Origin of the sequence: Sphingomonas sp., assembly GCF_036388435.1 — a bacterium.
Classification (GTDB): Bacteria; Pseudomonadota; Alphaproteobacteria; order Sphingomonadales; family Sphingomonadaceae; genus Sphingomonas.
Genome location: NZ_DASVRV010000039.1, coordinates 1 through 53704 on the forward strand (window position 1 = coordinate 1; position 53704 = coordinate 53704).

58 protein-coding genes, 1 tRNA gene and 1 pseudogene are annotated in these 53704 nt (G+C 69.2%); 28 read left to right on the top strand and 32 right to left on the bottom strand.

The features are described from left to right. Window positions 1–411: hydroxyacylglutathione hydrolase C-terminal domain-containing protein (locus tag VF592_RS07865; RefSeq protein ID WP_331005064.1), on the top strand; the 411-nt coding region annotated here is incomplete at its 5' end. A 36-nt stretch (window positions 412–447) separates the two neighbouring features. Then, window positions 448–876, top strand: coding sequence for a hypothetical protein (locus VF592_RS07870; RefSeq protein ID WP_331005065.1), 429 nt, complete (start codon window positions 448–450; stop codon window positions 874–876). A 3-nt stretch (window positions 877–879) separates the two neighbouring features. Here VF592_RS07870 and hslU read toward each other — a convergent pair whose 3' ends face one another. The 6 genes from hslU to VF592_RS07900 all read right to left on the bottom strand — a co-directional run bounded on the left by hslU (window position 880) and on the right by VF592_RS07900 (window position 4763). Then, window positions 880–2181 carry an ATP-dependent protease ATPase subunit HslU gene (hslU, locus tag VF592_RS07875; RefSeq protein WP_331005066.1) on the bottom strand — a complete coding sequence of 434 codons (1302 nt, stop codon included), beginning with the start codon at window positions 2179–2181 and terminating at the stop codon, window positions 880–882. After that, entirely contained in the window at window positions 2178–2369 is a 192-nt protein-coding gene (locus VF592_RS07880; RefSeq protein ID WP_331005067.1) for a hypothetical protein, read from the bottom strand. The genes hslU and VF592_RS07880 overlap by 4 nt, the downstream gene beginning before the upstream one ends. Before the next feature lie 10 nt (window positions 2370–2379). Beyond that, entirely contained in the window at window positions 2380–2946 is a 567-nt protein-coding gene (hslV, locus tag VF592_RS07885) for an ATP-dependent protease subunit HslV (RefSeq protein WP_331005068.1), read from the bottom strand. A gap of 52 nt (window positions 2947–2998) precedes the next feature. Continuing rightward, the gene (locus VF592_RS07890) at window positions 2999–3862 is read right to left on the bottom strand and encodes an alpha/beta hydrolase (RefSeq protein WP_331005069.1); all 864 of its coding nucleotides are present in this window, start codon (window positions 3860–3862) and stop codon (window positions 2999–3001) included. A 7-nt stretch (window positions 3863–3869) separates the two neighbouring features. Continuing rightward, window positions 3870–4154, bottom strand: a complete 285-nt coding sequence (locus tag VF592_RS07895) for a 3TM-type holin (RefSeq protein WP_331005070.1) — start codon at window positions 4152–4154, stop codon at window positions 3870–3872. 69 nt (window positions 4155–4223) lie between these two features. Beyond that, entirely contained in the window at window positions 4224–4763 is a 540-nt protein-coding gene (locus VF592_RS07900; RefSeq protein WP_331005071.1) for a glycoside hydrolase family 108 protein, read from the bottom strand. 234 nt (window positions 4764–4997) lie between these two features. Here VF592_RS07900 and VF592_RS07905 point away from each other — a divergent pair, with 234 nt between their 5' ends. Continuing rightward, on the top strand, window positions 4998–9809 hold the full coding sequence (locus tag VF592_RS07905; RefSeq protein ID WP_331005072.1) for a PQQ-dependent sugar dehydrogenase: 4812 nt from the start codon (window positions 4998–5000) through the stop codon (window positions 9807–9809). 316 nt (window positions 9810–10125) lie between these two features. Here VF592_RS07905 and VF592_RS07910 read toward each other — a convergent pair. Next, window positions 10126–10202 (bottom strand) — tRNA-Pro (locus tag VF592_RS07910). Window positions 10203–10296: 94 nt separating this feature from the next. Beyond that, window positions 10297–10605 carry a putative quinol monooxygenase gene (locus VF592_RS07915; RefSeq protein ID WP_331005073.1) on the bottom strand — a complete coding sequence of 103 codons (309 nt, stop codon included), beginning with the start codon at window positions 10603–10605 and terminating at the stop codon, window positions 10297–10299. A 110-nt stretch (window positions 10606–10715) separates the two neighbouring features. Between VF592_RS07915 and yajC the strand changes: the two genes are divergently transcribed. The 5 genes from yajC to VF592_RS07940 are packed head-to-tail and all read left to right on the top strand — an operon-like array spanning window position 10716 to window position 15210. Continuing rightward, on the top strand, window positions 10716–11051 hold the full coding sequence (gene yajC, locus VF592_RS07920; RefSeq protein ID WP_331005074.1) for a preprotein translocase subunit YajC: 336 nt from the start codon (window positions 10716–10718) through the stop codon (window positions 11049–11051). Next, window positions 11051–12649 (top strand): protein translocase subunit SecD, encoded by a 1599-nt coding sequence (secD, locus tag VF592_RS07925; protein WP_331005075.1) that lies wholly within the window; start codon window positions 11051–11053, stop codon window positions 12647–12649. Before yajC ends, secD begins: the two co-directional genes overlap by 1 nt. Before the next feature lie 10 nt (window positions 12650–12659). Next, window positions 12660–13634 (top strand): protein translocase subunit SecF, encoded by a 975-nt coding sequence (gene secF / locus VF592_RS07930; protein WP_331005121.1) that lies wholly within the window; start codon window positions 12660–12662, stop codon window positions 13632–13634. Continuing rightward, window positions 13634–14002, top strand: coding sequence for an Mth938-like domain-containing protein (locus VF592_RS07935; protein WP_331005076.1), 369 nt, complete (start codon window positions 13634–13636; stop codon window positions 14000–14002). The genes secF and VF592_RS07935 overlap by 1 nt, the downstream gene beginning before the upstream one ends. Before the next feature lie 56 nt (window positions 14003–14058). Then, a complete protein-coding gene (locus VF592_RS07940) occupies window positions 14059–15210 on the top strand; it encodes a DUF3089 domain-containing protein (protein WP_331005077.1) in 1152 nt (383 codons plus the stop codon). Here VF592_RS07940 and VF592_RS07945 read toward each other — a convergent pair. From VF592_RS07945 to VF592_RS07960, 4 genes are all read right to left on the bottom strand, one after another. Further along, on the bottom strand, window positions 15150–16340 hold the full coding sequence (locus VF592_RS07945) for a glycosyltransferase (RefSeq protein ID WP_331005078.1): 1191 nt from the start codon (window positions 16338–16340) through the stop codon (window positions 15150–15152). The two genes, VF592_RS07940 and VF592_RS07945, sit on opposite strands and share 61 nt — an antisense overlap. Window positions 16341–16409: 69 nt before the next feature. Next, window positions 16410–16817, bottom strand: a complete 408-nt coding sequence (locus tag VF592_RS07950) for a response regulator (protein WP_331005079.1) — start codon at window positions 16815–16817, stop codon at window positions 16410–16412. Further along, window positions 16814–17158, bottom strand: coding sequence for a response regulator (locus VF592_RS07955; RefSeq protein ID WP_331005080.1), 345 nt, complete (start codon window positions 17156–17158; stop codon window positions 16814–16816). Before VF592_RS07955 ends, VF592_RS07950 begins: the two co-directional genes overlap by 4 nt. A 146-nt stretch (window positions 17159–17304) precedes the next feature. After that, window positions 17305–18129: a class I mannose-6-phosphate isomerase gene (locus VF592_RS07960; RefSeq protein ID WP_331005081.1), complete on the bottom strand. Its 825-nt coding sequence runs from the start codon at window positions 18127–18129 to the stop codon at window positions 17305–17307. A gap of 97 nt (window positions 18130–18226) precedes the next feature. On the opposite strand from VF592_RS07960, the gene VF592_RS07965 reads away from it, so the two are divergent. The 3 genes from VF592_RS07965 to VF592_RS07975 all read left to right on the top strand — a co-directional run bounded on the left by VF592_RS07965 (window position 18227) and on the right by VF592_RS07975 (window position 22117). Continuing rightward, window positions 18227–19195, top strand: coding sequence for an outer membrane protein assembly factor BamD (locus VF592_RS07965; protein ID WP_331005082.1), 969 nt, complete (start codon window positions 18227–18229; stop codon window positions 19193–19195). A gap of 76 nt (window positions 19196–19271) precedes the next feature. Continuing rightward, a complete protein-coding gene (gene recN, locus VF592_RS07970; protein ID WP_331005083.1) occupies window positions 19272–20930 on the top strand; it encodes a DNA repair protein RecN in 1659 nt (552 codons plus the stop codon). Continuing rightward, on the top strand, window positions 20927–22117 hold the full coding sequence (locus VF592_RS07975; protein ID WP_331005084.1) for a DUF418 domain-containing protein: 1191 nt from the start codon (window positions 20927–20929) through the stop codon (window positions 22115–22117). Before recN ends, VF592_RS07975 begins: the two co-directional genes overlap by 4 nt. Here VF592_RS07975 and VF592_RS07980 read toward each other — a convergent pair. From VF592_RS07980 to VF592_RS08010, 7 genes are all read right to left on the bottom strand, one after another. Next, the gene (locus tag VF592_RS07980; protein ID WP_331005085.1) at window positions 22114–22524 is read right to left on the bottom strand and encodes an Hpt domain-containing protein; all 411 of its coding nucleotides are present in this window, start codon (window positions 22522–22524) and stop codon (window positions 22114–22116) included. The genes VF592_RS07975 and VF592_RS07980 overlap by 4 nt on opposite strands. A 133-nt stretch (window positions 22525–22657) precedes the next feature. Next, on the bottom strand, window positions 22658–24031 hold the full coding sequence (der, locus tag VF592_RS07985; RefSeq protein ID WP_331005086.1) for a ribosome biogenesis GTPase Der: 1374 nt from the start codon (window positions 24029–24031) through the stop codon (window positions 22658–22660). A gap of 75 nt (window positions 24032–24106) precedes the next feature. After that, window positions 24107–25429 carry a PQQ-binding-like beta-propeller repeat protein gene (locus VF592_RS07990; protein WP_331005087.1) on the bottom strand — a complete coding sequence of 441 codons (1323 nt, stop codon included), beginning with the start codon at window positions 25427–25429 and terminating at the stop codon, window positions 24107–24109. Continuing rightward, entirely contained in the window at window positions 25426–26127 is a 702-nt protein-coding gene (locus tag VF592_RS07995; RefSeq protein WP_331005088.1) for a tetratricopeptide repeat protein, read from the bottom strand. Before VF592_RS07995 ends, VF592_RS07990 begins: the two co-directional genes overlap by 4 nt. Before the next feature lie 126 nt (window positions 26128–26253). Then, window positions 26254–27114, bottom strand: coding sequence for a 3-methyl-2-oxobutanoate hydroxymethyltransferase (gene panB / locus VF592_RS08000; RefSeq protein WP_331005089.1), 861 nt, complete (start codon window positions 27112–27114; stop codon window positions 26254–26256). Between the two features lie 26 nt (window positions 27115–27140). Next, window positions 27141–27578, bottom strand: a complete 438-nt coding sequence (locus VF592_RS08005; protein ID WP_331005090.1) for a hypothetical protein — start codon at window positions 27576–27578, stop codon at window positions 27141–27143. A 12-nt stretch (window positions 27579–27590) separates the two neighbouring features. After that, window positions 27591–30446 carry a PAS domain S-box protein gene (locus VF592_RS08010; RefSeq protein WP_331005091.1) on the bottom strand — a complete coding sequence of 952 codons (2856 nt, stop codon included), beginning with the start codon at window positions 30444–30446 and terminating at the stop codon, window positions 27591–27593. 131 nt (window positions 30447–30577) lie between these two features. Between VF592_RS08010 and VF592_RS08015 the strand changes: the two genes are divergently transcribed. Then, window positions 30578–32626 (top strand): NAD(+) synthase, encoded by a 2049-nt coding sequence (locus VF592_RS08015; RefSeq protein WP_331005092.1) that lies wholly within the window; start codon window positions 30578–30580, stop codon window positions 32624–32626. A 13-nt stretch (window positions 32627–32639) separates the two neighbouring features. Further along, window positions 32640–32984, top strand: a complete 345-nt coding sequence (locus VF592_RS08020; RefSeq protein ID WP_331005093.1) for a hypothetical protein — start codon at window positions 32640–32642, stop codon at window positions 32982–32984. Between the two features lie 16 nt (window positions 32985–33000). On the opposite strand, the gene VF592_RS08025 is transcribed toward VF592_RS08020, so the two are convergent. The 3 genes from VF592_RS08025 to VF592_RS08035 all read right to left on the bottom strand — a co-directional run bounded on the left by VF592_RS08025 (window position 33001) and on the right by VF592_RS08035 (window position 35938). After that, window positions 33001–34056, bottom strand: coding sequence for an MBL fold metallo-hydrolase (locus VF592_RS08025; protein WP_331005094.1), 1056 nt, complete (start codon window positions 34054–34056; stop codon window positions 33001–33003). Between the two features lie 68 nt (window positions 34057–34124). Beyond that, window positions 34125–34808, bottom strand: coding sequence for a DUF1013 domain-containing protein (locus VF592_RS08030; protein WP_331005095.1), 684 nt, complete (start codon window positions 34806–34808; stop codon window positions 34125–34127). A gap of 134 nt (window positions 34809–34942) precedes the next feature. Continuing rightward, the gene (locus tag VF592_RS08035; protein WP_331005096.1) at window positions 34943–35938 is read right to left on the bottom strand and encodes an NAD(P)H-quinone oxidoreductase; all 996 of its coding nucleotides are present in this window, start codon (window positions 35936–35938) and stop codon (window positions 34943–34945) included. A gap of 77 nt (window positions 35939–36015) precedes the next feature. Here VF592_RS08035 and VF592_RS08040 point away from each other — a divergent pair, with 77 nt between their 5' ends. From VF592_RS08040 to VF592_RS08105, 14 genes are all read left to right on the top strand, one after another. Beyond that, window positions 36016–36210, top strand: a complete 195-nt coding sequence (locus VF592_RS08040) for a DUF1192 domain-containing protein (RefSeq protein WP_331005097.1) — start codon at window positions 36016–36018, stop codon at window positions 36208–36210. Window positions 36211–36355: 145 nt separating this feature from the next. Then, window positions 36356–38686 carry an ATP-dependent Clp protease ATP-binding subunit ClpA gene (gene clpA, locus VF592_RS08045; protein ID WP_331005098.1) on the top strand — a complete coding sequence of 777 codons (2331 nt, stop codon included), beginning with the start codon at window positions 36356–36358 and terminating at the stop codon, window positions 38684–38686. 203 nt (window positions 38687–38889) lie between these two features. Further along, entirely contained in the window at window positions 38890–39090 is a 201-nt protein-coding gene (locus VF592_RS08050) for a hypothetical protein (RefSeq protein WP_331005099.1), read from the top strand. 62 nt (window positions 39091–39152) lie between these two features. Beyond that, on the top strand, window positions 39153–39392 hold the full coding sequence (locus VF592_RS08055; protein ID WP_331005100.1) for an exodeoxyribonuclease VII small subunit: 240 nt from the start codon (window positions 39153–39155) through the stop codon (window positions 39390–39392). Window positions 39393–39396: 4 nt separating this feature from the next. Beyond that, on the top strand, window positions 39397–40290 hold the full coding sequence (locus tag VF592_RS08060) for a farnesyl diphosphate synthase (protein ID WP_331005101.1): 894 nt from the start codon (window positions 39397–39399) through the stop codon (window positions 40288–40290). Continuing rightward, entirely contained in the window at window positions 40287–40814 is a 528-nt protein-coding gene (coaD, locus tag VF592_RS08065) for a pantetheine-phosphate adenylyltransferase (RefSeq protein ID WP_331005102.1), read from the top strand. The genes VF592_RS08060 and coaD overlap by 4 nt, the downstream gene beginning before the upstream one ends. A 46-nt stretch (window positions 40815–40860) precedes the next feature. Beyond that, a complete protein-coding gene (locus tag VF592_RS08070) occupies window positions 40861–41598 on the top strand; it encodes a peptidylprolyl isomerase (RefSeq protein WP_331005103.1) in 738 nt (245 codons plus the stop codon). 102 nt (window positions 41599–41700) lie between these two features. Beyond that, on the top strand, window positions 41701–42726 hold the full coding sequence (gene queA, locus VF592_RS08075; RefSeq protein ID WP_331005104.1) for a tRNA preQ1(34) S-adenosylmethionine ribosyltransferase-isomerase QueA: 1026 nt from the start codon (window positions 41701–41703) through the stop codon (window positions 42724–42726). 7 nt (window positions 42727–42733) lie between these two features. Then, window positions 42734–43204, top strand: a complete 471-nt coding sequence (locus VF592_RS08080) for an EF-hand domain-containing protein (protein ID WP_331005105.1) — start codon at window positions 42734–42736, stop codon at window positions 43202–43204. A 45-nt stretch (window positions 43205–43249) separates the two neighbouring features. After that, window positions 43250–44395, top strand: coding sequence for a tRNA guanosine(34) transglycosylase Tgt (gene tgt, locus VF592_RS08085; RefSeq protein ID WP_331005106.1), 1146 nt, complete (start codon window positions 43250–43252; stop codon window positions 44393–44395). Continuing rightward, a complete protein-coding gene (locus VF592_RS08090; protein ID WP_331005107.1) occupies window positions 44392–44595 on the top strand; it encodes a hypothetical protein in 204 nt (67 codons plus the stop codon). The genes tgt and VF592_RS08090 overlap by 4 nt, the downstream gene beginning before the upstream one ends. Then, window positions 44592–47411 (top strand): pitrilysin family protein, encoded by a 2820-nt coding sequence (locus VF592_RS08095; RefSeq protein WP_331005108.1) that lies wholly within the window; start codon window positions 44592–44594, stop codon window positions 47409–47411. Before VF592_RS08090 ends, VF592_RS08095 begins: the two co-directional genes overlap by 4 nt. A gap of 83 nt (window positions 47412–47494) precedes the next feature. After that, entirely contained in the window at window positions 47495–48463 is a 969-nt protein-coding gene (locus VF592_RS08100; RefSeq protein WP_331005109.1) for a cell wall hydrolase, read from the top strand. 51 nt (window positions 48464–48514) lie between these two features. Continuing rightward, on the top strand, window positions 48515–48709 hold the full coding sequence (locus tag VF592_RS08105; protein ID WP_331005110.1) for a hypothetical protein: 195 nt from the start codon (window positions 48515–48517) through the stop codon (window positions 48707–48709). Between the two features lie 66 nt (window positions 48710–48775). Here VF592_RS08105 and VF592_RS08110 read toward each other — a convergent pair whose 3' ends face one another. From VF592_RS08110 to VF592_RS08135, 6 genes are all read right to left on the bottom strand, one after another. Beyond that, a complete protein-coding gene (locus tag VF592_RS08110) occupies window positions 48776–49204 on the bottom strand; it encodes a DUF3597 domain-containing protein (RefSeq protein WP_331005111.1) in 429 nt (142 codons plus the stop codon). Between the two features lie 12 nt (window positions 49205–49216). Further along, the gene (locus tag VF592_RS08115; protein WP_331005112.1) at window positions 49217–49648 is read right to left on the bottom strand and encodes a hypothetical protein; all 432 of its coding nucleotides are present in this window, start codon (window positions 49646–49648) and stop codon (window positions 49217–49219) included. Further along, the gene (locus tag VF592_RS08120) at window positions 49645–50367 is read right to left on the bottom strand and encodes a hypothetical protein (protein ID WP_331005113.1); all 723 of its coding nucleotides are present in this window, start codon (window positions 50365–50367) and stop codon (window positions 49645–49647) included. Before VF592_RS08120 ends, VF592_RS08115 begins: the two co-directional genes overlap by 4 nt. Window positions 50368–50466: 99 nt before the next feature. After that, complete coding sequence (locus VF592_RS08125; RefSeq protein ID WP_331005114.1) at window positions 50467–50928, bottom strand: PA2169 family four-helix-bundle protein; 462 nt, start codon at window positions 50926–50928, stop codon at window positions 50467–50469. 74 nt (window positions 50929–51002) lie between these two features. Further along, complete coding sequence (locus tag VF592_RS08130) at window positions 51003–51251, bottom strand: hypothetical protein (protein ID WP_331005115.1); 249 nt, start codon at window positions 51249–51251, stop codon at window positions 51003–51005. 104 nt (window positions 51252–51355) lie between these two features. Next, on the bottom strand, window positions 51356–51565 hold the full coding sequence (locus VF592_RS08135) for a cold-shock protein (protein ID WP_331005116.1): 210 nt from the start codon (window positions 51563–51565) through the stop codon (window positions 51356–51358). Between the two features lie 305 nt (window positions 51566–51870). On the opposite strand from VF592_RS08135, the gene VF592_RS08140 reads away from it, so the two are divergent. Further along, window positions 51871–52410 carry a CAP domain-containing protein gene (locus VF592_RS08140; RefSeq protein ID WP_331005117.1) on the top strand — a complete coding sequence of 180 codons (540 nt, stop codon included), beginning with the start codon at window positions 51871–51873 and terminating at the stop codon, window positions 52408–52410. A 25-nt stretch (window positions 52411–52435) separates the two neighbouring features. Here the strand turns inward: VF592_RS08140 and VF592_RS08145 are convergent, their stop codons facing one another. The 4 genes and pseudogenes from VF592_RS08145 to VF592_RS08160 all read right to left on the bottom strand — a co-directional run. Beyond that, window positions 52436–52633 (bottom strand): hypothetical protein, encoded by a 198-nt coding sequence (locus VF592_RS08145; protein ID WP_331005118.1) that lies wholly within the window; start codon window positions 52631–52633, stop codon window positions 52436–52438. Between the two features lie 222 nt (window positions 52634–52855). Continuing rightward, window positions 52856–53128 (bottom strand): type II toxin-antitoxin system RelE/ParE family toxin, encoded by a 273-nt coding sequence (locus VF592_RS08150; protein ID WP_331005119.1) that lies wholly within the window; start codon window positions 53126–53128, stop codon window positions 52856–52858. After that, window positions 53106–53324, bottom strand: coding sequence for a type II toxin-antitoxin system RelB family antitoxin (gene relB / locus VF592_RS08155; protein WP_331005120.1), 219 nt, complete (start codon window positions 53322–53324; stop codon window positions 53106–53108). The genes VF592_RS08150 and relB overlap by 23 nt, the downstream gene beginning before the upstream one ends. 257 nt (window positions 53325–53581) lie before the next feature. Next, window positions 53582–53704: pseudogene (locus tag VF592_RS08160) on the bottom strand (IS5/IS1182 family transposase); the annotation flags it as partial.

Below are 53704 nucleotides of genomic sequence, written 5' to 3' on the forward strand. Positions count from 1 at the left end.
GTGATCGAGACGCCGGGCCATACGCTCGGCCATATCGTCTTCCACTTCGCCGAGGCCGGCCTGTTGTTCAGCGGCGACACGCTGTTCGCGATGGGGTGCGGGCGGCTGTTCGAGGGGGATGCGGCGCAGATGTTCGGCAACATGCGCCGATTGAGCGAGCTGCCCGGCGAGACGGGCGTTTATTGCGGGCATGAATATACCCAGTCGAACGGGCGCTATGCGCTGTCGGTCGAACCGGACAATGCCGCGCTGATCGCCCGCATGGCGGAGGTCGACGCATTGCGCGCGCGGGACGAGCCCACCGTCCCGACGACGATCGCGCTGGAGCTGGCGACCAACCCGTTCATGCGCGCGACGTCGGCGGAAGAACTGGCCGAGCTGCGCGCGGGGAAGGATAGTTTCCGGGGCTGACGGCGTTATCCCTTCAACAATCGCCGGAGAATGATCATGCGCTTTCCAGTCGTCGCCCTGGCCGTCATCCTGGCCGGCTGCACCAGCTCGCCGCGCGAGGCGGAGCGTACCGCCATGGCGCAGGCCGCGCAGGAACAGGCGCTGCAGGCTGAACTCGCAGGCCTTGTTCCCGGCCAGCCGACCGCATGTCTGCCGGCGCCGACGCGTACCCAGCTCGCCAGCGAGGGCTATGGCGCGACGATCCTCTACACCGCGGGGCGCGACCTCAAATACCGGAACGACACGACCGGCGGATGCGAGCGCATCGCGCGCGGCGACATTCTCGTCACCCGCTCGCCGAGCGGCCGCTCCTGCCGGGGCGACATCGCTACGACCGTCGACCGGCAGACCGGGTTCCAGACCGGCAGCTGCGCGCTGGGCGACTTCGTCACCTATCGCCGGCCCCAGGTCGACGGACGGCCCTGAGCGTCAGAGCACGAAGCGGCTGAGGTCGGTATTGCGCGCGATCGAGCTGAGCTGCCGGTCTACATAGGCCGCATCGATGACGAGCGACTGACCCTGCCGGTTCTCGGCATCGAAGCTGACCTCCTCCAACAGCTTCTCCATCACCGTCTGGAGGCGGCGGGCCCCGATATTCTCGATCTGGCCGTTCACCTCCGCCGCGATGCGCGCGACCGCGCGGATGCCGTCCTCGGTGAAGCTGATATCGACGCCCTCGGTGGCGATGAGTGCCTTGTATTGGACCGGCAATGACGCCTTGGTGTCGGACAGGATGGCGACGAAGTCCTCCTCGGTCAGTCCCTTCAGCTCGACGCGGATCGGCAGGCGGCCCTGAAGCTCGGGGAGCAGGTCGCTCGGCTTGGCGACGTGGAACGCGCCGCTGGCGATGAACAGGATGTGATCGGTCTTCATCGGCCCGTATTTGGTCGAGACGGTGGTTCCCTCGATCAACGGCAGCAGGTCGCGCTGGACGCCCTCGCGGCTGACGGAGCCGCCGCCGCGATGTTCGGACATGGCGATCTTGTCGATCTCGTCGAGGAAGACGATGCCGTTCGCCTCGGCGTCGGCCAGCGCCTGGCGGCTGACCTCGTCTTGGTCGAGGCGCTTGTCCCCTTCCTCCTCGACCAGCTTTTCCCAGGCGGCGCGGACGGTGAGCTTGCGGCGCTTGAGCTGGTTGCCCCCGAACGCCTTGCCCATCATCTCGCCGAGATTGATCATCCCCATCTGCGGGGCGCCGGGCAGCTCGAAGGGCATTTGCGGCGTCTGTTCGAGCTCGATCTCGATCTCGGTTCCGTCGAGATGGCCGTCGTGAAAGCGTTGCGCGAAGGCGGCGCGGGTCGCCTCGCTCGCGCCCTTGCCGGTCAGCGCGTCGAGCAGGCGCGACAGCGCCGAGGCCTCGGCCTTGTCCTTGACGGCGGCGCGGCGGCGCTCCTTCTCCAGCCGGATCGCCTCCTCGACCAGGTCGCGGGCGATCTGCTCCACGTCGCGGCCGACATAGCCGACCTCGGTGAACTTGGTCGCCTCCACCTTCACGAAGGGCGCGTCGGCGAGCTTGGCGAGGCGGCGGCTGATCTCGGTCTTGCCGCAGCCGGTGGGTCCGATCATCAGGATATTCTTGGGGGTAACCTCGTCGCGCAGCTCGCCGGTGAGCTGCTGCCGGCGCCAGCGGTTGCGCAAAGCGACGGCGACCGCGCGCTTGGCGTCGGCCTGGCCGATGATGTGCGCGTCGAGCGCGGCGACGATCGCCTTGGGGGTAAGCTGGTCGTTCATGCGACGGGTCGGGCCTTCGAATCAGGGGTATCGCCGGGCTTGGCGGAAAGCGCGTTCACGATCGGCCCATCGGGCACCATCGTCACGCCGGTGGTGAAATTCGGGACCTCGGCCGTCAGCTCGTCGAGCAGGGCGAGTTCGTCGGCGCCGAACGCGAGGTCAGCGGCAGCGAGGTTCGAATGGAGCATGAAAGCGTCCTCAACCGGCCGCGTCGAGGGCTTCGACGGTCAGGCGGTCATTGGTGTACACGCAGACATCGGCGGCGATCTTCATCGCCTTGCGTGCGACCGTCTCCGCGTCGGCCTCATATTCGTCGAGCGCGCGGGCGGCGGCGAGGGCGAAATTGCCGCCCGATCCGATCGCGGCGATCCCGCCCTCGGGCTCCAGCACATCGCCGTTTCCCGTCAGGATCAAGGTCACGTCGCGGTCGGCGACGATCATCATCGCCTCCAGGTTGCGGAGATACTTGTCGGTCCGCCAGTCCTTGGCGAGCTCGACCGCCGCGCGCATCAGCTTGCCCTGGTGCCGTTCGAGCTTCGCTTCCAGCCGCTCGAACAAGGTGAAGGCGTCGGCGGTCGCGCCCGCGAAGCCGCCGATGACCTTCGCATTCTCCCCCAGGGTACGGACCTTGCGGGCATTGGGTTTCATGATCGTCTGGCCGGCCGAGACCTGGCCGTCGCCGGCGATGACCACCCGGCCGCCCTTGCGGACCGAGCAGATGGTGGTGCCGTGCCAGACGGACGCGGCGGTGTCGTTCGAACTCATAGAGCGGGATGTAGGATATGGCGGCGGCTCTGCAACGTCGCGGCGCGCAGGCTCACCGGCTATGCTCGCGCAGAAAGGCGGCGCTGTCGGCCAGCGTCGCGACGCGCCCGCGCAGCGGCCGGGCGAGGCCGATCACCAGATCGGCATGACCGCGACCGGGGTAGAACTTCAAGGTCGGCGACGCGCCCGCCGCGCGGAGGCGGGCGGCGAGCGCCTCGCTGTTGCGGGGGCGCACGGTCGTGTCGGTGGTGCCCGTCGCGAGCCAGAGCGGGGGTGCGTCGCGCCGCGCATAGGTGATCGGCTGGGTCTCCGCCGGGCGCGGCCACCCGCCGAACGCGGCGAGGCTGCGCGCATCGTCGAAAGGCAGGAAATCATAGGGGCCGGCCATGAGCGCGCCCGCGCGAACGACGCGCGGGTCGACACCGGCTTCGCGCAGCCAGCGCGGATCGAGTGCGAGCAGCGCGGCGATATGCGCGCCCGCCGAATGGCCCGCGACGGTGACGCGCGCCGGGTCGCCGCCATAACGTGCGATGTTTTCGCGCACCCAGCGCAGCGCCGCGGCGCCGTCCTGGACGAAGCCGGGGAAACGGACTTCCGGGACGAGGCGATAATCGGGAACGACCGCGACGAAGCCCTCCCCCGCATAGGCGCGGCCGGCAAAGGCATAGGCGCCGCGCGATCCGGCGGACCAGCCGCCACCGTAGAAGAACACCACCACGGGCCGCCGCGCCGCGCCGCCGCCGCGCGGAGCATAGACGTCGAGGCGTTGGCGGGGACCGTCGCCATATGGGATGGCGGACGCGACGCGCGCCGGGCCGCCCCCGAGCCGCGCGGCGCCATCGAGCGTGCTGAGCGTGGCGGGGCCGCAGCCGGCGAGCGTGGCGAGCAGCGCGGCGAGAAGGAAGCGGCGGTTCATCGGATGCTCAACGCTCCCGGCCCTTCGCCTTTCCCCAGGTCCTGGCGAGCGTGTAGCCGAGATAGCCGGTGCCGAAGAGCGCGTAGAGCGGCTCGGGGATCGCGCCCAGATAGGCCGCGGTCCCACGCGCGACCGCCGCCGCCGCGCTCGGGCTGAGGGCGGCGAGCAGGCCGACGGGGATCGCCCAGAGCAGCAGCGCATACATGACATAGAGGAAGCCCGGCCGTGCGCGGCGGATCCAGGGATCGTCGGCGGTGTTGGAGGCGTCCTCCGGATGATCCTGGTTATTCACTGTCCGCTCCTGAACAAATCGAGGGAAATATGGGCGTGAACCGATGTTTCGCGTCGCCCGTCGATCGCGCTAGCCGAGCCGGTTGGCGAGCCAGCCATAGAGGAACGCCTCGTTCGCCGGGCGGCGCTCGGCCAGCGTCAGATAGCGTTCGCCCTGAAGCGCCTCGACCGCCTTGAGCAGCACCTGCTCCCCGCCCCGGCCGCGGCGCGCGGCGAAGGCGTCGAGCGCGGCGAGCGTGGCGCCGCCGATCTGCCCGTCGACGCGAAGATCGGGAAAATCGCTCGCCCCGCGGTTGAGCGCGTTGAGCGCGCGCTGGAGAAAGGCGGTGGCGGTGGCGGGTCCCATGTTCGCGGCGGTGTCGAACAGCTCGGCGGCGAGCAGCGGCGCCCGCGCGGCGACGCGGTCATAGCCGGGCCGGAGCCAGTAGAGACGACGATAGATGTCGGCGGCGGTCGCGCGGGAAAGCGTGCGCATCGGGCCGGCATGGCCGTTGGCGCGCGCAACCGTTTCCGTGATTCCCCAGCAGGTCGCGCCGCCGCGGTCGGCGGGATGATGGACGTACCCGCCCTCACGGTCGAGCAGGTCGTCGATGAGTTGGTCCACAGTCACGAACTTCGCCTCCTTAGAATCGGAACGAATAAGGAACATGAGTGCGATGATGTAGGACAGGGTTAAATGTCGGACCGGGAGCGACAACGGCGCGGACCGCGCCTTATCGGCGTCGGTTCGGGGCCGCCACCATGCCGGCCGATCGAAAAATTGTTGCAGAGTGGGCGCTTACGGCTTGTCGGCAATGGTTAATCGGCTCTAGGCACGGCGCGAGTTTCGGGAGGGATCATTATCATGGCCAGCAATCAGGCGCCTTTGTCGGCGGACGGCGTAGTCGCGTTCGCGGAAGACGCGACCCATGTTTTCTCGGCGAACGACTTCGCGTTCACCGACGCCGACGGCCATGCCCTGCGCGCGGTCGTGATCGGGGATCTCCCGCTGGCGGGCGTGCTTTACCTGACGGATGCGAACGGCGTTCGGACCGCGCTGACGCCGGGCGCCGAAGTGACGGCGGCCGACGTCGCCGCCGGCCGGCTGAGCTATGTGCCGCAAGCGAACGGAAACGGCGTCGGTTACGCCTCCTTCACCTTCCGCGTACGCGACGATGGCGGATCAGCGGATGGCGGGTCCGACCTGTCGGCCCCTGCCAATGTCTTCACCTTCGATGTCACCGCGGTCGGGGACGCTCCGACCCGCGTGGGCGGCGCGTCCGTGGCGGCGACCGCGATCCTGGAGGACGCGGTCGGCGGCGTCGGCCAGTCGGTGCTGTCGCTGTTCGGCGACCGGTTCGCCGATGCCGATGGCGATGCGCTCGGCGGAGTCGCGGTGATCGCGAACGGATCGAGCGACGCCGCGGGCCATTGGGAGTTTCTCGACGGCGGGGTCTGGACCAGGGTCGGTGCGGCGAGCGCCGACGCGGCGGTGGTGGTCACGGCCGACACCGCGCTGCGCTTCACCCCGGCGGCGAATTTCAACGGCGCGGTGCCCGAATTACGCGTTCACCTGTTCGACGGGGGCGCGGCCGTCGTCACGAACGGCGCGGTCGTCGACCTCGACACGGCGGGGACGACGGGCGGATCGACCTCCTATTCGTCCGACACGCTTCAGTTGACCGGGCAGGTGAGCCAGGTGAACGACGCGCCGGTCGTCGCGAACATGGCCGGTGACGTCGTGACCTGGCGCGACGATGGCGCGGCGGTGAAGCTCGATCTGGGCGGTGACGCGGGCGTTTCGGACGTCGATGTCAACGGTTTCGAGATCCGACTCGTCGGCAATGCGGGCGCACCCGTTTTCGTGGCGCCGGTGCCCGACGGCACCGGACGGGTGTTCGTGCTGGAGCGCGCCGGACGTATCCTGATCCAGGACCCGGACAACGGCACCAGTTCGGTCTTTCTCGACGTCCGGTCGATGATCAACCTGGACGGCGAGCGTGGGCTGCTCGGTTTCGCGACCGCCCCCGATTTCGCGGTTAGCGGCAAGTTCTTCATCTATTCCAGCGACACCACGGGCAACCAGATCCGCAGCTACAGCAGTTTCGCGAACAATCGCGATCTCGCCGATCCGAGCACCGGCGACGTGATCCTGTCGCTCCCGCGGCCCGGCGGCGAGAATATCCATAATGGCGGGTGGCTGGGTTTTGGCCCCGATGGATATCTGTACGCGACCGTCGGCGACGGCAGCTACAGCAGCGATCCCGACTTCAACGCGGTCAATCCCAACTCGCTGGCGGGCAAGTTGCTGCGCCTGGACGTGTCGGGCGACGATTTCGCCGACGATCCGTTGCGCGATTATGCGATTCCCACCGACAACCCGTTCGCCAATGGCGGCGGCTTGGGCGAGGTGTTCGCGATGGGGTTCCGTAACCCGTACCGCGCCAGCATCGATCCGACGACGGGCACGGTCTATATCGGCGATGTCGGCCTGAACACGCGCGAAGAGATCGACGTGGTGACCGTGGCCCAGGCGGGCACGAGCTATGGCTGGTCGTTCCGCGAAGGCACGTCGTTGTTGCGCGGGGGCTTCGACAACGTGCCCTATGAAGTGCCGTCGCTCGAATATGATCACGGGCGCGGTCCGCTGCAGGGCAATTCGGTCACCGGCGGCTATGTCTATAACGGACCGGTCGAATCGCTGCGGGGGAAATACATCTTCGGCGATTTCATCACCGGTAACATCTGGGCGGTCGACGCGGCCCGGATGGTGCCGGGCGTGACCTTGCCGATCTCGGAATTCCAGCTTCTGAAGACGGCATTCGCGCCCGGAACTGGCGCGATCACCTTGATCTCCAGCTTCGGCGTGGACGAGGCTGGTAATCTCTACGTCACCGATTTCGCGGATTCGCAGATCTACCGCGTCGAGGCCGCGACCGAGGCCAATTTCGGCGCCGGACAGCTCAGGGTGGCGATCACCGCAAACGGGGTCCCGGGGGAGGACCGGATCACGATCGATACCGCCCAGGCCGGCGGCGTGACGTTGTCGAACGGGCTGAATGCCGGAAGCGCGGTTCGCGTGGGCGGCGTGCTGGTCGGGACTGTCGGAGCAAACGGCAACGGCGCGAACGGGAACCCGCTCGTGATCGATCTGAGCAGCGAGGCGACGCAGATCCGGACGAGCCTGTTGATGAACGCGCTCTCTTACTTCAACGTCGCGGCCGAGCCGACGCCGGGAACGCGGACGCTGACCTATACGCTGGTCGACGGGGCCGGCGTCGCCAATGGCGGCGGGGACGGCACGACCTTCACCACCAGCGTTCAGGTCCTGGCGCTCAACGACGCGCCGGGCGGCGCGGACGCCCGCCTGTCGCTGACGGAGGACGGTTCGCGTGTCCTGGGCGTGGCGGATTTCGGCTTCGCCGATGTCGAGGGTGACGCTTTCACCGGGGTCGTGATCGCCGCCCTGCCCGCGGCCGGCGGCCTGTCGCTGGACGGCACGGCGGTGACGCCCGGCCAGATGGTCAGCACTGCCGACATCGCCGCGGGCAAGCTCGTCTTCACGCCCGCCGCCAACGGGTTCGGCGACAATTATGCCAGCTTCACCTTCCGGGTCGCCGACGATGGCGGCACCACCGATGGCGGCGTCGACGTCGACCCTGTCGCCGACATGATCGTCTTCGACGTCGCCGCGGTCGACGATGCGCCGGTGGCACGGCCCGACACGATCGTCACCGACGAGGCGAGCCCGATCACCGGCACGCTGCTCGGTGACAATGGTTCGGGCGTGGACGGCGATGTCGACGGGCCGGCGCTCGCGATCGCCAGCGTCAACGGCGCCGCGGCGTCGGTCGGGCAGCTGGTGGAGCTTTCGTCGGGGGCGCTGTTGCGGGTCGAAGCGGACGGCACCTTCCGCTATGATCCCAACGGCGCGTTCGACGCGCTGCCCGGCAGCGGCTCCGGGGCGACGAACAGCGTCGCTACCGACAGCTTCACCTATGCCCTGGTCGGCGGCACGCCCGTGACGGTCGCGGTGACCGTCAACGGACTGGCGTCCGCCGAGGACACGTTGCTGGGGTCGGCCGGCGCCGACATGCTGGTCGGAAGCGCGGGGAACGACATCTTCTTCGGTAATGGCGGTCGCGACGTCATGTCGGGCGGCGCGGGCGACGATCTGTACATCGTCGACAGCGACGACCGGGTGATCGAGTCGGCGAATAACGGCCGGGACACCGTGTCGGCATTGTCCAGTTACGTGCTCGCCGCCGGCGCGCAGGTGGAGGTGCTCGGCACCATCAACGGCTTCGGCACCACCCGCATCAATCTCGTCGGCAACGAACTCGACAACGTCATCTACGGCAATGCCGGCGACAATGGCCTGAACGGCGCCGCGGGCAACGACCAGCTCTTCGGCCAGGCCGGGAACGACTTCCTCGAGGGACAGGCGGGCGAGGATTATATCGAGGGTGGTGTCGGCCTGGACCGGCTGATCGGGGGGCTCGGCAACGACGTCATGGTCGGCGGCGCGGATGATGACGGACTGCTCGGCCAGGAAGGCGACGACGAGCTCTACGGCCAGGACGGGACTGACTATGTCGACGGCGGTATCGGCCGGGATCGCCTATATGGCGGCAACGGGGCCGATCTCGTGGTCGGCGCGGCGGGCCAGGACGCCTTGTACGGGCAGGACGGCGATGACGAGCTGCATGGCCAGGGCGACGAGGACTATCTCGACGGCGGCGCGGGCGATGACCGGCTATATGCCGGCGGCGGGGCGGACATCGTCCTGGGCGGTTCCGGCCGCGACAGCCTGCAAGGGCAGGACGGGGCCGACTTCATCCTGGGCCAGGACGGGGACGACTATGTCGATGGCGGCCTCGGGGAGGACGCGCTCTACGGCGACGCGGGCGCGGACGTGCTCGTGGGTGCCGCCGGGAACGACCAGCTCTATGGCGGGACGGGCGAGGATTACCTGACCGGTCGCGAAGACGACGACTATCTGGACGGCGGCGCGGGTCGCGACCTTCTGCTGGGAGACGCGGGAGCCGACACCCTGGTCGGCGGAACCGGCGACGACCAGATCTATGGGGGCATCGGCAACGACTTCCTCGGCGGCCGCGAGGACGACGACTATATGGAAGGCGGCGCCGGCGACGACCTTATGCTCGGCGATGGCGGGGCGGACGTGATGGTCGGCGGCGCGGGCGCGGACGGGCTGTATGGCGGCGACGGCAACGACCAGCTTTATGGCCGGGAGGACGGGGATTATCTGGACGGCGCGGCGGGCAGCGACCTGCTGAACGGCGACGCCGGCGACGACATCCTGATCGGCCGCGACGGGGCGGACGACCTGCGCGGGGGCGAGGGCGCCGACCTGTTCGTGTTCACCGCGGTCGCCGACAGCGCGGCGGGTGCGCGGGACCAGATCCTGGATTTCAACGCGATCGCGGGCGATCGCATCGATTTGGTCCAGATCGACGCGGACAGCGGGACGGCGGGCAACGACGCCTTCACCTTCATCGGGACGGGCGCGTTCACCAATCGGGCCGGCGAACTTCGCTACGAGCTGGTCAATGGTCAGGTGCAGGTCCTTGGCGACGTGAACGGCGACGGCGTGGCCGACCTGACGTTCATGGTGAGCGCCACCACGATGTCGGCCGGCGACTTCCTGCTATAAGGGCGTCCGCCGCCAGGGACGTACCCGAGCGGTAATCCGCTCGGGTGCGTCCCTGCGCGCCAGGCCGGGCCGGTGCCGCCGGGCATGGCGACGCTCGTCAGGATGATGGCCCGCCGCCGTGGCGGAGCTTCGGACAGCAGATAGCGTGGCCGGACGGCGGCTCGGACGAGCATGGCGGCGTCGCGACGAATGGCCGGCCCGACGACCGAGCTGTCGCTCGCGGCTTCGACGAACGGATGGATTCCGTCCTGTCGTCGAGACGCCCGTCCTCGCGGGCGGCCGAGCGGCGGCCCCGCTCGGCCGCCCTAAAGTAATTTGGTCGGGGCGACAGGATTCGAACCTGCGACCCCCACACCCCCAGTGTGATGCGCTACCAGGCTGCGCTACGCCCCGACCGATCGGTTCCATTGAAGCAGTAGCTCCATGGTGTTCCGATCGCGGGCCGTTACGCGCGTGCGCCGCCGGATGCAAGACGGTTCGGCCGCCTTCACCCCCCGATCAGCGTGCGCCAATGCTCCGCGTTCCACGCCTCGACGCGGATGTCCTGGACGCCGTGCGCCTGGAGCGCGCGGCCGAACGCCTTTTGGTGCGGCTGGCCGCCATGCGCGGCGAGCGCTTCGGGGCTGGCCCAGCATTCGGACACGCGCACCAGATCGAGGTCGGTCGCGTCGAACGCGAAGGAATAGAATTGGCAGCCCTCCTCCGCGCTGACCTCGGCCATGTGCGCCGCGAGCAGCGGCCGGGCGCGCTCGCCTTCGCCCGCACTCAGCTTGATATGTCCGGTCACCAAGATCATCGCTCTCTCCCCGCGCGGTTTCGCGCCGTTGCGCACGCGCGCCGCCGGTGATAGCGGGCGGCGCTTCATCGGGCGATGCTTTTCCTCGCCCGCTTCACACCGGACGCACCATGTTCATCACACCCGCCTACGCTCAGACCGCCGGCGCGGCCGACCCGAGCGGCCTCGGCTCCGTCCTCGGCCTCCTGCCGCTGGTCCTCGTTTTCGTCGTCTTCTACTTCCTGATGATCCGCCCCCAGCAGAAGCGGATGAAGGCGCTCCAGGCGTCGGTCGCGGCGGTCAAGAAGGGCGACCAGGTCGTCACCGCGGGCGGCATCGTCGGGCGGGTGACGCGGGTCGAGGACGCGCATGTCGAGGTCGAGATCGCGCCCAATACGCGGGTGCGCGTGGTCAAGGCGACCCTGACCGACATCGTGAACCCGAACGCGAAGCCGGCGAACGACTGATGCTCGACTTCCCCCGCTGGAAGGTCCTGTTGATCGCGGTCGTGCTGTCGGTACTGTGTGCGCTCGCGATCCCGAGCTTCCTGCCCGAGCGCGTCACCAATGGCTGGGGCTTCAAGCCGCCCCGGATCAATCTCGGCCTCGACCTGGCGGGGGGCAGCTATCTGCTGCTCGAAGCCGATATCGCCGACCTGACCGCGACCCGGCTGGAGACGATGCGCGAGCAGGTCGGAACCGAGATGCGGCGCGGCAATCCGCGCGTGAACATCGGCGACATCTCGACGCGCGGCGGCCGGCTCAGCTTCATGCTGCGCGACCCCAGCCAGGTCGACGCGGCGCGCGAGCGGCTGCTGTCGATCACCGGCGGCGGCGCGGGGCTGACCGGGCAGCGCGAATGGGACATCCAGGTCCTCGATACCAGCCGCTTCGTCCTGACGCCGACCCAGGCCGGGCTTGAACAGGCGATCTCCACCGCGATGGACGACGCCACCGAGGTCGTGCGGCGGCGCATCGACGAGCTCGGCACGCGCGAGCCCACCATCGTGCGCCAGGGCGACAGCCGCATCGTCGTCCAGGTCCCGGGCCTGCAGAACCCGCAGGCGCTGAAAGAACTGCTCGGGCGGACGGCCCGGCTGGAGTTCAAGCTGGTCGACCTGACCGCCAATCCGACAGAACTCGCCCAGGGCCGTGCGCCCGTGGGCAGCCAGGTTCTTCCCTATCCCGGCAATCCGCAGGGCCTGCCCGTGGTCGCGGTGGAGCGTTCGACGATCCTGTCGGGCGACCAGCTCGTCGACGCGCGCCAGGCCTACGACCCGCAGACCAACGAGCCGCAGGTCACGATCGCCTTCGACAGCGAGGGCGGGCGGCGCTTCGCGCGGGTGACGCGCGAGAATGTCGGCAAGCCCTTCGCGATCATCGTCGACAACCAGGTGATCTCCGCGCCCAACATCAACGAACCGATCCTGGGGGGCAGCGCGTCGATCTCGGGCTCGTTCACCGTGGAAAGCGCCAACCAGCTCGCCATCGCGTTGCGCTCGGGCAAGCTGCCGGTCGCGCTGAAGGTGATCGAGGAGCGCACCGTCGGCCCCGATCTGGGGCAGGATTCGATCAACAAGGGCGCGATCGCCGGGGTGATCGCGACGCTGCTGGTGATCGCCTACATGCTGCTCACCTATGGACGCTTCGGTGTCTATGCGACGATCGCGCTGATCCTGAACATCCTGATGATCCTGGGCGCGATGGCGCTGTTCAACGGCACGCTGACCCTGCCGGGCATCGCCGGATTCGTGCTGACGATCGGCGCGGCGGTGGACGCCAACGTGCTCATCAACGAGCGCATCCGCGAGGAACAGCGGCGCGGGCGCGGGATCATCCAGTCGGTGGAGCTCGGCTACAAGGAGGCGAGCCGCGCGATCTTCGACGCCAACGTCACCAACGTCATCGCCGCCGCGATCATGTTCTTCTTCGGATCGGGGCCGATCCGCGGCTTCGCCGTGGTGCTGACGATCGGGATCGTGACGTCCGTCTTCTCCGCCGTCACCGTGACCCGTTTGATGGTGTCCGGGTGGCTGAAGCAGCGCCCGCGCGAGCTGGTGATCTGAAGGTAACATGATGCGTCCGCTCAAGCTCATCCCCGACAACACCAATATCGATTTCCTGCGCTGGCGGACGCTGGCGATGGGCCTGTCGGTGCTGCTCATCATCGCGTCCATCGCGCTGGTCGCGACGCGGGGATTGAACCTGGGCGTCGATTTCGTCGGCGGGCAGGTGGTGCGCGCCACCCTGCCCCAGCCGGTGCCGCTGGATCAGGTGCGCGCGCGCGTCGACGCGCTCGGGCTGGGCGACGCCGCCGTGCAGCAATTCGGGTCCCCGCGTGACGTGTCTATCCGCCTGCCGCTGCCGGCGGGAGGCGACGAGGCCGCCAACGCCGCGGCCGACCGGGTGCGCGCCGGGCTCACGCGCGCCTTTCCGGGCGCGCGGATCGCGTCGGTCGACACGGTGTCGGGCAAGGTTTCGGGCGAGCTCTTCTCCAAGGGCGCCTGGGCGCTCGCGCTCGCGATGCTGGGCGTGTCGCTCTATATCTGGCTGCGGTTCGAGTGGCAGTTCGGGGTGGGCGCGCTGTTCTCCCTGTTCCACGACGTGGCGTTGACGCTGGGTTTCTTCTCGCTGACCTGGCTGGAATTCGACCTGAACATCGTCGCGGCAATCCTGACCATCATCGGCTATTCGCTGAACGACACCATCGTCGTCTATGACCGGGTGCGCGAGAATCTGCGCAAATACCGCAAGATGGAGATCATCCCGCTCCTCAACCTGTCGACCAACGAGACGCTGTCGCGCACCATCGTCACCTCGCTGTCGCTGATCATGGCGCTGGCGGCGCTGGTGTTCCTGGGGCCGGCGGTGATCTTCGGCTTCTCGCTCGCGATGCTGCTGGGCATCGTCATCGGCACCTATTCGTCGATCTACATCGCCAACCCGATCCTGATCTGGACCGGGGTGACCGGCGCGACCTTCGTCACCAACGCCGCGACCAAGGGCCCGGCGGCGGGCGCCGAGCGCGTCGGCCCGCGCAGCGACGCCTGATGCGGATCGATCGGGACGCGGCCGCCGCGGGCCCGATCGTCACCGGGTTCACGGGCGGCGGCTTCCGCGTGGACGGGGCGGTCCATCCGGCCGTTCTGTTGACCGTGACGCAGGCGACGCGCTGGTCGCCGCCGCCGCTCGCGCTGCTCGGCCTCCCCGACCTGGCGTCGCTGACCGAGTCGGCGCCGGAATTCATTCTGCTGGGCACGGGCGCTACGCTGGATCGGCCCCTGCCCGCGCTGACGCGCGCGGTCGAGGCGATGGGGATCGGGCTGGAGGCGATGGACAGCCGCGCCGCCGCGCGCGCCTGGGGCGTGCTGCGCGGCGAGGGGCGGCGGATCGCGGCGGCGCTCTACCCGATCGGATAGCTTGATCGCGGGCGCGGGGCGGCTAGGCTCGCGCGGACATTACGGGGAGAGGTCGCATGATCGGATTGGCTTTCGCGCTCGCGGCGGGACAGGCGGCCGCGCCCGATTACGCGCGGGACGTGACCTGGCTCTGCCGACCGGGCCGCGCCGACGCCTGCGCGGCGGGGCAAGACGTGACCTCGATCGCGGCGAACGGGCGTCGCAAGGTGGAGCGGTTCCGCGCCGCCAGGGCACCCCAATATGACTGTTTCTACGTCTACCCGACCGTCTCGCTCGATACGGGCGGCAATAGCGATCTTGTGATCGGCGACGAGGAGCGGCGCGTCGCGGCGTTGCAGGCCGCCCGGTTCGCGGCGACCTGCCGCGTCTTCGCGCCCATGTACCGGCAGGTGACGCTGACGGCGCTGCGCACCGCTATGACGGGCGGCGCGAACCCCGGCGACGGCGCGCTGGCGCTGGCCGACGTGACCGCGGCCTGGCGCGATTACCTGGCGCGCGACAATGGCGGGCGAGGCGTGGTGCTGATCGGGCACAGCCAGGGCGCGCGCCTGCTGAAGGAACTGCTCGCCCGCGAGATCGAGCCCGTCGCGGCGGTGCGTCGCAACATCGTCTCGGCGATGCTGATCGGCACCAACGTGCTGGTGCCCCAGGGAAGCGATGTCGGGGGCGACCTGAAGCGGATGCCGCTCTGCCGGACGGGCGACCAATATGGCTGCGTGGTCAGCTATGTCAGCTTCCGCGCCGACGCGCCCCCGCCCGAGCCGAGCCGGTTCGGGCGATCGACCACGCCCGGCATGACGGTCGCCTGCACCAACCCGGCGGCGCTGAACGGCGGGCGCGGCGCGGCGGACGCGATCTTTCCGGCGGCGGGGCTCGGCGCGACCTCGACGCCCTTCGCGCCCTGGACCGGCGACGGCGCGGCGACGGCCACCCCGTTCGTGCGGGTGCCCGGGCTGATCGCGACCGAGTGCGTGGCGCGGGGCGGGGCGAGCTACCTGGCGGTGACGGTGAACGCGAACGGCGCCGATCCGCGCGCCGACACGATCGGCGGCGATGTGAGCGCCAACGGCCGCGTGCTGCGCGACTGGGGACTGCACCTGGTCGACATGCCCGTCGTCATGGGCGACCTGGTCGCGCTGGCCGAGCGTCAGGCGGCGGCGTGGCGGGGCACCCCGCTCCCGAAATCGCGGACCAGACCGGCCAGGTGATCGCGCAACGCCAGCGCGTTCGCCTCCCAGGTGAAGCGCGCGGCATGGGCGCGCACCGCCTGCGGGTCGGGTGGGGCGGCGAGCAGGTCGGCGATCGCCGCGGCGAACGCGGCGGGGTCGCGCGGGACGATGCGGCCGGCGTCGGGCGCGGTCACCACCTCGCGCGCGCCCCCTATGTCGGTGACGACGATCGGCCGGCCGCACGCCAGCGCCTCGACCCAGGCATTGGCCAGCCCCTCGGAAGCGGAGGCGAGCGCCATCACATCGGCGGCGGCGAGCAGGCGGGGAAGATCGTCATGCGGCACCGAGCCGAGCAGGCGGATACGATCGGTCGCGCCGAGCCTGCGGATCACCGCCTCCAGTCGGGGCCGGTCGGGTCCCTCCCCCGCGATCAGCAGCGTCACGCCGGGCAGTCGTGCCACCGCCTCGATCACGACCTCATGCCCTTTTCGCGGAATCAAGGCGCCCGTCGCGACGACCAGCGGCCCGGCGACGCGGAGCGCGGCCTTGGCGGCGGCGCGGTCGGCGGGCGCGAAGCGGCCCTGGTCTACGCCCGTATGGTGGACGCGGATGCGATCGGCGGGCATCCCGAGCGCGATCATGTCGCCTCGCATCGCCGCCGAGACCGCGAGCAACCCGTCCGCCTCGCGCCCAGCGGCGAGCACCTGCGACGCGGTGGCCGGGCTCCGCCCCCAATGGTGGATGTCCGCCCCGCGCGCCTTGATCGACACCGGCACGCCGTAGCGCCGCCCCAGCGCCACCGCCGCCACCCCGTCGGGGAAGAAGAAGGACGCGTCGATCACGTCGAACGACCCGCGAAGCCGGTCGAGGATCGGCACCGCGGCGCGGGCCAGCGCGCGCGCGTGAAACCGCCCGGCGGTGAACGGCAGCGCGACGAAGCGCGGGCGATGAACGTCGAGACCCTGCCAGCTTTCGCAGATCGGCAGGCCGGCGAGCGACCCGTGGCGCAGGCGGGCGAGCGGCGCGGGCGGGAGCCCGAGCGGCGCGACGACCATGACCCGCGTGTCGGGGAGGACGGCGAGCGCGCGCGTCTGCCGCTTGACGAACACGCCGAAATTGGGGCGGCTCCGGTCCGGGAATAGCGTGGAAAGGGTCAGGACGCGCAGCATCGCCCGATCCTCTACCCGATCGGCGTTAAGGCCGACTGATCGCTCACGGGGTCGCTCACGCCAAAGCGGTCAGTGCCGGGCGCGCGTGGCGCGCAGCTGCTTGATATAGTCGACCACCGCCTGTGGCTCATAGGGACGGGTAAGGTGCGGCCCGACTTCGCACAATTCCGCTGCGGTGTCGGCGACGCCCGCAAGGCTGCCCGCTATCCTCACCTCCAGCTCCGGCCGGTGTCGGCGCACCCAGTTCGCCAGCTCGAACCCGGATCGCGTGCCGATCGCCCCGACCTCGCACAGGATCACGTCGACCTCCAGCGCCGGATCGCCGAGCGCGGTCATCGCCTCGTCGGTGCTGACCGCTTCGACGACGACGTAGCCGCAATGCCGAAGATAATCCGCGATCGCATGGCGCGACAGGATGTCGCCATCGACGATCAGCACGGCACCGGGCGCTCCGGCGGACTCGTTCGCGGTGATCATACCGGCTTGACCAATTCCGTCGCGATCAGGTCCAACACCGTTCCGATCCGATAGGGTTTGACGAGGAGATGGATCGCCCCCTCGGCCATCGCCACGCTCCGGTCCAGATGGCCGGACGCCAGTATGACGGGCAGACCCGCGAAATGTTCGTTGACGAATCGAAGCAGTCCCACCCCGTCGAGCGAGCCGGGCATACGGACGTCGCTGAACACCAAGTCGACGATCTTGCCGGCTTTCAGGATATCGGCCGCTTCGTCGCCGTTGAACGCCTCGATGACGTTATACCCCTCGTCGCGCAACGCATCGCAGACGAACATCCGGATGAACAACTCGTCCTCCACGACGAGGATATAAGCTCGCGGTTGCGCGGACGCCTGCGCTCCCGCTGCCGATCTGGACTCCATCTATCCCACCTTCATCGGGCCAACGGGGTATACCCTTCCAAAGTTCCGAGATGTGGTCGCGTCGACGCGCCCTTGCCGCCCGCTCATGCGGCCCGTTTGGTCCCCGGATAGGCGAAGAGCAGGTCCGCGCCCGCGCCCGCCATTACCCGCTCGGCGCCGGTCACCGTCACGCACTCGCCCTCGCGGAACGCGACCCCCGCCACCTCGCCCCGGCCCTTCACCGGAACGAGCCAGCCGGTGATGCCCTCCGGAAGCGACACGTCGCGGCCTGCCGACCAGCGTTCGAGGACGAATTTGGGGCCCTCGACCAGCACGATACGGCCGTCCTCCGCCGGACCCGGCGGCGCGATCGGGCGGTAGGGCTCGCGCTTGGCGACCGCGACGCCATCGTCGAGGTGGAGTTCGCGGTCGCTGCCGTAATCGTAGAGCCGGTAGGTCGTTTCCGAATTCTGCTGGATCTCGATCACCGTCAGCCCGCCGCCGATCGCGTGGATCGTGCCCGACGCGCAGTAATAGAAGTCACCCGCCGCGACCGGCTGCCAGTGGAGCTTGTCCTCGATCGAACCGTCGCCGGCCGCGCTGCGCAACTCCTCCTCGGTCATCGGTGCCTTGGTGCCCAGCGCGATGACCGCGCCGGGTTCGGCGGTCAGGACGGTCCAGCATTCGTCCTTGCCGCGCGGCAGGCCACGGGCATGGGCTTGGGTGTCGTCCGGATGGACCTGGACGGACAGCTTCTCGCCGGTGAACAGATATTTGACGAGCAGGTCGGGGCTGGTGTCCCCGGGCTGCTGGAACCACACCTCGCCGACGGGATCGGCGTCCGGCGCGGGGTCGGGAAAACCGGGAAAGAGCCGGTGGCGGCCCCAGGGCTTGTCGACGCGGTGGGTCTGTAGCTTGATGGCGGGCATGGCGGCTCACTCCTCGGGCTGGGGCTGTTCGTGCCGTACATCGCTCGGTCGCGCGGGGCTAGAACGGGTGCGCGCCATCGGCTAGGGATATGCGGGTATGCGTATCTCCCTGTCCAAGCCCGTCCTGCTCGCGCTGATCGCGGCGACCGCCCTTCCCATCGCCGGCTGCGCGCGCACCAGCGCGACCGGCGCCGACGTGCCCTATATCGCGCGCGACGTCGGCACGCTGTATTCGACGGCGCGCAACCGGCTCGACCGGAAATCCTACAAGGAAGCGGCGGTGCTGTTCGACGAGGTCGAGCGCCAGCACCCCTATTCGGTCTGGGCCCGGCGGGCGCAGCTGATGAGCGCGTTCAGCTATTATCTCAACCGTGACTATACCGAATCGATCCAGTCGGCGCAGCGCTTCCTGTCGGTGCATCCGGGCAATCGCGACGCGCCCTATGCCTACTATCTCATCGCGCTCTGCTATTATGAGCAGATCAGCGACGTGACCCGCGACCAGAAGATCACCCGCCAGGCGCTCGACGCGCTGGGCGAGCTGTCGCGGCGTTATCCCAACACGCGCTATGCGTCGGACGCGCGGCTCAAGATCGATCTCGTCAACGACCATCTCGCGGGCAAGGAGATGGAGGTCGGGCGCTTTTATCAGACGCGGCGCCAGTGGCTCGCCTCCACCCTGCGCTTCCGCAAGGTCGTGGACGAGTATCAGCAGACCACCCACACGCCCGAGGCGCTGATGCGGCTGACCGAGGCCTATCTGGCGCTGGGCGTGCGCGAGGAGGCGCAGAAATCGGCCGCGGTGCTGGGGCGCAACTATCCGGGCACCGACTGGTATCAGCGCGCCTACAAGCTGGTGGGCGACAACCCCGTCACCCCGATCAGGCCGCTGGCGCCCGGCGAGCAGATCATCGCGCCGGGCGCCCCCGCGACCCAGGGCAACAGCGCGCCGACGGGCGAGTCGAGCGGTGGCGCTCCCAACGCCGCGGCGCCGAGCACGCCGACGACGGTCGGGCCGGGCGGCGGGTCGACCACCATGCCGGGGTCGGTCACGCCGGGCGCGTGATCCCGCCCTGTCCCGGAAAGCGGGAGCGGGACAAAAGGGGATCACTTCGCCGCTTCGATCGTCTAGATGAGCCTGGATGCTGACCGGGATCTCCATTCGCGACGTGGTGCTGATCGAGGCGCTGGACCTGGAGTTCGGCGACGGGCTCGACGTGCTGACGGGCGAGACGGGGGCGGGCAAGTCGATCCTGCTCGACGCGCTGGGGCTGGCGCTGGGCGCGCGCGGGGATAGCGGGCTGGTGCGCCACGGTGCCCCGCAGGCGGTGGTGACCGCGACCTTTGATCCGCCCTCCGCCCCGGTCGCGGCGATGCTCGACGAGAATGGCGTGGAGGTCGAGCCGGGCGAGCCGCTGCTCATCCGGCGCGTGGTCAAGGCCGATGGCGGCAGCCGCGGGTTCGTCAACAACCAGCCCGCGTCCGCCGGCCTGTTGCGCGAACTGGCGCCGATGCTGGTCGAGATCCACGGCCAGCATGACGATCGCGGGCTGCTCAACCCGCGCGGGCATCGCTCGCTGCTCGACCTGTTCGGGCGGGTCGATGCGGGCGACACCGCGCGGGCCTGGGACCGGATGCGGAGCGCCGAGGCGGCACTGGCGGCGGCGCGCGCGGAGATCGACACCGCGGCGCGCGACCGCGAATGGCTGGAACATGCGGTCGGCGAGCTGGCGACGCTCGCCCCCGAGGCGGGCGAGGAGGAAGCGCTGGCCGACAAGCGCCGGGGAATGCAACGCGCCGAGAAGATCGCGGCCGAGCTGGCGACCGTGGAGGAATGTCTGGAAGGGTCGGCCGGCGGGCTGGCCTGTCTGCGCCAGGCGGCGCGCGTGCTGGAGCGGGTGGCGGCCGATCACGAGGCGCTGGCCGAAGCGCTGGCCGCGGTCGACCGCGCGGTGATCGAGGGGTCGACCGCCGAGGAGAAACTGCGCGAGGCGCGCGTGGCGCTCGCCTATGATCCGCGCGAGCTGGAGGCGGACGAGGCGCGGCTGTTCGAACTGCGGGCGATGGCGCGCAAGCACCGGGTCCAGCCCGACGAGCTCCCCCCCCTTCACGACCGGCTACGCGGTCAGCTCGATCGGCTGGAACAGGGCGAGCAGGGCATCGGCGCGCTGGACGCCGCACTGGCGGCGGCACGCACGGCCTATGACAAGGCGGCGGACGCGCTGAGCAAACGGCGGACCGTGGCAGCCAAGGCGCTCGACAAGGCGGTAGCGGGCGAACTCGCGCCGTTGAAACTCGACGCGGCCCGGTTTCGGACGGCGGTCGTCGCCTCATCGCCCGACGCATGGAGCGGCGCGGGCAAGGACCGGGTCGAGTTCGAGATCGCGACCAACCCCGGCGCCCCCTTCGGCCCGCTGACCAAGATCGCGTCAGGGGGCGAATTGTCGCGCTTCATCCTGGCGCTCAAGGTCGCACTGGCGGAACAGGGCGGCGCGGCGACGATGATCTTCGACGAGATCGACCGGGGTGTCGGCGGCGCGGTGGCGTCGGCGATCGGGGAACGGCTCGCGCGGCTGGCGGAGACCACGCAGCTATTGGTGGTGACGCACAGTCCGCAGGTCGCCGCCAGGGGCGCGCGCCACTTCCTGATCAACAAGTCGAGCGTCGGCACCGTCACGCGCACGGGCGTCCGCGCGCTGGCCGACGCGGAACGACGCGAGGAGATCGCGCGGATGCTGTCGGGCGCCACCGTCACCGACGAGGCGCGCGCCCAGGCAGGACGATTGCTGGAGACCGCGTGACCGGTTCCGGCCGGATCGCGACGCTGGACGTGATCCGCGGCGTGGCGGTGATGGGCATCCTGCTCGCCAATCTGCCAGGATTCGGGTTGCCCGAGGCGGCCTATCTGTCACCGCTACCCTGGGGCGGGGCGGGGTTGGATGACCGAATCGCTTGGGCGCTGACCTTCGTGTTCGTGGAAGGCAAGCTGCGCGGGCTGTTCTCGTTCCTGTTCGGCGCGTCGGCACTGCTGGTGATCGAACGCGCGCGGGCGGCGGGCGAGTCGGAGGCGGGCGTGCATTTCGCGCGCATGACTTGGCTGTTCCTGTTCGGGCTGGCGCATCTGTACCTGGTCTGGTCGGGCGACATCCTGCACCATTATGCGCTGGTCGGCGCGGCGGCGTTCCTGTTCCACAGGCTGGACACGCACGGGCTGGTGATCGCGGGGCTGTGCCTGGTGGGCGTACAGACGATCACCGGCGCGCTGATGGGAATCGCGGCCTTCGCATCGGAAAGCGAGGGGCTAGCCCGGGCGCTCGGCGGACCGGGACGGGCCGACGCGCTGGCGGAGGTGCGCGCCTATCGCGGCGTGTGGCTCGACGGGCTGGCCTATCGCTGGGCCAAGGACGCGGGGACCCCGGCGGTGCTGCTGCTCGCTTATGGGTTCGAGACGCTGGGCTATATGCTGTGGGGCATGGCCGGGCTCCGGTCCGGATTGCTGACCGGAGCATGGACCTCTGGACGTTATCGGCGCTGGGCGGCCTGGACGCTGGCCATCGGCTGGGCAGCATCGGCCGCGCTCGCCTGGGCGACGATCGCGCACGGGTTCGACTGGCGCTATGTCGCGCTGGGTTCGTTCGCGGGCGCGACGCCGATCCGGCCGCTGCTCATCGTCGGGTACGCCTGCGCGATCGTGCTGCTGGCGCGTTCGGGCGGACGGATCGTCGACCGCATCGCCGCGGTCGGCCGCACGGCGTTCAGCAACTATATCAGCACCAGCGTGCTGATGGCGTTCGTGTTCCATGGCTGGGGACTGGGGCTGTTCGGCCGGATCGGTCGCGCGGAGATGTACGCCCTCGCGCCGCTCGTCTGGGGCTTCATGCTGCTCTGGTCCGAGCCGTGGCTCGCCCGCTATCGCCATGGTCCGCTGGAGTGGCTGTGGCGAAGCCTGGCGCGGCTGGAATGGCAGCCGCTTCGCCGGTCGCGCTAGACGCGCCGTCCGAAACCGCCGGCGGGTCGGCGCTCGGCCAGCGGGTTGGCCTCGCGTTCGAGCAGGGCAAGCGTATCGTTGAACAAGGGGCGCAGCCGCGCGACATGAAGCAACGCATCGTCGGGCGTGTCACGCGTCTCGACGCAGTCGCGCGCGATTTCCTCGATCGCCTCGGCCAGATCGGCGAGCGGCTCCGCGCCGAACTGGCGCGCTTCGCCCTTGAGCGTATGGGCCGGGATGATCATCTGCGCGGCCGATCCGGCGCGCATCGCCGCGTCGATCGCCGCGACCGACTTCACGCCGTCCTCGCGGAAATAGCCCAAGATACGGACGAACCCCGCGCCAAGCTCGGTGCGCGCCTTGGTGAAGGCGACCCAGTCGATCAGCGTGCTTCCCTCGAACGACACGAACTTCTCCCGCCCGCCGGCTTCCCGTGACCGACGATCCTTGCTCCAATCTCTAGATCGGCAAGGTAAACAGGTGATTGCCGAACGCCGGTTTCCGCAAGAAAATCCGACAATGTTTCGGTGACGCCCTGCCCTAATGGTGATCGCGGTCGAACGGGTTCTTGGGTGCGCGCATGGTCACCCGGATCGGCACCCCGTCGAAATCGAGATCGCGCCGCATCGAGTTCGTCAGATAGCGTTCATAGCTGGCCGGTAGCTGATCGACGCGCGTGCCGAAGATCACGAAGCTGGGGGGCCGCGTCTTGACCTGGGTGACGTAGCGCAGCTTGACGCGCTTGCCGCCGGGCGCGGGCGGGGGATTGGCCTCGATCGCGCGTTCGAACCAGCGGTTGAGCTCGCCCGTGCCGACGCGGCGCGACCAGGCGGCGCGCGCCTGGAAGGCGGCACCGATGAGCTGGTCGATGCCCTTGCCGGTCGCGCCCGACACGGTGACGACGGTGACGCCCTTTACCTGGCTCAGGCCGTCCTCCAGCGCTTTCTTGACACCGTTGAACAAGGAGGACGCGTTTTCGGCGACGTCCCATTTGTTGAGCGCGATGACGAGCGCGCGCCCTTCCTCCAGCACGCGGTCGGCGATGCGCAGGTCCTGCGCCTCCAGCCCCAGCGTGGCGTCGAGGAGGAGCACCACGACCTCGGCGAAGTCAACCGCGCGCAGCGCGTCGGCGACCGACAATTTCTCCAGCTTGTCCTGCACCTTGGCGCGCTTACGCATCCCCGCCGTGTCGATCAGGCGGACGGGGCGCGCGACGCCCTCGCGGTCGCGCCATTCCCAGTCGATCGCGATCGAATCGCGCGTGATCCCCGCCTCCGGCCCGGTGATCAGCCGCTCCTGGCCGAGGATGCGGTTGATCAGCGTCGACTTGCCCGCATTGGGGCGCCCGACGATGGCGAGCTTCAGGATCGCATCGGGACTCTCGTCATCCTGCTCGGTATCGGCTTCCACCTCCTCGGGTATGTGGGGGAGGATGGCCTCGAAGAGCTCGACCATGCCTTCGCCATGCTCGGCGGACAGCTCGACCGGGTCGCCGAAACCGAGCGACAGCGCTTCGAGGATGCCCTGCTCGCCCGCCTTTCCCTCGGCCTTGTTGGCGACCAGGATGACGGGGATGTCGGAGGTGCGCAGCCAGCGCGATATCTCCTCTTCCAGCGGCACGATGCCGACACGCGCGTCGATCATGAACAGCGCGACATCGGCCTGGGACACCGCCGCCTCGGTCTGCTGGCGCATCCGGCCGGGCAGCGTTTCGGGATCCATGTCCTCGTAACCGGCCGTGTCGATGACGCGGAAATCGAGCCCGACCAGATGCGCGTCGCCCTCGCGCCGGTCGCGGGTGACGCCCGGCCGATCGTCGACGAGCGCGAGCTTCTTGCCGACGAGACGGTTGAACAGGGTGGACTTGCCGACATTGGGACGGCCGACGATCGCGATGACGGGAAGACGGGACATGGGCGGCGCTTACGCTACGCGGGCCCGGACGTCACCCTGGCAACCCGCCTCCTACTTGCGCGGGAGGGGACCTGGTCAGCGATAGGCCGCGATCTGGCCCTTGCCGTCGAGCGTGTAGAGCGTGCTGTTCGCCACCACGGCCGGCAGGGTGAAGGAGTCTCCCGCCTCGACGGTCGCCGCGATCTCGCCATTGGTGGCGTTGGCATAGGTGACCTCGCCGCGCGAATTGGTCAGCACCAGCCGTCCGCCGGCCAGTACCGGGCCGAACCAGGTCACCGCGCCCGAGCGCTTCTTCTCGTTGCGATAACGGGTCAGCTGCTTGATCCACCGCGCCTTGCCCGTCGCGCGCGAGATGCACAGGAGCCGCGCGTCGTCGGTCATGACGAACAGCCATTCGCCCGCGATCGCCGGGGTCGAGATGCTGGACAGATTCTGTTCCCACAGCCGCTGGCCCGTGGTCAGGTCGAGCGCGACCATGCGCCCGCCCTCGCCCACCGCATAGACGCGGTCATTGTCGATGATGGGCGACGCGTCGATATCGGCCAGGCTCGACACAGAGGTCGAGATCGAGGTGCGCGACAACGCATCCTGCCACAGCACGCGGCCATTCTCGTAACGATAGGCGTTCAGTTCCCCGCTGGAAAAACCCGCCACGACGGTTCCGCGCGCCGAGGCGGGGGCGGCCACGCCGAACACGCCCTGGCTTTCCAGCGTGCCCGACTGCGCCCAACGCACCTTGCCGTCGGCCTGGCCCAGCGCGAAGAGCTGGTTGTCCTGGGTCAGCACATACACCGTGTCGTTGGCGACCGTGGGGCTGCCGCGCAGGGGGCCGCCCGGCTTGATCCGCCAGCCGATCGCGCCATCGGCGGCGGCGAGCGACACGACGTCGCCGACGCCGTCGGTCGCGAACACACGCCCCGAATCATAGGAGACGCCGCCGCCGAAGCGCGCGGACTGGTTTTCGCTGCCTTCCGCGATCTGCTTGCTCCACAATTTCGCGCCGGTATCGGCGGCGAAGGCGTGGACGGTGGCGGTCACGTCGATGACGAACAGCTTGTTCTCCGCGACGACCGGGGGCGAGGCCAGACGCTGGCGGTTTGAGCCGCCGTCGATCTGCGCGGTCCATATGCGCGTCGGTGACGCCGCCAGCGCGGGATGCGGGAGCGATTTCTCGGCATTGCCGCCGGGCTGGGTCCAGCTGTCGTTGCGAACCGGCGCGGGAAGCGACACGGGGATGGCGGCCATCTCCGCATCGGCCTCGACCGCATTCTCCGACACCAGGATCGGGATCCGGTCGCCCACGGTCGGGGTACGCTTCTGCCCGCCCTTGAAGATGCCGCAAGCGCTGAGCGTCGTCAGCGCGGCGATCGCCACCGATGTACGAAACCTGTTAGTCATCGAGCCTTCCGGTCCTCATCCTGCATCACCGCGTCGACCCCGAGTAGGCCCGCCATCTGAACCGCGCGTTGACGCAGCGTCGCGGGCACGTTCTCGTCGCGGGCGATCTGCCCGAAAAGCCGCCCGGCCAGGTCGCGGCGACCGGTGCGCAGATAGGCCGCCGCCACCATCTCGCCCGCGCTGCCGAAATAGGCGTTGCCGGGCACCGCCAGCGGGCGAAGCCGGTCGATCACCACCTGCGGCGCCAGCGTGTCATAGTCGGCGACCGTCTGACGGACGAGCGCCAGGTCGCGAAAAGCGGGCGCCAGATCGTCGTCGCCGGCGACGGCGCCGAACTTCGCCGCCGCCGCCTTGTATTCGTTCTTCTGGAGCAGGATATCGGCCTGGGTGAACAGCGCGAGCGCGCGGTGCCCGTCGCTCGACGACCGCGTCAGTGCGTCGAGCGGCTTGGCGGCATCGGCCGTGCGCCCGGCGGCGAGCGCGTCATAGGCGGCCTGGAGCTGCTCGCCCTCGCGCCCGGCGGCGTTCGCCTGGTAGTTGCGCCAGAACAGATAGGCGGCGAACAGCACCAGCACGCCCAGCAAGGCCGCGATGATCAGGCGGCCATAGCGCGTCCAGATGCTCGTCATCCGGTCGCGACGAAGCTCGTCATCGACTTCGCGCAGGAATTCCTGATTGGTGGCGGGAGGGATTGCCAAGCTTTGCTCCGACGGGCGCGTGGAATTACGGGGTCGCGGCGGTTCTTAGCCGCGCATCGTCCGAAACGGAAGCGCCGCCCCCGCGCCCGGCCGATCCGGGCGAAGCGACGCCGGTCGAGCGGGCGTTCAGGCCTTGGGCGCGTAGACCTGATCGGCACCGGGAAAAGCACGGCTGCGCACCTCGGCCGCATAGCGCTCGGCCGCCGCCGAGATGCGGCCGGCCAAGTCGTCATAGCGCTTCACGAAGCGCGGCGTACGCTCGAACAGCCCCAGCATGTCCTCCGCGACGAGCACCTGCCCGTCGCACTCGGCCGAGGCGCCGATGCCGATCGTCGGGCAGGAAACCGCGCCGGTGATGGCGACGGCGATCGGCTCGACCACGCCCTCGACGACCAGCGCGAAGGCGCCGGCGTCGGCGACCGCGCGGGCATCGGCGACGATCTTGGCGCCTTCCGCTTCGCTGCGTCCGCGCGCGCCATAACCGCCGAGCATGTTCACCGCCTGGGGCGTCAGGCCGACATGGCCCATGACGGGGATACCGCGCTCCGACAGGAAGCGGACCTGGGGCGCCATCGCCGCCCCGCCCTCCAGCTTGATGCCGGCGGCGCCGGTCTCCTTGAGCAGCCGCGCGGCGCTGGCGAAGGCCTGTTCGGGCGACACCTCATAGCTGCCGAACGGCATGTCGATGATCACGACCGCATGGTGGCTGCCCCGGACGACCGCGGCGCCGTGCGCGCTCATCATCTCCAACGTGACCGGGACGGTGGAGGGCAGGCCGTAGACGACCTGGCCCAGGCTGTCGCCGACGAGCAGCAGGTCGCAATGCGGATCGAGCAGCTGCGCGGTGCGCACCGTATAGGCGGTCAGCATGACGAGGGGGATCTGCCCCTTGGCGCGACGGATCGCGGGGATCGTCAGCCGCTTCATCGGCGCGGAGACGGGGGTGGCGCGGCTGGTGGCGGCGTCGACGGTGAAGGTGGTGGACATAAGGGGAAGGCTCTACGCCGGTCGCGTCACGCGATCCAGCGCCGCCGGATCGCATGACGGGACAGCAGCGCCGCGCCGGCGGCCACCGCGATGACGAACAGCGGGAAGGGCACCGTCGCGGCGACGCCCTTGCGCGCGATGAGGTCGGTAGCGGCGAAAATATGGCCGAACTGCACGACGGCAGCGACGAGGCTCGCGGTGAACAGGGGCATGGCCAGCCGCGACCGGATCAGCAGCGCGATCGCCCCGAGCAGGCCGGTGATCGTCGCGGTCGCATATAGCGGGCCGTACCAGCCGGGCAGCCCGGCATGGAGCGCTCGGTCGGCCGCGCTCGCGGGGCCCATCGCGTTCGCGCCCAGCCGGAATTGCTGCAGGCAGGCATAGCAGCCCGCGACGCCCCACAGGATCAGCACGACGGCCAGGACCCGGAGCCAGGCCGGTGCGCGATCGGTGGTGATCGTCATCTCGTCCTCTCCCTATGAACGTCGATCCAGCGCGCGGGCCATGCGGCGGCGCAGTTCGTCGGCGGTGACGGGCTTCTGGACGATCGCGTCCTCCGGCACGTCGGCGATGGCGCCCAGATCGGCATAGCCGGTGAGGATGAGCAGCGGCAGCCGCGGACGCTCGGCGGCGATCTTCCGCGCCAGCTCGGCGCCGTTCATGCCGGGCATCGCGAAATCGGCGATCACCAGATCCACCTCCGGATGAACGAGCAGGGCGGCCAGCGCCGCCTCGCCGCCCGCTACCGGGATCACGGTCGCGCCGAGATCACCCGTCATGTCGGCGGTCACGCCGCGCACCGCATCGTCGTCGTCCACCAGCAGCACCGTCACCCCGGACAGGTCGGCGCGGCCGTGATCGCCGGGCTGGGTGGGCGCGTCGGGGGTCGCCTCGGCGCGCGGCAGGAAGATCCGGACGCTCGTCCCCTGGCCGAGCACGGACTCGATCGCGATCCCGCCGCCCGATTGCTTGATGAAGCCGAACACCTGGGCAAGCCCCAGCCCCGATCCCTTGCCGACCGGCTTGGTGGTGAAGAAGGGCTCGAACACGCGGTCGAGCACCTCGTCCGACATGCCGGTGCCGGTGTCCGACACCTCCACCATCACATGCTCGCCGGCGGCGGGATGTTCGGGGCGCGTCGGATCGGGGCGGTCGACATTGGCGGTGCGGATGGTGACGGTGCCGCCAACCGCCATCGCATCGCGCGCGTTGATCGCCAGGTTGAGGATGACGAGCTCGATCTGGGTCGGATCGACCAGCGCGGGCCAGAGATCGTCCCCCAAGACCATGTCAACGGTGATGGCGTTGCCGATCGCGCCCTCCAGCAGCGACCGCATCCGCATCACGGTCGCGCCCAGATCGAGCGCGCGGGTGGCGAGGCGTTGCTTGCGCGAAAAGGCCAGAAGCTGCTGGGTCAGCGCCGCCCCCCGCTCGGCCGCGATGCGGATATTGTCGAGCCGCTGGAGCGTGCGGGCGTCGACCCCGGCGGCGCGCGCCGCGCGTTCGACCAGCCCGGTATTGCCGACCACGACGGTCAGCAGATTGTTGAAATCATGCGCGACGCCCGAGGTCAGCTGCCCGACCGCCTCCAGCCGCTGCATCTGGTGAAGGGTCTGTTCGACGCGTTCGCGCTCGCCGATCTGCGCGGTCAGGCGGTTGTTCGCCTCCGCCAGCTCGGTGGTGCGCGCGGCGACGCGGACCTCCAGCGCTTCCGCCGCCAGATGCGCGTCGGTGACGTCGACCGCGCAGCCGATAAAGCCCGCGAACACGCCACCGATGGTGCGGGGCCGCGCCTCCGCATGGACCCAGCGCTCCTGGCCGTCCCGGTCGAGCACGCGGATCTGGCCACCCATGGCGCGGCGCTCGCCAAAGGCGGTGCTCCGCGCGCTGGCGACCCGCGCCCGCTCCTCCGGGTGGAGTAGCCCGAGCCAGCCGCGCGCCCGCATGTCGGCGAGGGTCAGGCCGAGCATCGTCTCGAAGGCGCGGTTGACGAACTCGACCTCGCCGTCGGCGCCGGTCATCCACATCAGGGCGGGCACCGTGTCGGCCAGCAACTGGAACCGCGCTTCCGATTCGCTCAACACCGCGGCGGCCCGCTTGCGTTCGGTGATGTCGACCGTGGTGCCCACCGCGCGCCGGCAGACGCCCTGGGCGTCGAAGATGCCGCGCCCGCGCGCCGCGATCCAGCGGACCACCCCGTCCTCGGCCCCGATCGCGCGATATTCGACGTCGTAGACCGACCGTGTCGCCGGATCGAGCGCCGCCGCGAAGGACGCGCCCGTCGCCGCCACATCGTCGGGATGGAGGCCCGCGTAGAAATCGTCCATCGAGACCGCGACATTGGGCGAGATGCCGAACATCGCCTTGGTCCGCGCCGACCAGTTGAGCGTGTTCGTGCCGAGGTCCAGATCCCAGATTCCGACCTCCGCCGCCTCGGTCGCGAGGCGGAGCGATTCGGTGCTGAGCAGCAGCCGTTCCTCCGCGCGGACGCGGTCGCTCACATCGCTGCCGTCCAGGAAGATCGCGCTCACCGCGCCGTTGCGGTCGGCGATCGGCTGGCACACCAGATCGACGAAGCGCTCGCACGCGCCCGCGATGCGCAGCCCGCTCGCGCGGAAGGGGCGGCGGGTGACGGCGACCGCGTCGAGCAGGTCGGTCGTCGTCCGCCCGCCGATTTCGGGCAGAAAGTCGGTCAGCCGTCGCCCGATCAGGTCGCGCGCGCCGACCATTTCGGCGAAGCTGTCATTGGCGAGCTCGATCACCTGGCCCGGCTGGCGGACGACCGCCATGAAGCTCGGGCTCTGGTCGAACATCTCCGCCAGCCGCGCGCGTTCCTCCGCGACGTTGCGCGCTGCCCGGACCGTGGCGGTCGTCTCCGCGATGACCGACAGCACCCCCGCCACTTCGCCCCGGTCGTCGCGGACCGCCGAAAAGGAGAAGTCGAAATAGGCGACCTCGCCCGCCCCACCCTGGCGTTCGATGTAGAAGGCGCGGTTCTTTTCCGACACGGTATCGCCGGTCGCCCATATCTGTTCGAGGATCGGCTCCAGATCGTCCCACAGCTCCGCCCACCCTTCCGCGGCGGGACGGCCGAGCGCGCGGGGATGCTTGTCGCCGATGACGGGAGCATAGGCGTCGTTGTAGATCGCGACATGCTCGCCCCCCCAGAACAGGGCCATCTGCACATCGGCCGGAAGGATCAGCGACACCGAGGCGCGCAGGGCCTGCGGCCATTCGCGCATCGGACCGAGCGGGCAGGAGCGCCGGTCGAGCGCGGCCAGACGCGCGGCGACCGAGCCGTCCCTGCCCGGCGCCGGTGCCGGCGTCGGCACGGGTCGCGGCGTTCCCCCGATCGGTCCCCTGTCTCCCATCGGGTCCTGCCCTAATACGGTCGGGCGGACGTGCCAAATAGTTGCGTGCGGGTTTCGCCACCGTTTCGCGTCCGCTGCGTTATGGCGGGCATATGACCGATCCGCACCGCTTCCACGCCCTTCACACCCACCACTTGGCGCGCGTCGCCGCGGCCACGCCGATCGCGACGGTGGGCGACGCGCCTGCCAATGCCGATGCGGCGATCGCACTGGCCCGCGATGCCGATGCGCGCGGGGTCGACCTGGTCGTTTATCCCGAGCTGAACCTGACCAGCTACGCGATCGACGACATGCACCTGCAATCGGCGCAGCAGGACGCGACGGCGGACGCCCTGGCGCGGGTCGTCGCGGCGAGTGCCGAGCTACGGCCGCTGCTGCTCGTGGGCGCGGCGCTGCCCCGCAACGGTCGGCTCTACAATTGCGCGGTCGCGGTGCACCGGGGCCGGGTGCTGGGCGTCGTCCCCAAGACCTACCTGCCCAATTACCGCGAATATTACGAAAAGCGCTGGTTCGCGCCCGGCGGCGGCCTCACCGGCCTGTCGATCGCGGTCGCCGGGCAGGAGGCACCGTTCGGCACCGACCTGATCTTCGCAGCGAGCGATCTCGACGGGTTCGTCGTCCATGCGGAGATATGCGAGGATTATTGGGCGCCCCAGCCGCCCTCGACCGAGGGCGCGCTGGCGGGGGCGCTGATCTGCTGCAACCTGTCGGCGTCGAACATCATCATCGGCAAGGCGCGCGAGCGGGCGATGCTGTGCGCGTCGCAATCGCAACGCGCGCATTGCGCCTATGTCTATTCGGCGGCCGGGCCCGGCGAGAGCACCACCGACCTGGCCTGGGACGGCGAGGGCCTGATCTACGAGCTGGGCAGTCTGCTCGCGGCGTCGGAGCGGTTCAACCAGTCGGCGGGGCTGCTCGTCGCCGATGTCGATCTGGAGCTGATCGCGCAGGAGCGGACGCGCAACGGCACCTTCAACGACAATGGCCGACTGGTCGGCCATCCCGAAACCCGCTTCCGCCGGATCGCGTTCGAGCACCGCGCGCGCGCCGCCGATATCGGCCTGGAGCGCGCGGTCCGGCGTTTTCCCTTCGTCCCGGACGACCCGGCGATGCGCGACGCGGATTGCTACGAGGCGTTCAACATCCAAGTCGAGGGACTGGCCAAGCGGCTGGCGGCGGCGGGCGCGGAAAAGCTGGTCGTCGGCGTGTCGGGCGGGCTCGATTCCACCCATGCGCTGATCGTCGCGGCCAAGGCGATGGACCGGCTCGGCAAGCCGCGATCGGACATCCTGGGCTTCACCATGCCCGGCTTCGCGACCGGCGAGGGGACCAAGGGCAATGCCTGGGCGCTGATGCGCGCGCTGGGGATCGGCGCGGAGGAAATCGACATTCGCCCCGCTGCGCGGCAGATGCTCGCCGACATGGGCCACCCCTTCGGGCGGGGCGAGCCGGTGTACGACGTGACGTTCGAGAACGTCCAGGCCGGCTTGCGCACCGATTATCTGTTCCGCCTCGCCAATCAGCGTGGCGGGATCGTGCTGGGGACGGGCGACCTGTCGGAGCTGGCGCTGGGCTGGTGTACCTACGGCGTCGGCGACCAGATGAGCCATTACGGGATCAATGCGGGCGTCCCCAAGACGCTGATCCAGTTCCTGATCCGCTGGTGCGTCCGGTCGAACCAATATGACCAGGCGACCGATCAGGTGCTGCTCGCGATCCTGAACCAGGAGATCTCGCCCGAGCTGGTGCCCGCCGACGAGGGCGGCAACATGCAGAGCACGGAGGACAAGGTCGGCCCCTACCCGCTCAACGACTTCTTCGCGCATTACCTGATCCGCCACGGGCTGCGCCCGTCCAAGATCGCCTTTCTGTGCTGGCACGCGTGGCGCGACGCGGAAGCGGGGCGGTGGCCGGCGGATTACCCGGAAGAGGCGCGCACCGCCTATGACCTGCCGACGATAAAGCTGTGGCTCGAGCGCTTCCTGCGCCGCTTCTTCGCCAACCAGTTCAAACGTACTGCCATGCCGAACGGCCCCAAGGTCTCGCCGGGCGGTTCGCTGTCGCCGCGCGGCGACTGGCGCGCGCCGTCGGACGCCACGGCGCGGGTCTATCTCGACGAATTGAACACCAATGTTCCCTGACCGGAGGATGACGATGCGCCGCCTGATCCTGCTTTCCTTCCTGCTGGCCGGCTGTGGCGAGACCGCCGAAACCGGCTCGAACGTCGCGACCAACAGCGCGGCGCCGGCCGGCTATTCGGCGGTCCAGCAGCGGGTCATCGACCTGTCGCCGCAGTTGCGCGACGGGGTGCTGTTCCGCGCGATCCGCGACGGCGCGGCCGCGTGCCAGGGCGTCGCGGAGGCGGCGCGCGAGGCGGACCAGGAAGGCCGCCCCGTCTGGTCCGCGCGCTGCAGCGACGGACCCGCCTATCTGATCGCGATCGGCGCGGACGGTGTGGCGCAGGTGACCAAGGTGTCGGGCGAGCGCGCGCGCGGCTGACGCTCGCGCGCGCCGTTCACGCGGTTCGCCACCACCAGACGCCGTCGCACTCCTCGCGCGCCGCGCGGCCTTCGACCTCCAGCCGGCGCAGATGCGCCAGCGCCTCGCCCGTCGCCATGCCGAGCATGTCGGGCCCGATCCGCCGGTGGAACAGCACGGAAAAGCAGTCGATCGCGCGTGCGGGTTCGGCGAGGAACAATTCGAGCATGGCGAGCCGCTCGCGGTGCTCGGCTTCCATCTGGTCGAGCCGGACGTGCAGCCCGGTGAACGGGTCGCCATGGCCGGGCAGGACGAGCAGGTCGGGGTCGAGCGCGCGCAGTTTATCGATCGAGGCGAACCAATCGCCCAGCGGGTCCGCGTCGGGTTCCGTGACCCCGAGCGACACGTTCGGGCTGATGCGCGGCAGGACCTGATCGCCCGCGAGCAGGATACCGCGCCGGTCGTCGAGCAGGCAGGCGTGTTCCAGGCTGTGTCCCGACCCGACCACGACCTGCCAGTCGACCGCGCCGATGCGCAGCGCCTCGCCGTCCCGCAGTCGCGTATAGCCGAGCGGCAATGGCCGCACGACGCGCCGGAACCCCGCCCAGCCGCGCTCGCGGGCGTGGTCGACCTGTTCCTCCGACCAGCCCGCCGCCTTCCAAAAGGCGGTCATCTCGGGCGGCACCGCGTCGCGCGCATCGGCGATCAGCATCCGGGCGGTCAGCCATTCCCCCCGCGTCATCAGCAGCGGCGCGTGGTGATGGTCGCACATCCAGCCCGCCAGCCCGATATGGTCGGGGTGGTAATGAGTGCCGATCATGCGGGTCACGCGGACGCCGGCATGGCTGCCCTTGAACAGCGCCTTCCACGTCGCGCGCGCCGCGTCCGTGTTCATGCCCGTGTCGACCAGGGCGACGCCGTCGCGGTCGTCGAGCAGGTAGCAATTGACGTGTCGGAGCGGCCCCGGGATCGCGAGCCGCACGAGCGCGATGCCCGGCGCGACGGGAAAGGCCCGTCCGTCCTCGATATCGTCGAACGGATAGGTGAGCCCGGCACGGACGCGCGGATCGGTGGCGGGCGCGATGGTCGACATCGGTTGCGGGTAGCAACGGGTCGGACGCGGGACCAGCCCTCTCGCGCCGAAGCGGGAGCGGTTTCACCTTACCGCTTGAACGGGTCCCCGAACAGGGCGCGAGCGTCGGCCTCGGCGGCGCTCGCCTGCCCTTCGGTGTCGGCGCCCCGGATCGCCGCCGCGCGCTCGGCACGGAGCTGGCCGATCAGCGCCTCGCGGTCGCCCTCCAGCCGGGTATCGGTCGGCGGCTCCTGCCCGGCGGCCTTGCCCGCCTTGGCGACGGCGGCGTCGAGCTCGCGCTGCGAGGTCAGGCCCAGGGTCACCGGATCCTTGGGGGTGATGTTGGCGATATTCCAATGGCTGCGGTCGCGGATCGCGGCGATGGTCGTGCGGGTGGTGCCGATCAGCAGGCTGATCTGGCCGTCGGTGATCTCCGGGTGGTTGCGGATGATCCAGGCGATGCCGTCGGGCTTGTCCTGGCGCTTCGACACGGGAGTGTAGCGCGGGCCCTTGGTGCGGCGGACCTGCTCGGGACCCTTGATCATCGTCATGCGGTAATCCGGGTCGGCCTGCGCCTTGTCGATCTCCTCCTGCGTTACCTCGTGCGCGCGGACGGGATCGCGGCCGGTCAGCTTGGAGGTGGCGGTATCGTCGGCGATCGCCTGCACCTCCAGGATATGGAGGCCGCAAAATTCGGCGATCTGCTCGAAGGACAGGGCGGTCTCGTCGACCAGCCAGGAAGCGGTCGCATGGGGCATGAGCGGCTGGGCCACGGCGGGGAAACTCCGGTAGAAACAGAAAGGGCCGCCCCTTGCCGGAGCGGCCACGCAATGGCGCAGACTTAGGGGAACCGCCCCCGAGTGGCAAGCGCGCGCTGGACGAACGCCTCCCGGCGCGTCACCGGGCGTCACATGGTCAGCACGATCTTGCCGACATGGCTGCCCTCCTCCATCCGGCGGTGCGCGTCGGCGGCGTCGGCGAGCGGAAAGGTGCGGTCGATCACCGGCTTGAGCCGTCCCGCCTCGACATGGGGCCAGACGGTGCGCGACAGTTCGTCGGCGACCAGCGATTTGAAGGCTGCGTCGCGGGGGCGCAGCGTCGATCCGGTCAGCGTCAGGCGGCGGCGCATCACCTCGAATACCGGGATCGTCGCGGTCGCGCCGCGCTGAACCGCGATGGAGACGTGGCGGCCGTCATCGGCCAGGCATTGTAGGTTGCGCGCGACGTAATCGCCCCCGACCATGTCGAGCACCGCGGCGACGCCGCGCCCGCCCGTCAGCGCGCGGACGCGCTCCACATAGTCCTCCGCCTTGTAATCGATGGCGTGCGTCGCCCCGAGGTCACGGGCGGCCCGGCACTTCTCGGCCGAGCCGGCGGTGACGATTATGTCGACACCGAACAACCGGCACAGGGCGATCGCCATGGTGCCGATCCCGGATGTCCCCCCGTGCACCAGCACCGTGTCGCCCTCGGTCGCATAGGCGCGCTCGAACAGGTTGGTCCACACGGTGAACAGCGTTTCGGGGATCGCGGCGGCCTCGATCATCGTCAGCGCGGCGGGGACGGGCAGGCACTGGCCCTCGGGCGCGACCGCATACTCGGCATAGCCGCCGCCGGCGAGCAGCGCGCAGACCGACTGGCCGATCAGCACGTCGTCGACCCCCACCCCGACCGCGACCACCGCGCCCGCGACTTCCAGCCCCGGGACGGAGGGAGCACCAGGCGGAGGCGGATAGCCGCCCAGCCGCTGGAGGATGTCGGGCCGGTTCACCCCGGCGGCGGCGACGCGGATCAGCAGCTCGCCTTCCCCGGGCCGGGGCACCGCGCGCTCCGTCACGATCAGCACCTCCGGCCCGCCCGGCAAGGCCGGGTCGATCGCGCGCATGGTCGCCGGAATCGTCATTCTTCGTCCCCTCGCTCCGTCACACGGCGCGTGTCGGCTTATTGACAGGGCCGCGCACCCGGTCAACGATCCTGATCATGGAGCCGGACGATCTTCCGCTGCGCGCCAACGACCTGCTCCGGCAGCTCGTCGCCCAGGACCTCGACCCGCTGTCGGTCGCCGAGCTCGAGGTGCGGGTCGCGGCGCTGGAGGGCGAGATCGCGCGGGTCAGGCGTCGGATCGAACACGCCGTTAACCACCGGGCAAGCGCCGACGCGCTATTCAGGCGATGAGCATGGCCGCGATCACGGGTGGCTCGAACCGATTATCGGGGAGCCAGGAACGGGACCGGGACGTTTCAAGTGCTTGATGCGGCGGTTTCGACCTCCGACATATCGGGAAACGGGCCGTCGCAGGCGGTTCTGATGGAGTGATCACATGCCGTCTTTCGCCCCCGCTCTCGAAACCACCCTCCACAAGGCGCTCGAAGCAGCGTCGTCGCGCCGTCACGAATATGCGACGCTGGAGCATCTGCTGCTCGCGCTGATCGACGACGAACATGCGTCCAAGGTGATGACCGCGTGCAAGGTCGACCTGGGCGACCTGCGCACCACAGTGGCGCATTATCTCGATACCGAGCTCGACGCGCTCAAGGTCGAGCAGGCGACCGATCCCTCGCCCACCAGCGGTTTCCAGCGCGTGGTCCAGCGCGCGATCCTCCACGTCCAGTCGTCGGGCCGCGACGAGGTGACGGGGGGGAACGTGCTGGTCGCGCTGTTCTCCGAGCGCGAGAGCTATGCGGTCTATTTCCTCCAGCAGCAGGACATGAGCCGCCTCGACGCGGTGAGCTTCATCAGCCACGGGGTCGGCAAGGGTGGCGCGCAGACCGAGGCGGCGGCCCCCAAGGGCGCCGACGACGAGAAACCCGCCAAGCAGGGCGAGAAGGGCAAGGGCGAAAGCGCGCTCAAGCAGTTCACCGTCGACCTCAACGAGAAGGCCAAGGCCGGCAAGGTCGACCCGCTGATCGGCCGCGGGCCCGAGGTCGATCGCACCATCCAGATCCTGTGCCGCCGCTCCAAGAACAACCCGCTCTATGTGGGCGATCCCGGCGTCGGCAAGACGGCCATCGCCGAGGGCCTAGCCCGCAAGATCGTCGAGGGTCAGGTGCCCGAGGTGCTGCTGCCGGCGGTGATCTATTCGCTCGACATGGGCGCGCTGCTCGCGGGCACGCGCTATCGCGGCGATTTCGAGGAGCGGCTGAAGCAGGTCGTCAACGAGCTTGAGAAGCTACCGCACGCGGTGCTGTTCATCGACGAGATCCACACGGTGATCGGCGCGGGCGCGACGAGCGGCGGGGCAATGGACGCGTCGAACCTGCTCAAGCCGGCTTTGTCGGGCGGGACGATCCGCTGCATCGGATCGACGACCTACAAGGAATTCCGCAACCATTTCGAGAAGGACCGCGCGCTGTTGCGCCGGTTCCAGAAGATCGACGTCAACGAGCCGACGATCGAGGATACGATCAAGATCCTGGCGGGTCTGCGCTCGGCGTTCGAGGAGCATCACTCGGTCAAATACACCCCCGACGCGATCAAGTCGGCGGTGGAGCTCAGCGCGCGCTACATCAACGATCGCAAGCTGCCCGACAAGGCGATCGACGTGATCGACGAGGTCGGTGCGATGCAGATGCTGGTGCCCGAGAACAAGCGCCGCAAGATCATCACCCCCAAGGAGATCGAGCAGGTCATCGCGACCATGGCGCGCATCCCGCCGAAGTCGGTGTCGACCGACGACAAGGCCGCGCTCGCCAGCCTCGAGACCGACCTGAAGCGCGTCGTGTTCGGCCAGAATTCGGCGATCGAGAAGCTCAGCTCGGCGATCAAGCTCGCCCGCGCCGGGCTGCGCGAGCCGGAAAAGCCGATCGGCAACTATCTGTTTACCGGCCCGACGGGCGTGGGCAAGACCGAAGTCGCCAAGCAGCTTAGCTCGATCCTGGGCATCCCGCTCCAGCGGTTCGACATGTCCGAATATATGGAGCGCCACTCGGTCTCGCGGCTGATCGGTGCACCGCCGGGCTATGTCGGCTTCGACCAGGGCGGGCTGCTGACCGATGCGGTCGACCAGAACCCGCATTGCGTGCTGCTGCTCGACGAGATCGAGAAGGCGCATCCCGATCTGTTCAACATCCTGTTGCAGGTGATGGACAATGGCCGCCTGACCGACCAGCACGGCAAGTCGGTCGATTTCCGCAACGTTATCCTCATCATGACGACCAATGCCGGCGCGTCCGACATGGCGCGCGAGACGGTCGGCTTCGGCAATCTGACCCGCGAGGGCGAGGACGAGCAGGCGGTGCAGAAGATGTTCACGCCCGAATTCCGCAACCGTCTGGATGCGGTGGTGCCCTTCGGTTACCTTCCGCCCGAGGTCGTGGCGCGCGTGGTGGACAAGTTCATCCTGCAGCTCGAACTGCAGCTCGCCGACCGGGGTGTCCATATCCGCCTGGACGACGCGTCCAAGTCGTGGCTCACCGAAAAGGGATATGACAAGCTCTACGGTGCGCGGCCGATGGGTCGGTTGATCCAGGAGAAGATCAAGCAGCCGCTGGCCGAGGAGCTGTTGTTCGGCAAGCTGGTTCATGGCGGCGAGGTCACCGTCAAGATGAAGGACGGCGCGCTGTCGTTCGAGATCGAGCCGGGAGCACCCAAGCGGCCCAAAAAGAAAGGCGGCAAGGCAGAACCGGCACCGGCGACGGACGTGACCGAATAGCGGAAGCGCGACGGCGGGGGAGTCCGAGTCGAAGGGCATCCCTCGTCCGCGACCTGAAGCGGTTCGGGCGTCGTGGCGGTGGAGATGCTTCGGCCCCAAACATTTTGGTCCACGACGCGACCTTCTCGCCCTGCCGTGCTGATTACGCTTGTAATCTCTTGCGAGTCGACTTAATCTCGATCCGGATATCAGGGAGCACGGGGATGCGGAATCATCGAAAGCTGATCGTCGCGGGCGGGCTTGGTCTTGCCGTTCTGACGTTCCAGCATCCCACCGCCGATTTCCGCATCTTGACGCACGACACGCGTGACCCCTCGCCCCGGCAGGTCAAGGCGGCACTCGACCTCGGCCTGATGGCCGTTTCCGTGCTCGTCACCTGGACCGGCCAACGCATCGCGGACTGACGGCGTTTTCTGACCATCCGGCGTCCTTGACCCTCTGCGCGGCGCTGCGCCATAGCGGGGTCATGGATATTCCGATCGAAGACCTGTCGTTCGAGGACGCGCTGAAGGAATTGGAACGCATCGTCGGCCGGCTGGAGAGCGGCGACGCGTCGCTGGACGAGTCGATCAGCCTGTACGAGCGCGGCGATCGGCTTCGCGCGAAATGCGCCGAGCGTCTCGATGCGGCGCAGACGCGGATCGAGGCCATACGCCTGGACGCCGAGGGCCGGCCCGCCGGAACCCGGCCCTTCGCCGCTGGCTGACACGGTGGCCGCCCAGTCCCTGAAAGAAGCGCTTGCCGAGACCGGCGAGGTGATCGACCGGAGCTTCGCGGCGCTGCTGACCGTGCCGGACGACCCCCGCGCGCCGCTTTACGAGGCGATGCGCCACGCCGCCATCGGTGGAGGAAAGCGGCTCCGCCCGCTTCTCGTCCTCGCGACCGCCGACCTGTTCAACGTCGACCGCCAGGCCGCCGTCCGCGTCGCCAGCGCGATCGAAGCGATCCATGTTTATTCGCTGATCCATGACGATCTGCCCGCGATGGACGACGATGATGTGCGCCGTGGCAAGCCCACCGTTCACCGCGCCTATGGCGAGGCGACCGCGATCCTCGCGGGCGACTGCCTCCACGCGTTCGCCTTTGAATGGCTGGCCCATCCCGATACCCATCCCGACCCGTTCGTCCGCGCCGAGTTGGTCCTCGACCTCGCGCGCGCCGCCGGTCCGTCGGGGATGGCGGGCGGGCAGGCGATGGATCTGGCCGCCGAGGAGTCCGGTTTCGACCTCGCGATGGTCACCCGCCTCCAGCAGATGAAGACGGGAGCGCTCATCTCCGCCAGCGTCGAGGCCGGCGCGATCCTCGGTCGCGTGCCGCCCGAGGGACGTCTGGGGCTGCGCGGCTATGCGCATGACCTCGGGCTCGCTTTCCAGATCGTAGACGACCTGCTCGATGCGGAGGGCGACGAGGCGACGGTGGGCAAGAAGCTGCGCAAGGATGGCGCGGCGGGCAAGGAAACCTTCCTGTCGCTGCTCGGCCCGGACCGCGCCCGGGCGCAATCGGCCATGCTCGTCGACCAAGCGGTCCGGCATCTCCATGCCTATGGCTCGGAGGCGGATCTCCTGCGCGGGATCGCCCGCTTCGTGCTGGAGCGCGACCGATGACAGAGCGGATCGGTGTCTATCCGGGCACCTTCGACCCGATCACGCTGGGTCATGTCGACATCATCCGGCGCGGGGCACGGCTGGTCGATCGGCTGGTGGTGGGCGTCACCACCAACGCGTCTAAATCGCCTATGTTCTCGGTCGAGGAGCGTGTCGCCATGGTGAGCGACGAAGTGACGCGCATCGACGGCGCGATCGAGGTCGTGCCGTTCGACGCGTTGCTGATGCACTTCGCGCAGGAACAGGGCGCCAGCGTCATCGTCCGCGGACTGAGGGCGGTGGCCGATTTCGAATATGAGTATCAGATGGCCGGCATGAACCAGCAGATCGCCCGGCACATCGAAACCGTGTTCCTGATGGCCGATGTCGCGCTCCAGCCGATCGCGTCCAAGCTGGTCAAGGAGATCGCGCTTTACGGCGGCGAGATCGCGCCCTTCGTCACACCCGCCGTACGGACCGCGATGCTGGCCAAGGTCGGAACGCGTCGCACCGTTCAGATTGGCGACACGCGCGATCCGGTCTAAGCCCGCCCGATAATCACAGCCGCCCTCGAAACCCAGGACCCGTTGTATGCGTTTCTTCGCCCGCGTCGCCGCCGCGCTCGCCTGCCTGTTCGCGCCGCCCCTGGCCGCCCAGGTCGCCGCGCCCGCGGCCCGCCCCGCCCCGCCCTCGCCCACCGACAAGACCAACATCTGGGTGCTCGACCTGTCGACCGGCGGGCGGGTGACGATCCTGCTGCGCCCCGATGTCGCGCCCAAGATGGTGGAGCGCGTCAAGACGCTGACCCGCCAGCGTTTCTATGACGGGCTGCCCTTTCACCGGGTGATCGACGGCTTCATGGCGCAGGGCGGCGATCCCAAGGGCGACGGCACCGGCGGTTCACCGCTTCCCGATGTCGAGGCCGAGTTCAACTACCTGCCCCATGTCCGCGGCGCGGTGTCGGCGGCGCGTAGCCAGGACAAGAACAGCGCCAACAGCCAGTTCTTCATTGTCTTCCAACCGCGCCTTCAGCTCGACAAGGACTACACCGTATTCGGCCGCGTCATGGAGGGGATGAACCATGTCGACCTGATCGAGCGCGGCGAGCCGCCCGCCACGCCGTCACGCGTGTTGCGCGCGTACATCGCCAGCGACAACCCGCCGGCCTTTCAGCCTGCGCCCCTGACGGCCCCCGCGCCCGGCCTAGGCGCACCGGTGACGCTGCCCGGCACCGCGCCGAGCGTGATATCGGCACCGCGCGCCACCCCGGTCCCGGCCCGTCGCCCCGCTCGCGCCTCCTCGACGCGGCGGCCCGGCACGCGGCGCTGATCACCGCGTTCTTAACACGGCGAAGGCCGGGCTGCCGATCGAGTTTCCGCCAGGCCCGAACCACGCCATCGCCCCTTTTGCCGGCGTGACGGATAGCTCGCCATGAACGTCGACCTTTTCGACTTCCACCTTCCGCCGGATCGTATCGCGCTGCGCCCCGCCATGCCGCGCGACGCCGCGCGCCTGCTCGTGGTCGGGGACGAGGGACGACGGGATGTCAGCGTGCACGACCTTCCCGGCCAGCTTCGCGCGGGAGACATGCTGGTCTTCAACGACACCCGCGTCATTCCCGCCCGGCTCGAGGGAAAGAAGGGGTACGCGCGGATCGGCGTCACCCTCCACAAGCGCGAGGGCCCGCGCCGTTGGCGGGCCTTTATCCGCAACGCGCGTCGGCTGCGCGAGGGCGACCGCATCGACTTCGGCGAGGATGTCGCCGCCACCGCTTCCGACCGCGCCGCCGATGGCAGCTTCGCGCTCGACTTTCTGGGCGAAGAGCCGGTCGAGCTGCTCCTCGACCGGGCAGGCGTCATGCCGCTCCCGCCCTATATCGCCGCGCGCCGGCCGACCGACGCGCGTGACGCCGACGATTATCAGACCATGTTCGCCGCCGAACCCGGCGCGGTTGCGGCCCCCACCGCGGCGCTTCACTTCACCCCCGAACTCGTCCGGCGTCTGAGCGCGGCAGGCATCGGCCACGCGACCCTGACGCTTCATGTCGGCGCGGGCACCTTCCTGCCCGTCAAAGCGGGCAATACCGACGATCACCGGATGCACGCCGAATGGGGTCGCATCGACCAGCCGACCGCCCACCGGCTGAACGCCGTCCGGGCGAGCGGCGGGCGCGTGATCGCGGTCGGCACCACCTCGCTCCGCCTGCTCGAAAGCGCCGCTCGGGACGATGGCCTGATCGAGGCGTTCGAGGGGGACACGGCGATCTTTATCACCCCAGGCTATCGGTTCCGCGCGGTCGACGGGCTGCTCACCAATTTCCATCTGCCGCGCTCGACCCTGTTCATGCTGGTCTCGGCGCTGATGGGGCTGGACCGGATGCAGGACGCCTATGCCCATGCGATCGCGCAGGGTTATCGTTTCTACAGCTATGGCGACGCCTCGCTGCTCCTGCCATGAAGACCCCATGCTCCCGTTGATCGCGCTTCTTATCCAGGCGGCCTCGCCAGTTCCTCCGTCGCCGGCTCGGCAGCCGCCCGCGACGATCCTGGTCGAGCCCGCCGCGATGCTGCTCGCCGCCTGCGATGCCGATGCGGACGCGCTCGTGACGCGCGCGGAACGGGATGGCTGTCTGGCGCGGGCCTTCGCGACCGCCGACGGCGCGGCGGCGGGGCGGATCGGCTATATCGCCTATGCCGATTGGGCGGCGCGCTGGTTGGGCGACCGCAACGCGCTTCCCAGCCCGTATGAGGTCGACAGCGACGGCGACAATCGCATCGCCTTGCCCGAACTGACCCGCCGTTTCACCGGCCTGTTCGACCGCTACGACCTCGACAAGAACGGCACGCTCACCCGCGCCGAGCTCGTCACCATTCGTGCGGCCGCACCCGGCGAAGGCGGACGACCCGGCGAACGGGCACCGCGTCGGCAGCGCTGATCGATCCGCGACGTGTCTCGACCGTTCGGTTAAGGCGCTTGGACCATGATATTGCCCCGCTTCGAATTCACCATCCAGGCCACCGACGGCCGGGCACGCACCGGCCAGATCGCGATGCGCCGCGGCGTGATCCGCACCACCGCCTTCATGCCCGTCGGCACCGCGGCCACCGTGAAGGCGATGAAGCCGGGCGACGTTGCCGCGGCGGGCGCGGACATCATCCTGGGCAATACCTATCACCTGATGCTCCGCCCCGGCGCGGAGCGGGTCGCGCGGCTGGGGGGGCTGCACCGCTTCTCGGGCTGGGATCGCCCGATCCTGACCGATTCAGGCGGATATCAGGTGATGAGCCTGGCCGATCTGACCAAGCGGTCGGAAGAGGGCGTGTCATTCAAATCGCATCTGGACGGCTCGCGCCACCTGCTGTCGCCCGAACGCTCCATGGAGATTCAGCGGCTGCTCGGCTCCGACATCGTCATGGCGTTCGACGAGCTGGTAGCGACCACCTCGACCCCGGCGGTGCAGGCGGCCGCCATGGAGCGGTCGATGCGCTGGGCCAGACGCAGCCGCGACGCGTTCGACGGCGGCGGTGCCCATGCCGATGGTGCGGCGCTGTTCGGCATCCAGCAGGGCGCGCTCGACGAGCGACTGCGCCGGGTATCGGCGGACGCGTTGATCGACATCGGTTTCGATGGTTATGCGGTGGGGGGGCTGGCGGTCGGCGAAGGGCAGGAAGCGATGTTCGGCTGCCTCGACTTCGCGCCCGGCCAGCTTCCGGTCGACAAGCCCCGCTATCTGATGGGGGTCGGCAAGCCCGACGACATCATCGGCGCGGTCGAGCGGGGGATCGACATGTTCGATTGCGTGCTCCCCACCCGCTCGGGCCGAACGGGGCAGGCCTTCACGCGCGATGGCCCGCTCAATCTGCGCAACGCACGCTTCGCGGAGGATGAAGAGCCGCTGGACCCGGGATGCGCCTGCCCGGTGTGCCGGACCTGGAGCCGCGCCTATCTTCACCATTTGGTTCGCGCCGGCGAGATCCTGGGGGCGATGCTCATGACCGAGCATAATATCTGGTTCTACGAGACGTTGATGGCCGACCTGCGCGCGGCGATCGGGGGGGGACGATTGGAAGCCTTCGCAAACGGGTTCCGCGCGCGCTATGCCGGGGCAAAAGGAGAGCAGCGATGACCGACCAGCCCGACCAGGAGCCCAACGAGATCGTGGCGGTGGCCCGCGCCGCCAAGGAACGCAGCGAGGCGGCCGCGCGCAGCGTCGCCGAACGCGCGAAGAGCTGGCCGCTGGGCGCCATCGGAGTGGGCGTCGGTATCGGCTCCGCCGCGGTCGCCGCCGCCGTGATCTTCGCCAGCCGGTCGAAAGGCGGGAAATGAGCCCGATCCGCGCCGCGCTGTTCCTCGGGGCGACCGCCCTGCCCGCCGCCACGGGAGCACAAACCGCGCCCGTGACCGTGAAGCCGATCGTCTATACCCAGCGCACGCTCGCCAACGGGCTGCGCGTATTCGCGATCCGAGACACGTCGACGCCCAACGTGTCGGTTCAGGTCTGGTACGATGTCGGCTCCAAGGACGATCCCAAGAACAGGTCCGGCTTCGCGCACATGTTCGAGCATCTGATGTTCAAGGCGACGCGCAATCTGGTGCCCGAACAGGTCGACCGGCTGACCGAGGATGTCGGCGGGTACAACAACGCGTCGACGAACGACGATTACACCAATTATTTCGAGGTGGTGCCCGCCAATCACCTCCAGCGGCTGCTCTTCGCCGAGGCCGACCGGATGGCCAGCCTGGTGGTCGAGCCCGTAAGCTTCGCCTCCGAGCGGGACGTGGTGAAGGAGGAGCTGCGCCAGCGCGTCCTCGCCAGCCCTTATGGCAAGCTTTACTCGATCTACTATCCCCAGCTCTCCTACGGCGTTCATCCCTATGCCCGGCCGGGGATCGGCAGCCTGAACGATCTTCAGGCCGCTTCGATCGACGATGTGCGCGCCTTTCACGCGACCTATTACCGGCCGGACAATGCGATCCTAGTCGTGTCGGGCAATTTCAACCCCATGCAGCTCGACCGCTGGATCGACGGCTATTTCGCCCCGATCGCCAAGCCGAACCGGCCGATCCCCCGCGTCACGGTCGCCGAGCCGGCGCGGACGCAGGCGGTCGCGCGCACGGTCTACGAGCCGAACACGCCGCTTCCGGCGGTGCTCGTCAGCTATCACGTTCCGCCCGATCGCGACGCCGACACGCCGGCGCTGACCGTCTTGCAGGCCATCCTGGCGACCGGCGAGAGTTCGCGGCTTTACCAAAGCCTCGTCTACCGCGATCAGGTGGCGCAGTCCGCGGCCGCGTTTCTCGACACCAAGCAGTCGACGGGCAACCTCGTCGCCTATGCGATCGTCGCGGGCGGCAAGACCGTCCAGCAGGGCGAGACGGCGCTCAAGCGCGAGATCGCGCGGCTTCGGACCGAGCCCGTCACCGCGGCCGAGCTGGCGGAAGCGAAGAACGAGATATTGACCCAGGCGATCCGGCAGCGCGAGACCGCCGAGGGCAAGGCCTTCGTCCTAGCTACCTCCACGATCGTCGACGGCGATCCCGACGCGTCGCAAAAGCAGCTCGAAGCAGTAGGCCGCGTGACGGCCGCCGACGTTCGGCGGGTCGCGGCCAAATATCTAGGCGACCGCCAATCGGCGACGATCCGCTATCTTCCCGTCGAGTCCAGGCCCGCAGGTTCGGCAAGCGACGCGGTGCCGATCGCCGCGACGGTCCGCGTCGCCGATCTGCGGGCGCCCGCCGACATCCCGGTCGTGACTCCCGCCCCCGTCGGGCGGCGTGTCATGCCGCCGCAGCCGGCCGCGCCGATCGCGGCGGTGTTGCCGCAACCGGTCGAGACGCGGCTCGTCAATGGCTTGCGCGTGGTCACGGTGGAGCGGCACGACCTGCCGATCGTCACCGCCTCGCTGGTCGCGAGCGGCGGGGCCGCGACCGACCCCGCGGGGCGTGCGGGGGCGAGCGGGCTGACGTCAGCCCTGCTGACCAAAGGCACGGCGACCCGCTCGGCGACCGAGATCGCGCGGGCGATCGAGTCGCTGGGCGGGTCGATCGAAAGCGGGTCCAGCCGCGACGGCGCGTCGATCGATGTCACGGTCAAGTCGGACCAGATCGCCCCGGCCATGGCGATCCTCGCCGATGTCGCGGTCCATCCGGCGTTCAAGCCTGACGAGATCGAGCGGGCGCGGGCGCAATCGATCGACGCGGTGAACGTCGAGTTCAAGGATCCGGCGCAGCTCGCCCGCCTCGTTGCGGCGCGGGCGGTATTCGGATCGGCGCCTTACGGCGCTCCGGCCGAGGGTACGCCCGAGTCGCTCAAGGCGATCACGCGGGACGACGTGCAGCGTTCCTATCGCGCGACCTGGACTCCGGCCTCGGCGACGTTGCTGATGGTGGGCGACATCACGCCCACCGCCGCGCGGGCGCTGGCCGAGCGACATTTCGGGGGGTGGCGTGCGATCGGGCCGGCCGGAGCTGCTCCCGTGGTCGCGGCGGCGGCCGAGCCGCGGGTCGTGCTGGTCGACATGCCCGATGCCGGGCAGGCGGGTGTCGTCGTGGCTCGACCGGCGATCACGCGGACCGACGCGCGCTTCTATCCGCTGGCGGTCGCCAATACGACCCTGGGCGGCGGCTTCTCGTCGCGATTGAACCAGGAAATACGCATCAAGCGCGGTTTGTCCTATGGCGCGGCGAGCAGCCTGTCGGCACGGCGCCAGGGCGGCGTGATCGAGGCGCGGACGCAGACCAAGAACCCGACCGCGCCCGACGTGGTCGCGATCATCGTCGAGGAGATGCGCAAGCTGGGCACGGCTCCCGCGCCCGCGGCCGAACTGGACACCCGCAAGGCGGTGCTGGTCGGCGGCTTCGGCCGCGCGATCGAGACGACGGCCGGGATCGCCGACATATTGGGGGACTACCTCGTCCAGTCGGTCCCGCTGTCCGAGCTGAGCCGCTATACGGGCGCGGTGCAGGGCGTCGATCCGCGCGCGGTGCAGGCCGCGGCCGCCGAACTGCTCGACCCGGCGCGGGCGAGCATCGTGGTGGTGGGTGATGCCCGGCAGTTCGCCGACGCGCTCCGTCGCCGTTATCCGAAGCTGGAGGTGATCCCGGCCTCGTCGCTGAACCTCGACAGCCCGACGCTGAAGTGAACGGGCCGCCGTCCTGTCCCCGGCCGGGACGGGACGGATTCGGTGGCAGACCGGTAAGGCTAGCTCGGCTATGGGCGCCGGTGATGCGGAGCGATCGCTTTCCCCGCCGGCGGCGACGCTGGGCATTGCCGGTGTCGGTCGGGCTGATCGGCGCGTCCGGTTTCACCTGGTGGGCGGTGTCGGCGCATGACGCGCCGGCAAACGGGTCATCATTGCGCGCCGAGGTTCATGCGGCTTCGGCGGAAAACGTCGGGCTCGGCGAGCAGGCCGCGCCGGCGACCGGGGTGACGGGCACGATCGCGCTGCCGGCCCTGCCCAGCTTCGCCGCTACCGCGGTGCCGACATCCGGCGCGACGGCACGACCATTTTCGACGCGGCAGGCGAGCGCGGTCGACCGGGCGCGGGCGCTCGAATGCCTGACCACGGCGATCTATTATGAAGCGGCGTCGGAGCCCGATGCCGGGCAACGGGCGGTGGCCCAGGTGGTGCTAAACCGGGTCCGACATCCGGCCTTTCCGGCGACGATATGCGGGGTCGTTTATCAAGGGTCGGAGCGGCGGGGATGCCAGTTCTCGTTCGCCTGTGACGGCGCGATGGCACGCGCGCCGGGCCGGGCGGCCTGGGCTCGGGCGGCGGGGAATGCTTGGGCGGCGCTGGCGGGTGATGTCTATGCGCCCGTCGGGCTGGCGACGCACTATCACACCTTCGCGGTGCGGCCGGTCTGGAACCGGGGGCTGGTGATGACCGATGTGATCGGTGCTCACTTCTTTCACCGCTGGAAGGGGTGGTGGGGCACGGGCGCGGCCTTTCGTCAGGCCTACCGAGGTGGCGAGCCGGTGCCGGGGCCGCATGGCTCGCCCGTCGCGACGCCAGCCGTCCTGGTCGCGCCCGCCGCGCCGGTGTCGGTGCCGTTGCCCGTGGATCGCAGCGACGTGCTGCCCGCTGTCGCGACGAGCGGGGCCGCGTTGATGCCGATGCCCAGCGAGGATCGCCTGCCGCCCGCGTCGGAAGCGCTGGACCGGTGGAAGGATTCGGGCAAGCCGTTGAAATAGGCGCAACCGCCCGGCATCGCCCCGCGTTTCCCTTTTCGAAGGAGCGCGATGATGAACGACGATATCCAGCCCAAGATGAACAAGACCACCGAGCCGCATCTCGATGTGAGCAAGGAACCCCAGACGATGTCGATGCAGCATCTGAAGAAGGGCGATGCGATCGACGCCCCCGCCACGCTCGACAAGGAACAGGACGCGTCGCAGGACGATGGCGGTCGCAAATCTTCGTTGCTGTTCGGAAACTGACAAAGCCGCCCGTCATTCCCACCGGGATGACGGGCGGCTTTCGATGTTATCGGAACGTTCGGACGGTCAGTCCTTCAGCCCGGCGGGGACCTTGCCGCCGCTCTTCTCCAGTTCGCGCATCACGGCCTTGTGAAGCCAGATATTCATTTCGGCCGAGCCGTCCTTGGCACCGGAATAGCCGAGCTCGGTCGCGAGTTCCTTGCGGTTCGCCAGGCTGGAGTCGAGGTCGAGGAGCTTCATCAGGTCGACGATGCTGGTGCGCCAGTTGAGGTCCGGGTTACCCTTGCGCGACGCGATGCCGGTCAGGACGGCTTCGACATCCACCGGCTGCGCGGCAGGTGCCGCGGTCGGGGCGGCCTGGGGCTGATGCGTCTGAGGCGTGGCCTGTGGCTGGGTAGGCGTTGGCGCGGCGGGCTTGGAGCCGCCGAACACGCTGCCGCCGAGCGGGCCCTTGTCGCCGAAGATGGCGGTCTTGATCTTGCCGAAGATGCTCATGCGCGGAAACTCCTAGCGGCCGATGGGGAGCGACTTGCCGGTGCGGCGGTCGAGACCGATCGCGGTGCATATATCGACCGTCGTGACCAACGCGACGAACGCGATCGCGCCCCATATCGTGCGGTTCTCCGGCGCGCGGGTGCGGGCGAAGTGAAGAGCTGTGAGGTCCATCGCGTCGCCCGCGACCCGGTTCCAGACGCGCAGGCCATGACCCTGATCGGTGACGAGCCCGCCGCCCGCGACGAGCTCGCGCGCGCCGAAACCGCGGATCAGCCCTTCATGCCCCTCCGACGAGAGCGCCTTGGCGATGCGCTTGGGGACGAGCAGTTCGGCCGCGCCGAGCACGAGGCTGAAGATACCGAGGCCGTAGGAGGTCTTTTTCCAGACCAGCCCGCCATTGTCGCTGGCGCGCGTGTCGGCGACAGTCTTGGTCGTGTCGATCACTTCGACCCGTCCGCCTGGCTGAGACCCTGGGCGAAGTCGCCGCGATTCCCTGCGAAACCGGTAGCGGGCCCGGTGGCCGGGCGCAGCGAATCGCGCATCTCCGGCGGTACGGGCGCGGTCGGGTCGGGCCGGAAGGCGTCGATCGCGCGATCATGCGGGTCGGGCGGCGTGTCGCCCATCAGGTCGGTGGGCACATGCTCGGGGGTGAGCGCGCTGCGATCGGCACCCGCGCCGACCGGGGCGCCGGGCGAGATGCCTACCGGCGTGACGCTGACGATGTCGATCTCCGTCACCTCGACGAGGAGGCCGCCGGTATCGTCGTTGTCGGACGTGGCGACGAAGGGCGTGGCGGTCGCATCGCTCGGCGCGTCCACCGCCGGCTCGCCGACGAATTCGACGCCGGTGCCGGTTGGGACGTTCGGCACCATGGGAGTGAGGGTCGAGGCCATGGGCACCGGGGGCACCTGCCCGTCATGGCCGGGCGCGATCGCGCCCTTTTTCGCGCCCTTGGCCAAGAGCGCGCTCACGCCCTTGAAGGCCAGCACGCCCAGCCCGAGCGCGCCCGCGGCGATCGCCGTTTGGCGGTAATCGAGTTCGACATGGCGGTCGGGGCCGAGATGGATGCGAAACGGCGCGCGCCCGCCCATCCGGTCGGCGCCCATGATCCGGGGATTTGTCTCGATAGTCGCGGTGTCGCTGTCGATCGGTTGGCTGGTCATCACGCTGGTTCCTTGCCGCTCGGGGCGCGGCCTTTCAGGGGCTGGAAGGGGTGCGGGAATGAAGCGGGGCGCGACCGTGATGGCCGCGCCCCGATCGGATCACATCGCCGTGCCGGAATGGGCGGTGTTGAAGCCGCGCACCGAGTCCGCGCCCTGGCGCACGGACTGGGCGGCCTGGTTCACGACCTCGCGGGTGGGCGCACCGAGATTGGTCTCGGCGAGCGCGGTGTCGAACTTGTCGCGCAGATACTCCTCACCGCGCTGCACCTCGGCGAGAATGGCGTCGTCGTCCTTGCCGGCGATCGCCGACTTCATGTTGAGGAACACCTGATGCGCCGAGCCCAGGATCGAGCCGCCGTCCGACGGATCGCCGCCGAGCCGGCCAACCTCGGCCTGGAGCATCGTCGCGACCTTCTGGCGCTCCATCGCGCGGTCCTGGAACAGCGAGGCGAGGCGCTGGTTGCCGATGTCCTTGGCGGATTCCTGGTAACCCTGGATCGAGTCGTTCACCGTCTTGATGAGGGTGTTGAGAATCGTGATGTCGTGGCTGGTATCGGCCATGGGATGCTCCTTTTTACCGAACTGGAGCCCACGCAACGCGCGAGTCCGTCGAAAGGTGCATCACCCGACGAGCGTCAGCCCGTCGCTTCGGTGGTCCGCAGCATGAAATCGGGGCGGGCGGAGTCGATCGCGGCGGCCTGGGCGGTGGCGGCGGCGGACTCGCGGGCGTCGCGGGCGGATTCGGAGCGGAGCGAGCGTTGGGCCATGGTGTCCCAGGCCTGGTGGGCGCGCAGACAGCGGTCGCGGACATTGTCGAGGGTGGCGGCGTCGGCCTCCGCCTGCGCGGCGGCGGCGCGGGCGGTGAAGAACTCGGATTCGCGCATCTATTCGTCCCCTTTAACCACCATAACGCGACGATAGGACAAAGGGTCCGTTACGCAAACGAAATAGGGCGGCCTCCTGCGAGACCGCCCTACCGATCGGACTATTAGTCCTGCGGCTGGAGGTTGATCGCCGACATCTTGCCGCGGCGATCCTCCTCGAGCTCGTAGCCGACGCGCTGATTCTCGCGCAGCGTCACCATGCCGGCGCGCTCGACGGCGGTGATGTGGACGAACGCGTCCTTGCCGCCGTCATCGGGGGCGATGAAGCCATAGCCCTTGTCGGCGTTGAAGAACTTTACGGTTCCGATGGTCATAGTGAATTCCTTCTTTTCGGAGGTCGCCCGCGTGTCGGACGACCTGGTGCCGTGGCAGCAGGGAAAGAAGGAGAAAGGTGCCGCAAAGCGCCGTAGACCGTCGATATGCGACTTGAGCCCCCGCTATGTGGGGGCAAGCGCCCCAAGGCGCAAGCCCCCATAGCGGGGGCCGGCCGGCGGGGCCCAAAGCCCCGTCCGACGACGCGGCTTCGCCGCGGCGCTGGCCCCCTTGCCGCCGGACTTGCCAGGACCGGCCCGGCGGTGGCAATCTGCCGGCCGATCAGCCGTCAAGAGGCTCCACCGTCATGCCGACCGTTCGCCTGCTGTCCCCGCCGCTCCTCTTCCTGCCGCTCCTGGCCCTGCCGCTCCTGACGGTGTCGGCGCCGGCGCAGGTCGCGCGCGCCGAGCCCTCGCTCGCCGAGGTGATGCTGGCGGTGCACAACCGGGAGCGCGCGCTGGTCGGCACGCCGCCGCTGCGCTGGAACGCGCAGATGGCGGCGGGGGCGGCGGACTATGCGGCCAAGCTGGTCGGGCTGACTTATCTGGAACACTCCCCCCGCGCGTCGCGGCCGGGCCAGGGCGAGAATCTGTCGCTGGGCGCGGCGGGCTTTCACTCGGCCGAGGTGATGGCGGGGTTCTGGGTCGAGGAGAAGAAGGACTTCGTCAACGGCGCGTTCGACCAGGTGAGCCGGACGGGCAATTGGCTGGACGTGGCGCATTACACCCAGATGATCTGGCGCACGACGACCGAGATCGGCTGCGCGGTGTCGACGGGCGCGCGGCGGACCTATCTGGTGTGCCGGTACAGCCCCAAGGGCAATCGCGACGGACAGAAGAGCCACTGACCCCGTTCGCGGACGGGGCCGTGCGTCACCAGCGCCCGCCGATCTTTTCGATCGCTGCGAGCAGCGCGCGCTTGGAGTCGGTGCGGCAGTTGCCGGCGTTGCGGGGCATCTCGGGCCGGCCCAGGGCGGCGCGGCGGGCCGACAGGGGAAGCGCGCAGGCTTCGTGCTGGACCGTGCGGCCGGGCCAGTCGGGCGACGTGTCAGCGGAGGTCTTCGACGCCATGATCGTCTCCCGTCTCGTGCCTGATCCTGGCTTCAAGATAGAGCATGTCGAGGTCGGGGTTAAGCTGGAACAGGATGCGCGCCCGTCCGAGCATTTCGGGCGCGGTGTCGTCGGTCAGGGCGGATCGTCGCCGGGAGGAGCGGTCGAGGCAAGACAGAGTGGTAAGGGTGGAGCGACTGGCGCCGCATTGGGGTGGTTACGTCTGACGAGTTAGTACCCGCCCTAGCGGTACACCTCGCGGCGGTGGGCGACCTCGATCACCACGACGGTGATGCGCGCATCCTCGATGCGGCAGATCGCGCGATAGTCGCCGACGCGGTAGCGCCAGAAGCCGGTCCAGCCGCCGACCATCGCTTCGCCGAAGGCGCGCGGATCGCCGTGACGCTCCAGATCGCTTTGCAGGGTGCGGACGATCCGTAAGGCGGCGGCTCGGTCGATTTTCTTGAGCTGCTTCTGCGCGCCGGGCTGGTACTCAACCGTCCAGGCCGAGCTCACGCAGCATCTCCTCGCTGGACAAGTTCCGGGAAGAATCGTTCGCGCGCCAGCCTTCGACGGCGACGGCGTAATCCTCCAAGTCCTCAAGGTACTTCAGGAGCGCCGCGCGCGCGAGGTCGCCCGGCGCGTCGCCGGTACGCGCGGCGATGGCGGCGAGGGTGCGTTCGAGTTCGGGGTCGAGCGGTACTTCGAGCATGAGGCGAGGCTACATGCTCGAACGATAGATGCCAACTTCGCGGTTGACGACTTGAGGCATCCTTGCAACGAAGGTGGTATGTGCGTGAAGCGCTAGCCGGGGACCGGAAATTACATCGCGGGCAAAACGCGACGTTTTGTCACCCTTCGCAAACGAACCCCTGACTCTCGGTCCTCGGTGCCTTCCCTATGTGGCAGATTTTTGAACAAGAAATTGAGCGCAAAGCTAAAGCCATATTGGCTAGGCTCCAGACTCGTTCACAGCCAGAACGCGAGCGCGGTGGCGAGCGCCACGCCTGACAGGAAGTTGGCCGCGAGCTTGTCGTAGCGGGTCGCGACGCGGCGGAAGTCCTTGAGGCGGCAGAACGCGTTCTCGATCAG

Excerpts from the sequence above, each read along its gene's own strand:
- VF592_RS07870 (WP_331005065.1), top strand. The coding sequence starts at position 448 with ATGCGCTTTCCAGTCGTCGCCCTGGCCGTCATCCTGGCCGGCTGCACC.
- hslU (WP_331005066.1), bottom strand. The coding sequence starts at position 2,181 with ATGAACGACCAGCTTACCCCCAAGGCGATCGTCGCCGCGCTCGACGCG.
- VF592_RS07880 (WP_331005067.1), bottom strand. The coding sequence starts at position 2,369 with ATGCTCCATTCGAACCTCGCTGCCGCTGACCTCGCGTTCGGCGCCGAC.
- hslV (WP_331005068.1), bottom strand. The coding sequence starts at position 2,946 with ATGAGTTCGAACGACACCGCCGCGTCCGTCTGGCACGGCACCACCATC.
- VF592_RS07890 (WP_331005069.1), bottom strand. The coding sequence starts at position 3,862 with ATGAACCGCCGCTTCCTTCTCGCCGCGCTGCTCGCCACGCTCGCCGGC.
- VF592_RS07905 (WP_331005072.1), top strand. The coding sequence starts at position 4,998 with ATGGCCAGCAATCAGGCGCCTTTGTCGGCGGACGGCGTAGTCGCGTTC.
- VF592_RS07915 (WP_331005073.1), bottom strand. The coding sequence starts at position 10,605 with ATGATCTTGGTGACCGGACATATCAAGCTGAGTGCGGGCGAAGGCGAG.
- yajC (WP_331005074.1), top strand. The coding sequence starts at position 10,716 with ATGTTCATCACACCCGCCTACGCTCAGACCGCCGGCGCGGCCGACCCG.
- secD (WP_331005075.1), top strand. The coding sequence starts at position 11,051 with ATGCTCGACTTCCCCCGCTGGAAGGTCCTGTTGATCGCGGTCGTGCTG.
- secF (WP_331005121.1), top strand. The coding sequence starts at position 12,660 with ATGCGTCCGCTCAAGCTCATCCCCGACAACACCAATATCGATTTCCTG.
- VF592_RS07935 (WP_331005076.1), top strand. The coding sequence starts at position 13,634 with ATGCGGATCGATCGGGACGCGGCCGCCGCGGGCCCGATCGTCACCGGG.
- VF592_RS07940 (WP_331005077.1), top strand. The coding sequence starts at position 14,059 with ATGATCGGATTGGCTTTCGCGCTCGCGGCGGGACAGGCGGCCGCGCCC.
- VF592_RS07945 (WP_331005078.1), bottom strand. The coding sequence starts at position 16,340 with ATGCTGCGCGTCCTGACCCTTTCCACGCTATTCCCGGACCGGAGCCGC.
- VF592_RS07950 (WP_331005079.1), bottom strand. The coding sequence starts at position 16,817 with ATGATCACCGCGAACGAGTCCGCCGGAGCGCCCGGTGCCGTGCTGATC.
- VF592_RS07960 (WP_331005081.1), bottom strand. The coding sequence starts at position 18,129 with ATGCCCGCCATCAAGCTACAGACCCACCGCGTCGACAAGCCCTGGGGC.
- VF592_RS07965 (WP_331005082.1), top strand. The coding sequence starts at position 18,227 with ATGCGTATCTCCCTGTCCAAGCCCGTCCTGCTCGCGCTGATCGCGGCG.
- recN (WP_331005083.1), top strand. The coding sequence starts at position 19,272 with ATGCTGACCGGGATCTCCATTCGCGACGTGGTGCTGATCGAGGCGCTG.
- der (WP_331005086.1), bottom strand. The coding sequence starts at position 24,031 with ATGTCCCGTCTTCCCGTCATCGCGATCGTCGGCCGTCCCAATGTCGGC.
- VF592_RS07990 (WP_331005087.1), bottom strand. The coding sequence starts at position 25,429 with ATGACTAACAGGTTTCGTACATCGGTGGCGATCGCCGCGCTGACGACG.
- panB (WP_331005089.1), bottom strand. The coding sequence starts at position 27,114 with ATGTCCACCACCTTCACCGTCGACGCCGCCACCAGCCGCGCCACCCCC.
- VF592_RS08005 (WP_331005090.1), bottom strand. The coding sequence starts at position 27,578 with ATGACGATCACCACCGATCGCGCACCGGCCTGGCTCCGGGTCCTGGCC.
- VF592_RS08015 (WP_331005092.1), top strand. The coding sequence starts at position 30,578 with ATGACCGATCCGCACCGCTTCCACGCCCTTCACACCCACCACTTGGCG.
- VF592_RS08020 (WP_331005093.1), top strand. The coding sequence starts at position 32,640 with ATGCGCCGCCTGATCCTGCTTTCCTTCCTGCTGGCCGGCTGTGGCGAG.
- VF592_RS08025 (WP_331005094.1), bottom strand. The coding sequence starts at position 34,056 with ATGTCGACCATCGCGCCCGCCACCGATCCGCGCGTCCGTGCCGGGCTC.
- VF592_RS08035 (WP_331005096.1), bottom strand. The coding sequence starts at position 35,938 with ATGACGATTCCGGCGACCATGCGCGCGATCGACCCGGCCTTGCCGGGC.
- VF592_RS08040 (WP_331005097.1), top strand. The coding sequence starts at position 36,016 with ATGGAGCCGGACGATCTTCCGCTGCGCGCCAACGACCTGCTCCGGCAG.
- clpA (WP_331005098.1), top strand. The coding sequence starts at position 36,356 with ATGCCGTCTTTCGCCCCCGCTCTCGAAACCACCCTCCACAAGGCGCTC.
- VF592_RS08050 (WP_331005099.1), top strand. The coding sequence starts at position 38,890 with ATGCGGAATCATCGAAAGCTGATCGTCGCGGGCGGGCTTGGTCTTGCC.
- VF592_RS08055 (WP_331005100.1), top strand. The coding sequence starts at position 39,153 with ATGGATATTCCGATCGAAGACCTGTCGTTCGAGGACGCGCTGAAGGAA.
- coaD (WP_331005102.1), top strand. The coding sequence starts at position 40,287 with ATGACAGAGCGGATCGGTGTCTATCCGGGCACCTTCGACCCGATCACG.
- VF592_RS08070 (WP_331005103.1), top strand. The coding sequence starts at position 40,861 with ATGCGTTTCTTCGCCCGCGTCGCCGCCGCGCTCGCCTGCCTGTTCGCG.
- queA (WP_331005104.1), top strand. The coding sequence starts at position 41,701 with ATGAACGTCGACCTTTTCGACTTCCACCTTCCGCCGGATCGTATCGCG.
- VF592_RS08080 (WP_331005105.1), top strand. The coding sequence starts at position 42,734 with ATGCTCCCGTTGATCGCGCTTCTTATCCAGGCGGCCTCGCCAGTTCCT.
- tgt (WP_331005106.1), top strand. The coding sequence starts at position 43,250 with ATGATATTGCCCCGCTTCGAATTCACCATCCAGGCCACCGACGGCCGG.
- VF592_RS08090 (WP_331005107.1), top strand. The coding sequence starts at position 44,392 with ATGACCGACCAGCCCGACCAGGAGCCCAACGAGATCGTGGCGGTGGCC.
- VF592_RS08095 (WP_331005108.1), top strand. The coding sequence starts at position 44,592 with ATGAGCCCGATCCGCGCCGCGCTGTTCCTCGGGGCGACCGCCCTGCCC.
- VF592_RS08100 (WP_331005109.1), top strand. The coding sequence starts at position 47,495 with ATGCGGAGCGATCGCTTTCCCCGCCGGCGGCGACGCTGGGCATTGCCG.
- VF592_RS08105 (WP_331005110.1), top strand. The coding sequence starts at position 48,515 with ATGAACGACGATATCCAGCCCAAGATGAACAAGACCACCGAGCCGCAT.
- VF592_RS08110 (WP_331005111.1), bottom strand. The coding sequence starts at position 49,204 with ATGAGCATCTTCGGCAAGATCAAGACCGCCATCTTCGGCGACAAGGGC.
- VF592_RS08120 (WP_331005113.1), bottom strand. The coding sequence starts at position 50,367 with ATGACCAGCCAACCGATCGACAGCGACACCGCGACTATCGAGACAAAT.
- VF592_RS08125 (WP_331005114.1), bottom strand. The coding sequence starts at position 50,928 with ATGGCCGATACCAGCCACGACATCACGATTCTCAACACCCTCATCAAG.
- VF592_RS08130 (WP_331005115.1), bottom strand. The coding sequence starts at position 51,251 with ATGCGCGAATCCGAGTTCTTCACCGCCCGCGCCGCCGCCGCGCAGGCG.
- VF592_RS08135 (WP_331005116.1), bottom strand. The coding sequence starts at position 51,565 with ATGACCATCGGAACCGTAAAGTTCTTCAACGCCGACAAGGGCTATGGC.
- VF592_RS08140 (WP_331005117.1), top strand. The coding sequence starts at position 51,871 with ATGCCGACCGTTCGCCTGCTGTCCCCGCCGCTCCTCTTCCTGCCGCTC.
- VF592_RS08145 (WP_331005118.1), bottom strand. The coding sequence starts at position 52,633 with ATGGCGTCGAAGACCTCCGCTGACACGTCGCCCGACTGGCCCGGCCGC.
- relB (WP_331005120.1), bottom strand. The coding sequence starts at position 53,324 with ATGCTCGAAGTACCGCTCGACCCCGAACTCGAACGCACCCTCGCCGCC.